This window comes from Allocatenococcus thiocycli, assembly GCF_921292965.1.
Lineage (GTDB): Bacteria > Pseudomonadota > Gammaproteobacteria > Enterobacterales > Vibrionaceae > Vibrio > Vibrio natriegens.
Genome location: NZ_CAKLCK010000012.1, coordinates 1 through 57,671, shown reverse-complemented (window position 1 = coordinate 57,671; position 57,671 = coordinate 1). Strand labels below are relative to the sequence as shown.

The window sequence follows — 57,671 nt, the reverse complement described above, 5'->3', positions numbered from 1 at the left end:
TGACTCCCTGATGGTGATGATCAATATGCCTAGTAATGGCTTCCAGCCTCGTCCGAAACATTTCTTCGAAGGTGAAAAAGACGAAAATAACGATGGCATGCCAGACAACTTCGTACGCAAATACAACTTCAAAGCGGAACCAACCGCAGCCCCTTACTACTTGGATCAAATCAAAAAAGGTAAAAGCGTTACCTTTAAACATGTTGGTGAGGACTGGTGGGGTTACAACAACCGTTACTACAAGAACCGTTACAACGTAGACAAAGTACGCATTACCGTCATTCGTGACCCGGATATCGCGCTTAAGCACTTTGAAAAAGGCAATCTAGATTACTTTGAAATGGTGCTACCTAACTATTGGCACGATAAGACCAACACCGATGTTTATAAAAACGGTTATATCGAGAAATATTGGGGCTTCAACCAAGCACCACAAGGTGCTGGTGGTGTTTGGATGAACACAGCAATGCCATTGCTTGATAACCTTGAAGTGCGTAAAGGCATCATGGTTGCGACCGATTTTGACGGTATGATTGAGAATATCATGCGCGGTGACTACTCGCGTAAGCCACATGGCCTTGGTTTTGGCCATGGTGAGTATGACGATCCGAATAATGCACCACCGAAGTTTGATGTGGCTGCAGCCGTGAAACATTTTGAGAAAGCCGGGTTTGATACTGTTGGGGCGGATGGTATTCGTGTGAACGACAAGGGCCAGCGCCTGAGCTTTGCGATTACTTATGGCTACAACTCTTGGACGCCACGAATTGCTTACCTCAAGGAGCAAGCGAAGTTGGCAGGTCTTGAATTTACCTTAAACCTGGTAGACGGTTCATCTGCGTTTAAATATATTCTGGAGAAGAAACATCAACTGGCTTTCTTGAACATGGGGTCGGGTGAGATTCCAGCATACTGGGAATACCTCCACTCAGATAATGCGAACAAACCTCAGACGAACGCACACACCAACTTCAGCAGCCCAGATCTGGATAAGTTGATTGAGGCGTATGACTCAGAATTTGATCAGCAAAAACGTTATGAACTGTCCCACCAGATTCAAGATTATGTAACTAAAGCAAATATTATTGTCCCTGGTTACATGGTGCCTTATTCACGTGTGGCTCATTGGCGTTGGGTGAAAATTCCAAAAGATGGCATGACAAAAGCGACAGAATGGGTCCTTCATCCAATGGATATTGGTAACTTCTGGATTGATCCTGACGTGAAAAAAGAAACGGAAAAGGCGATGAACGACGGAAAAACATTCCCTGAAGTTAGCGTTGTTGATGACCGTTACAAGTTGTAGTTTTAGCTTCCACTAAAATGTAAGCCCTGTCTCAAAGAGATAGGGCTTTTTACTTTTTGCTAAGCGTCTTGTTATCTAACCAAATAAGAAGCTTCGAGAAGATAGGTTTTTACATCGCCTAAAGAATAAAATGCTTGGTCGATGGCTTTGAAACGTTCATCGATAGAATCACTAGAGATGATGTTAACAAACGTTGTAATCGAGAGAGCCTCGTTGGCTTTAAAAAAACGGTGCACATTTTCTAGCTGAACTTTATGAATGTGCTCAACCTTATTTAGTGCATTGGTTAGGTCTGAGATTGTGATTGACATTGCTACTCTAATTCTTTTATGAGGTCGAAAACCAACCCGTTGCTGGCGGTCTACATTTTCCCGCTAGAGTAGCATCAGCATGCTGAAGATGGACTGACGAAGATCAATGTGTTCTGTTCACTTCGGTGCATTTAGTTAGATAATGATATTTATTCTTATTCTGTATATTTGATATTTAAATGAGTAAATAGACATTTAATCTATCTGTCATATTAATTCCAGTTAGTAATGTCATCACCATTTTTACTATATTTTTTAACTTGATTTAATATTGCACTTGCATTACAAAAATATGAACTTTGGCAAGATTGTGGTCTTGGTTAGGATATTTCCACGTCACACATTTAATTTTGTTTTGTTACTAACTATTTCAGAATAACCTAGAGTAATATCACAACATAAAGTATTTAATCTGTCTCATAAGTTATAATTTGTTAATAAACTTTACATATCAATAAATTAAGACTAATTTTTAAAGATGGATTTTTGGGTTTGATTTTATGAAGTACTTAGTTACTGGAGCTGCCGGTTTTATTGGTAGCGCAACGGTGAAAAAACTTAATGCTCAGGGACATGAAGTCGTCGGTATTGATAACATCAATGATTACTACGATGTACAGCTAAAACACGCAAGGTTAAGTTTTATCAAGAATCCGTCATTTAGATTCTTACAAATTGATATTTCAAATAGGGCGGAAATGGAAGCTTTATTTGAGAGGGAGAACTTTGATCGGGTCATTCATCTTGCTGCACAGGCTGGCGTAAGATATTCAATTGAAAACCCGCATAGCTATATCGACTCTAATGTAACTGGCTACCTAAACATACTTGAGGGTTGTCGTCAGAATGGCGTTCAACACTTGGTGTATGCCTCTTCCAGTTCGGTTTATGGCTTGAATAGTAAAGTCCCTTTTGCAACGTCTGCTAGTGTCGACCATCCCGTATCTCTATATGCCGCGACGAAAAAATCGAATGAGTTAATGGCGCATTGCTATTCTCATTTGTATCAAATTCCTACTACTGGATTACGATTTTTTACTGTCTACGGCTCTTGGGGACGTCCCGATATGGCGCCATTTATCTTCACCAAAAAGATACTTGACGGGGAATCGATAGACATTAACAACAACGGTGAGTTGTGGAGAGACTTTACACATATTATCGACATCGTTGAAGGTATCGTTCGCATAGCCGATGTCATTCCTGTCCAAAATGCTCAATGGAAAGTAGAGACAGGCTCGCCAGCGAGTAGCTCTGCGCCGTTTGCGGTTTACAATATCGGTCACGGGTCGCCTATCAACCTGATGGACTTTATATACGGGATAGAAAATGAGCTCGGCATTGAAGCGAAAAAGAATTTTCGAGATATGCAGCCCGGTGATGTTTATCAAACGTACGCAGATACCGAAGATCTTTATGCAGTAACGGGGTATAGACCTGTGGTATCGATACAAGAAGGTATTGCAGAGTTTGTGTCCTGGTACCGAGAGTTTTATAACAAGTAAAAATAAAGTAAGGCTATAGGGCTTGTCTTTATAGCTTGCTATGACAAGGTTAGAGTGAATGTTGCCGAGTATATCAGTCGTTATTCCTGCTAAAAATGAACAAGGGAATATCGGGAAGTTAGTGAAAGAAATTTATGATAGCTTGAAGGCTTATCCAGAAGTAGAAATTGTGATTACTGACGACGGAAGCACAGATAACACAGTGCAGGAAGCCCTTGATGCTGCGCAGGAGTGTGGTTGTAATCTCCAAGTTGTTAGTCACGAGCAAAGTTGCGGACAAAGCACCGCAGTTTTGACGGCGGTTAAACACGCAAAAGGTGAGTGGATTATTACCTCTGACGCAGATGGTCAGAACGACCCGTCTGACATGCCAAGTATGTTAGAACTCGCAGCTAAAGTGACTAATCCGCATTTTTGTATTGCGGGTTACCGGGCGAAACGCTTGGATACGGCTTGGGTTCGCTTTCAGTCCAAAGTCGCTAATAAAGTGCGTCATACTTTATTGGGTGATGGTGTGCCCGATTCCGGTTGTGGTCTCAAAGTTATTCCCAAAGCAACTTACTTACGTCTACCTTACTTTGATCACATGCATCGTTTTCTCCCTGCATTGATTAAGTCGCTTAATGGTGAAATTGTGGTTCATCAAGTCGCGCACCGAGACCGAGAAGCAGGGACGTCAAACTATAACGCCTGGAATAGAGCGTGGGTTGGTATCGTTGATTTGTTTGGTGTGATTTGGTTACAAAGACGCACTAAAAATCCACTGGTTAAAGCGGTGAGTGTTGCAGGTACAGAACAACAAGAATGAAGTGGTTGAAGCTTTTTTTATTAATTGCTGTCGGGGTTCTGATTGCGAATCAGCTTGATAACCCCGTCTTGGTGCATTTAACGGATAAAAACTGGCTAGTTGGTTATATCCAACAAAATGGTATGACAGGTGAGGTGGTGGTATTCACTTTCAGCGTTATATTTTTATCTTTAAGTGGGCCTAAGCAAGCAATCGCACTCGTGTTTGGGTATTTATATAATATAAACCTAGGCGTGGTTCTGACATTATTAGCTTGTGTTGTCGGTGCCGCTTTTAATTATTATTGCGCTCGGTTTATCTTCGCCAACTGGTTATATCGTCATTTCCCTAAAAAAATGATCAAATTCAATTCATTCGCCAGCCGAAAACCATTTTATAAAATCTTGCTGTTACGTTTGTTCCCTATCGGAAATAATGTTGTCACTAACGTTTTATCGGGCAGTGTGCGAGTTCCTTTTTTTGCTTTTCTTTCTGCAAGCGTACTTGGCTATCTCCCGCAAGTGATTATATTTGCACTAATGGGAGCCGGCATTCAGTCGTCAAGTAATACAATGATATATCTCAGTATTTTCTTTGGTGTGGTCAGTGCGTTACTGACTGGTTTTCTGTATAGAGATCATATTAAAAGCCGCGTTGAACTATTAAATATGGAAGAGGAATTATGAATCCTGTTGTTGCGAAGTCCAGGCAAGTTTGGCAAAACGAAGACTATTATCAAACGCTCTGCTTCTTATTGATCCTCGCTATTATCATCATTTTTTCTGGAATTGGCCTACGTGATCCTTGGCCTGCAGATGAACCTCGTTTTGTCGAAGTTGCTCGTGAAATGGTTCAATCAGGTAACTGGTTTTTCCCGATGCGAGGAGGAGAGCTTTATCCGGATAAACCGCCAGTATTTATGTGGTCAATGGCAGCCTTCTATTGGCTGACTGGCAGTATAAAAGCGACCTTCATGTTGCCCAATGCGATTGTTAGCCTGGTCGCATTAATTTGTTGTTATGACATTTCGGCAAAACTGTGGAATGTGAAAACCGCTCGGAGTGTCGGCTTTTTATTACTGCTGGCTCCGCAATTTATAATCCAGTCTAAAGCGGCTCAGATTGATGCTATGGTCGCGGCTTGGATTACCATTGCGATGTATGGGTTGTTGCGACATTTCTTTGTAAAGACCAGTTGGGGATGGTACGGCGTTGCGTGGATTTTCATGGGGCTGGGCATTATAACGAAAGGCGTTGGTTTCCTGCCAGCCTTGTTCTTAGTGCCAGTTTTGTTGCTTCATTTTACGGGCAAACATCGATTCGATGATGCGGTTTCCTGGAAACTGCTGCTTGGTCCCGTGTTTATGTTAGCGACCATTGCATGCTGGCTTTTACCTATGATTTCGATTGTTGAGATAAGCCACAATCCGGATTTTGCAGCATATAAAGATAATATCTTGTTTAAGCAAACGGGAGAGCGCTACGCAAATTCTTGGGGGCATATTAAGCCTTGGCACTATTTCGTCGTCAGTGTTATTCCGGTTATGTGGTTCCCGCTTTACTTTATCTTCTTTAACAAGAACTTCTGGAAGCAGTTACGTTTGTCGCCTGCGCTTATCAGTCTGCTGTCGTGGATTGTACTGGTCATCGTATTCTTTAGTATCAGCCCAGGGAAAAGAGGTGTATACATCTTGCCAGCATTACCAATGATGGCGATTTTAGCTGGCTATGCCTTTAGCCATCAGTCTTGGCCTTCATGGACAAGTAAAGTGCTAAAAGCTCTGACACTAGTTCTTGGCGTGGTTCTTTTTGTGGGTGCAGTGCTGGTAGCGCTGGAGGTGAAAGCAATCACCAAACATTTAGACGATTACGATTCAGCATTACCTTTCGCGGCATTCTTTTTAGTCGCGGCAATAATATGGGTAACAGCTTTCTTCAAATCTCGTGCGGTTCCTGCCATTGGCGCGTTTTGGGTAGCGCTGTCACTAACATGGGTTTGGTACAGCTTTGCGGGTTACATGTTGCTCAATCCAATCCGTACGCCAGCAAAAGAAATAATGGCGCAAGCTCATAAGGCGATTGGTGAGGATGGGGAGTTGGGGCTTACTGAGTTTAAAGAGCAGTTTCTACTATTTTCTCCAATATCATTAACGCACTTCAGTTATTTATCTGATCATATAGAGCAAGAGCGCAATGCATGGCTATGGATAAATGAAAAGCCAAATCGTTACATTCTTACACACGATGGCCATGAGAAGCTTTGTTTTGATATCAACAAAGCGAAGCCACTCGGTAATGCACATCGTAAAGACTGGATGTTATTGGATGGAGCAAGTGCGCTCGAGAGTTGTGAGCCACCTAAAACCATCAAACGTTATGAGTTACATGTCGTCGAGCCTTACTCATGATAGGTAGTCGGTATATATAGGAAAGGGGAGCAATACGCTTCCCTCTTTTTTGGCTTTAACTAAACACTTACAGTTGTTGCGCGATGTTGTCTGTAAGGTTTTCCAGTCCGGCCGAAAGTGCACCAACCAGAGCATCGTAACCTTCATCCTGTAAAGGCATTAGGATTTTAACTGGTGAGCGATGTTGCACTTTGCCATTAGCATCAATCAACATCCATTCGCCTTCAAGCTCGGCGTTACCTTGGTAATTTCCATTGAACTTACTCAAACTCAGCTGAAGCTTATTTTCGCTACTTTGATCTATTAGGCTATGTACTTGAACTGGCCAATAATGGCTTTGCTTGTGGCGCAGGTCGTCAATGATTCGCTGAGTTATTTGCTCTGAAATGCTTTGCGCCCACTGGTTGTGTTTAGCCTGAATAATTTGTGATTCAGAAGTGCGATACACAATGCCACTATTATTGAGATAGCTGGCCAGCTCAACTGGGCGAACAATCAACAGAGGGCGTTCAGCCACTGCCGCACTACTTAACGTTTGAGACTCTACTTTCGGTAACAGATACATCGAACTGGTTGGTTCTGGTGCGCTGCTACAACCTGCTAATAGTGCAGAAACTAAAAGAAATACACGCTTCATCATTTTTGCCCTCTGACAGGTACCGGATCACTGGTTTCTTCTTCTCCAAACACGAGTGAGTTTGGCTTTTCATTAAGTTGTTTGAGTACCGGTTTAAACTCGGTCATTACGCTTTCAAGTTCTTTGAGCGTAGATTCCATTTCGCTGTACATAGTTGAGTTAGGATCGTAACCATCGAGTGTTTTCTGTAGCTGTTGCAGACTCTGACGAATGTCCGCAGGGATCTGCTGAGTATCGTTCTGGCTCAACAATTTATCGATACTGTTTGCCACACGCTCCGCCGAAGCCAACGTGCGTTCTGAAGTCTTCAGCGTTTCATTTAACGAGTTTAGCGTGTCTTCCATTGGTAACTTGTTGAGCTTATCCAGGAAATCATTCACTTGCTTTTGAACCTGGGCAAATCCGCCACGCATGGTAGGGAAAACCTCTAAGCCCAAAAACTCGTCTGGTACGTATTTCTCGGCATCTGGATAGAAGTCAGTATCAATGTATAGAGCTCCAGTAATTAAGCTACCGGTTTTCAACGTGCCACGAAGGCCTTTGGCAAACTCAAGTTTCAATTTCTCGCTGTAGTCAGACATCGAATCCGTGTGGAAGTGCTCAAACAAGCGACCTAATTCAATGCGCACTAGTACCGGGATTCTTTTGACTGAAAAACTTTCTTCTTGAGTCGGGAAGCGCAGTGGTACTCTCATGACGGTACCAATTCGCAGACCTCGGTACTCGACAGGTGCTTTCGCTTTTAGACCACGGACGGATTCATCAAACAACATAACAAATTCAATGTACTCGTCGTACATGCCTTCACGAAGCTGTTTAGCATCATCGTATAAGCGAAAACTTGCCATTTCTTCCGTGAGTGGCTCACCTGAGTCCATACCGGGAATGGAGTCGAAAGTTACGCCACCTGTCAGTAAGCTTTCAAGAGAGCCGAATTTTAATTCAAAGCCCTCGGTATTGAGTTGTAAATCGACGCCGGAATTGAGCCAAAACTTGGTGCGTGTACGAACTAGATTGTCATACGGCTTAAAGATAAAGAGTTGATAAAGCGCCTGACGGGAATCAACATCAAAACTGGTTTTCTCTACGCGGCCAACGGTAAAACCTTTAAAGATAACCGGATCGCCAACCCCCAGCTTTCCTGCTTCACGGTGAGTTAAGACCAGTCTCAATCCTTCAGCATCGGGAGCTGCAACGGGCGGAACATCTAGTACCGTGAACTTTTCTTTCTCTTCATCTGACTTACCAGGCTGTAGCTGAATGTAAGCGCCAGAAAGTAAGGTTTCTAGCCCAGAAACGCCTTCACGGCCAATGCGAGGTTTGACGACCCAAAACATGGTGTCGTCTCTCAGCATACGCGCCGCGTCTTTGTTCATCTGTGCTTTAGCGATGATGTGATCATAATCTTCGCTGAGTGTGACTTCGGTAATAACGCCCACTTTTACGTTAAGCGCTCTTATCTCCGTCTTGCCTGCTTCAATGCCATCGGCTGTCGGTAGCTGCAATGTGATTTGTGGGCCGGTACTGTTGATGTAGTGAAACAGCATCCACGCCCCCATAACTAGCGCAAGGATTGGAACAATCCAAATAGCAGAAACCTGCTTTTGCGGTTTTATTTGAGCGGTTGTGTTGTTCTCATCACTCATATTTGGCTTTCTCTTTTAAGTCAGGCATCGGCTCTTGCACATCATTCTGTGGCGATTGCCACAATAAGCGTGAGTCAAAAATCATGGCAGAGAGCATGGTGAAAATAACCACTGCAGCAAATGACAACGCAGCAGGGCCGGGATAAATCGCCATCAGGTTTTGCAACTGAACCAGTGCAACCAAAATAGCGACGACAAAAATATCAATCATTGACCAACGGCCAATAAATTCAGTTAAGCGATATATCTTTAAGCGTGAAATACTTTCTTCCGGTGGAAGGTATCGCGCTTTTTGAGCTTGAATATACAACCACGCCAGAGCGAACATTTTCGCCATCGGAATGAAAACACTGGCAAAGAAAATTACCATAGCGATTGGGTAGGAGCCCAAGTGCCAGAGCAAAATGACCCCTTCCATAATGGTAGAGCCTTCTGAATGCCCAAGGCTAACGGTGTACATCATCGGGTAGAGGTTCGCAGGGATATAAAAAACTATCGACGCAAAAAGTAGAGCCCACGCTTTTTGTAAGTTGTCGGTAGGGTTGTATCTGTGAAGCGGGCTTTTGCAGCGAATGCAGGCTTTATCTTCGATACGGTTTATCTGATGACAAGTATGGCAGCCAATATGATTGTGATTGTGGTGGGTATCACCTTCTGCTACTCCAGGCACCTCTACGGCAGGAATAAAGTGACCCCATAGCCAGCTTCTATCGACCATCGAAATGCACTTTACGACTAAAACGGTGTAAACGCAGAAAGCCCAGAAAGAGGTTCCCATACCGATATCGGCGAGAGAAGCAATTTTGATCAAGCTGACCAGTACACCAATCAAAAAGACATCTACCATCAGCCAGGGCTCGACCTTAAACAGAATACGGCACAAGACTTTTGTCATCCTCTGCTGCTTTTTAGAGGGGGAGTGTTTGAGCGTTTTCAGTGCCTCAAGATGGAGGAAAAGAATCAAGCCCACGTAGATGGTTGGCAGAACAACAACCGTTGCTAATAGCAGTACGCCAAGTAGGACATTTTTGAATTCGGCCAGCATTTTGGCTGCGTGCAGTAACGTGATCTCTTGAGATAAGCCTTGCACACTGAAAGACATAAATGGAAACGAAACGCTGAGTACCAACATAATCAAACATGCCGACGAGATAGCAATGACACTTTGATACGGTTTCGCATTCACTTTAGTGAGTGAGTGTGAACAGCGTGGGCACTGTGCCTTTTGCCCCTGTTCTATCTCAGGAATACGGACAACAAGACCACATTCTTCACATGCTATTAACTGACTTGAGTTTGGTTGAGTGCTCATGGAATAGGATTGTAAATCATTTGCCCGAAAGAATACTCTGTTTTACAGCAGATACTTATATAAGGCAAAGATTTTAACACAAATTCTACTTGCATTTTAGTGACTAATTGGTGTAGGTAATTTCTAGGATGGTAGTTATTTTGCACGCAAATAAATTGAGCGCAAAATAGAAGGTTTGTTCAAGGTTAACCTTTTTATGAAAGGGGTTACCTGTCGAATGGCTAACCCTATCTCAGTTGGTGGAATAGAAATCCTGCTCCCAATTAAGGAGCAGGTATTGTTACCTTATTTAACGGTAGTGCTTTCAAACGCATTAGCGCCGATTTGCTTACCATTCAGCGTTTTCCCGTAGTAGCCTTGGTGCTGGTGGTACTTTTCAGCGTTCGCGGCAACACTGCCTTTAAAGCGAGGATCTTGAGGACGCTCGTGACTATTGACGTACGCGGCCACATCCCATGCTTCCTGCTCTGTAAGCTGTACACTTTTGCCAAGCGGCATATTCTCGTAAATAAAGTAAGCCGCGGTGTTGATACGGTGCATGCCAGCGCCCCAGTTATACGCGTTTGCCCCCCAAAGAGGTGGGATGTAAGAGTGACCATCGCTGCCTTTGATGCCTGAGCCATCAACGCTGTGGCAGGTTTCACAGTTCTTTGCGTAAACCAATGCGCCTCGCTCTGGTGACGGTGTTTGCTCTGGTGTCGGTATTTTCGGGTAACCGCGTCCGGCAAGGTTGCCGCGTTCTTCCACAGGTAACGCCTGAGCAATGGCTTCTGGCAGAGGGAAATCTGGCGCTTTCCCGCCCGTTTGCAATGTTTTGGCGTCTATCTCAGGAATTGGTTCATCGCTCATGCCATACTGGTCCAGCAAGCCACCCATGGCTAGCCAGTAGGCGTAAGAACTCAGTGCGATAATCTCTGGTGAATCATAAGCGGGTGCTTTACCGTTCATGGAATATTCGAAGCAGCCTTGAATGCGGTCGGCGTAACTGTTGACGCGATCGTTTTTCTTCCGATAAGCAGGGTAAGCCATGTAGGCTGCCCACAAAGGTGCTGCATTGGCTTTGCGTCCGGCTTCCATATGGCAGTTCACACAGTTTTGCTCATTGCCTACGTACGTTCCGCGCATCTGTTGCGAGTTCACAAACAACGAATAGCCACGTTTTACTTGCTCGCCAAACTCTGTGTTGGCAATGGTGCTGAGATCGCGTGGCTTGAGGTATTTATTGTGGCTTTCTTTTTCAACCGCTGGCAGTTCTTTTTGGCGATCGGGCAGTTGGTCATTTGCTATTGCAGCAGCAGAAACCACAGGCAACACGAATAAAGAATAGAAAAGTTTCATTTTTGCTCCTAATAACGCAGTGAGGCAAAGTAGTAGGAAAGGTTTTCGATCTCTTTATCGGTGAGATTCTTCGCGATGGTGCTCATCATATTGAGCGGGTCACCACTACGAGTTCCGTTTTTCCAAGCCATTAATTGTGCTTTTAAATAATCGGCGTGCTGACTGGCGAGACGAGGGAACTTATCGACTCCCATACCGCTAGAGCCATGACAAGTTGCACAGGCTGGAATGTTGCGGTCCCAGTCTCCCTGGAAAATTAATTTGCGATAAGGGCTGAGAATGTTGGCTTGGTCGCCGCGTTTCTCTGGGTTTGTGAACTCATAGCTTGGTAAGTTTGCGTAGTATTCGAGTACTTCTTTGCGAACGCTCGGATCGCTCACTTCTTGAGCCATTCCTTGCATGACCGCATTTTGTCGCTCACCGCTAAGGAACAGCTCTATTTGAGAATTGAGGTAATTAGCATTTAAACCGGCAATCATAGGGGCGATATTGGCCTGGCCCATACCATCTTGACCATGGCAACCGCTACACACACCAGCTTTTTCAGGAATAGACGAGGCGCTTACGCTCATTGTGGTTGCCAGCAAACTGGCTGCGACCACTGAAAGAACTTTTGACATGCTGACTCACTTTGTGTTTTTTAGAATCGCAATATTGTCTTCCTTGTCAATAAGTGGCGGTATTGTGGATTTCCACATATTTGACGCTGAGAAAGTGAGAGGGCTGCCCCAAAAGGACAGCCCCGAAGGTTAAGCTTTGATTATCTTAGCTGGCAGGGATTGACGTGCCGCCGCGCCGACCACCCAATCCAATAACACGCCTTTTCCTTCTCGGGTTGGATCTATCAAGCCAATGTCATTGATGTTGACGCCATCCTGGCGGCGAGTTTTCACTGGCTGCTGCTTATCGCCAATCCAGTGCGCGCGTTGTCCTAACTCGGTATGACCAAATCCATGTTCAAAGCCGAGAGTTCCCGGACGAATGCCGCTAACTACCATCGCGAGCGCTTTGGTGCTTGCCGACGGGGTTTCGATAATAAACTCATCGCCGGTTTCAAGACCCGCTCGTTCGGCATCGATAGGGTGGATATAAACCGGGTTAACTCCTTTGATCGAGTTCAATCTTGGCGATAAATTTGACACCGCACTGTGAATGTTGGACTTAAAATTCGTCAGGCTAAAAGGCCACTCAGAACTCGGGTATTTTTCCTCCAAAGGCGTACCGTCCGCCAGTTTCTGCGGATGCCATGTCGGACATCCGGAATAGAAATCGCCCGTCATGGTGTTTCTTGCGCTACCAACACGCTCGTTCCATATCGCAACTGGACGCGTCCACTTATGTTTCATTTGCTCATCTTGATAGGCTTCTGTGGTGTTTTCGAATCTGCCACCACGAGCAAAAATAAAGGCTACGCGTTTCATCTCCTCTGCGGTGAGTGTTTTTTGCATGGCTGGCATCAAACGCTCTAAGCCCGACCATGCAATATCCTCTGCCGATACTTCGGGCACGCCGCCTTTCACATAAGCCAAGTTTGCCGCAGAGCGTAGGTAGAAATCTTCTGCGCTATGGAGAGCGTGCCAGTTACCTTGAGCGTCCGGAATTGCTTTGTCACCAAATCCGCCCAGTTGCATTTTCTTAGCGACATCAATCAAAAAGTTCTCTAAGCAAATTGAGCGGCCGTCGGAAGTTTTATCGGTTCTTGCCTCCACAATCGGCCAGCGAGCAGTCACGGTTTTCACGGGTACGCCATGCCAAGGTGTTGCCATACCCCAGCTTTCATAGGTGACGGTGTCTGGCACAATGTAATCCGACAACGAGGTGGTTTCGTTGATGAAAGCATCGACGGAGACAATTAAACCAAGCTGTTTTGGATCTTTGAGCTTGTCTTCCAGCAATGTTTTTAAACCTGGGACGCCATACATTGGGTTCGCCATATGATTGACCCAGGCTTTTACTCGGTATGGGTACCCATCGATGGCTGCCGACAAGTGCTCAGTAAGCAGTGGTGCCGCGAATGGATACCAAGGCGCGCGTGTTGGGTATGGGGATTCACCAGCTTCAACACGACGCTTGTATTCGCTGGTCTTGTGATACGGGAATTTACTGCGAGAGAGAAAGACGCCCTTCGGACCGACTTTGCCTTGAAATTGGGTGAAGTCATAGCGTGGACCATTGGCGGAGGTTGGATAGCCACCTGCTTTCGCCATCGCGCCGCCTTTCATGTTGATATTCCCAATCAGTGCGTTGAGCATCATGATGGTAAACGCATTGTAGAAACCATTCGTGTGCATGTTGCCACCGTGGGTATCGACGACTGCTTTTGTACCGTGACTGGTAAATCGCGTTGCTAATTCCACAATTTGTTCGACAGGGATTTCACACTGCTGACTGTAAAACTCCAGGTTGTATTTAAACGCCTCTTCTTTGAGTCTTTGCAGCGACGATTTTACCCGAACATCACCCGATGTGAGTGTCACGGTTTTATCGACAAACAGTTCTGCTTCATCGGACTGAGTATGAACACTCAATTCACCGCTCTGGGCATCGACAATGACATATGGGTCTGAGTCAGAAAGCACATCGCCATCGAATGGCAGGTTGAGATCGGACGCACGTAAAAACGTCCCGTTCCTAGGGTGCTGCTCATCGCTGATCACCAGATGAGTGGCATTGCACCAGTGCGCGGTGCCTGCGAGTTTCATTGCGTTTGCGCCTGGCTGGGCTAAGAAGGTTTTATTGTAGCGTTGGTTTTCCAAGATCCACTGGATCATACCTAGCACAAGGGCAGAATCGGTTCCGGGTTTAATCGGAATCCAGTGGTTGTTGTCACCCGCCGCTAGGCTTGACGAACCCGCAGGCAAGCTTGGCGAGATGATTCTGTACTCCAGTTTACCGTTGGTTCGCGCATTGGCGAGTTGCCGATCCTGACGCTTAAATGGATTACCAGCTTGAGCGGGTGACATACCGATGAAGATAATGTATTCCGCGTTGTCAAAATCTGGTTTCAAATGCGCGTACTTATCTAGATCATTCATGAATGCGCCGCTGCCAGCGCGAAATGCATAGCCGCAGTATGAACCGTGGTGACCGAAGTTACGCGTCCCAAAACTGTTAAAAGCGAAACGTTTAAAGATGTCGTCGCGGCCTTCGTTTCCGGCATTCGTCATTAACAGTTGGTTGGCTTTGGGGCCATATTCTGGATTGTCAGGATCGACTGGTGTCTTTAAATCTCGAATTGCACGCAAGCCATCGACATGACCTTCACCAAACAAATCACCGCCTTCGACGACTTCTTCAATCAACTTCTCGTAGCTAATCGGAGTCCATTTTCCTTCGCCTCGCTTTCCTGCTCGTTTGAGTGGCTGGGTGATACGGTACGGGCTGTTACGAATCTCTAGCATGCCATTGCCACGAGCACATGCCGTCGATCGACCTTCAAGACCCGCTTCTCCCGCCAAACTTAAATAGGCGTCTTTGACTGGCGTTTCGAAGGGAATATGTTGCTGTTGAGAGAGTGGGTGATATGGGTTGCCACTGATACGCAAAATTTCGTCAGTACGGTTGTCAATGCGCACGCGCAATCCACACAGTGACCAACAACCGAAGCACATCGACGGCGCAACGCGCTGATTTGAATTCGGGATCAGATTGCCTTTGCCGCTGACTGTGTATTCAGGTTCCAGAGAGTTGCCGTGGTGACTATCGCGAGTCTTTTTACCCGCAGTGCCTTCAAGCGCACCTTCTACCATATGTTTAGTGGTGGTGGCATAACCTGCAGCGAATGCGCCAAGCCCACCAACGGCAAGCCCTGATTTCAAAAACTGACGGCGTTTGTTATCCATAATGAAATCCTCTTTGATTAGCGTTGGGTTGAGGTGAGTGAAGTCGTTTTGCTATGGGTGTTTTGTTTGGACTGAACCAGTTCTGAGCCGAGTAAGGCCAGTGCTAGCCAAAACCCGAACATGCCAATAATGCCGAGCCAGCCATTTCCATCCATAGTTAATTGGTACGGATACAGACCGGCATCGAATTTGGCGATGGTCTGCACTTCCATGATGGTGAACCAGCGAACCAGCCAAGCACTTGCAAGTGAGGTTAACGACATGCAAGACAACCCAAAGAAGCGGCGAAAGTGAGGAGGTGTGGACGTTTTACTGTCTTTCAACGTAATGAACGCGAGCAACACACTGCCTAAAATTATCAAGGTGAGCAGGGCTATGTTTTGTACCCATTGGTCGCTTGAATATAGTGAGAATGTCGAGTTATTGGATGCCCAAATTGGCATGAGAATCAGGGTTAAGCCTCCGCTCATTAGCACAGACTTTTTCAGTAAGTTGGTATCGCCCGAGGATAGGCTTTTTGAGTGGTTTGGTAGTAGTAGCCAGATCAGCAGAGCAAAACCAACTGCGCCCATAAATGCAGTGACGAACCAAAGAATAGGCGAAGCAGGTTGATGCCATAAAGAGCGTGACTGAACGACGGCGATTTCTGCACCCGTATAGAGTGCGATGGTTAAGCCAGAAAACACGGTGATCATAGATATCATCAGCATGGCTTTACGGGAGATCTGCCACTCACCAAACGATAACTTCGACAATAAAGGCAGTATTTTCCCCGGTTGCTCACGCAAATTGATCAGGTCCTGCCGCAGATACAACCAGGCTGTCATCACAGCTAGACCAGAAAATACGGGCAGGAACAGCGAGCCTAAAGACATCCACGACCACGGGGTGAAATGCGCGTAAAAATGCCAAGCGCGCCCCGGCTGGTGTAGATCGCCCGTTAACGCCAACGGTCCCACGATAGCGCCTATGGCCAAGGTTAGTACCAATGCAGCGCGCAGCCGGTGGCTGGTGTATTGTTCAAACAGTAAAGCAATCAAAAACAGAATGGCTGCCGCATAAGCAGAACCGATATAGAAGAAATACTGCACTGCCCACGGGAGCCAGGCCATCGCTTGAGGTTGGACTAACACTTCGGTGATGTTCATGCGTGTTCTCCTTGTGGGTCGTAAATCGCTGGTTGTCCGTCTATGTGGTCGGTAAAGCGTTCATCCATGCCGATATAAAAAACGTGCGGTTTGGTGCTTTGTTTGGGCTTGAGCACTTTGATGTCGTTTTGATGTTCTGCAATCAAGCGGCGGATTTCACTTGATGGGTCATTCAAATCTCCAATCACGCGAGCACCGCCCACACAAGTCTCCACGCAAGCTGGCAATAACCCTTTTTCTAATCGATGTGCGCAGAAGGTGCATTTGTCAGCAGTAAGTGTGTCTTCATTGATAAAACGAGCGTCGTAAGGGCAAGCTTGTACACAATACGCGCAGGCGACGCAGCGGCTGTTATCCACCATGACGATCCCATCTTCGCGCTGGAAAGTCGCCTGAACGGGACAAACTGCCACGCAGGGCGGGTTGTCACAGTGGTTACAAAGGCGAGGGAGCATAAAGGCTTTAGACTCTTGAGTGGCGGAAGAACCATTATCGAGCGACACCTCGTATTGTTTTACCGTGGTTCGGAACTGTCCAATAGGCGCTTGGTTTTCGATACTGCAACCTACAGTACAAGCTTGGCAGCCGACGCATTTGCGTAAATCAATCACCATGGCGTAACGTTTCCCGACCTGTCCTTTTCGGTCGGGGGAGTGGTTATTTCGAATGACATTACCCGCCGTGGCAGTGCCAATACCAGCAATTGGGATCAGCGCGGCACCGGCTGTGACAGCGCTGAGAAAGCGACGTTTGGTGGAATCCATAACTCACCTGCTTAGTTGAATTTGAACTGACTGATTCCATTGTGAGAAATGTGCTGCGAGGTCGATATAGTGGATTTCCACATACCCAGATCAAAGTTGATCTAAAACAAATGTGGTTTAGGGAATGTAGCTGTTATTCTTGTTCCATCATTTGCTTAGGGAATATTCAACCTCATCATGAAAAAAACATCGCTGTTGTGTCAGGTTTGGATTCTTTTCTTGGCTATGTTCTCCTCTTTGGTTCAGGCAACGCCTTCGGTACAAATTGAGCAACAAGGCGTGAAACAGCCTGAAATAAAGAAGAATGAGGTTAAGCAGATAGTTGACGTTGGTGTTTTGGCAATACGTGGTCATCTCTATGCGGAGCAGAGGTGGCAACCGACTATTGAATGGTTAAATAAGCAAATTTCTGAAGTTCACTTTGTTCTTCATCCTCTGAACTTAGATGAAATGGGAGAGGCGGTGAAATTTCAGACCATGGATTTCATCGTAACCAATCCCGGACAAGCGGTTCGATTAGGCAGACAATACGCGCTTTCCTGGATGGCGACCTTGACCAGTCGCGCCCCACAAAACTCAAACTATGGCATTGGGTCAGCGCTGGTGGTGCGGGCAAACTCTCCGTATCAAACACTAAAAGCGGTGTCTGGGTTGCCAGTGGCCGCGGTGTCGGAAAAAGCTTTTGGTGGTTACTTAACTTTGCGCTACCAGATAGTTGAAATGGGGTTTGACCCGAATGACTTTTTTGCAGACGTTCGCTTTCTCGGCTTCCCTATTGACGCCAACCTCTATCAATTGCGTGATGGTAATGTCGAAGCCGCTGTGGTGCCCGCCTGTTTATTGGAGAAGATGCAAGATGAAGGTCTGTTACAACAAGGCGGTTTCAGAGTCTTAAATCAACAGCCGCATGAACGCTCCTCCTGTGCGGTGTCGACTCCGCTTTATCCCAACTGGTCATTTGCCAAAACAGAGCGAGGCTCTTCTCTTGTGGCGAAAAAAGTCGCTCAGGTATTACTTGCGATGCCGCCAGAACATCCAGCGATTATTGCTGCTGGCGCATCGGGATGGACCTCACCAGTGAGTTTGTTGAGCATTGATAAACTCTATCAAGCTTTAGATTTGCATCCCCTGCAGCAACCTTGGTGGCAGGAGGCACTGCGTTGGCTGCGTAACCATCAGGAATGGGCGTGGGCGCTGTTCATTTTTGTGATTGTGTTGAACGCTTACCACTTTTGGCTTGAATATCGTTTTAGTAAAAGCAAGCAGGCGTTGGAGCAGACTTCGCTGAGGCTGAAAGAGAAAAGTGAGCAGTTGGAGCATTCGCAGAGAGTTGCCATTGTCGGAGAAATCGGCAGCAGTCTCGCTCATGAATTAAACCAGCCATTGGCGGCGATTCGAAATTACAGTGAGGGCGGTTTGCTGCGTTTAGCGAAGAAGCGCCCTTACGAAGATATTGTTCCTGTTTTTGATAAGATACAGGGTCAAGTAGAGAGAGCCGACGCGATCATTCAACGTCTAAGAACTTTGATCCGCAAGCGTAGCGTTGATAAAGCGCCATGTGATATTCAAGCGTTAATTGATGACACGGTTGAGTTGCTCCATTTCCGACTGCAAAAGCAAAATGTATCGGTTGTGACCAGTAGCGAAGGAGAGGTTCGCCACATCTTGGCCGATGTCGTGGGTGTTCAACAGGTTTTGGTTAATGTGATCAACAACGCGATTGATGCTTGCGCTTTGTTTCAGGAGAAATATCACTCGTCCGGTTATCAAGGTAAAATTGCCCTGCACAGTGACTACCAAGGTCATCAGCTTTCCATTCGTGTATTGGATAACGGGACAGGGTTACAGCAAGAAAACCCTACTCAAGCGTTTGTGAGCACAAAGGAAGAAGGACTTGGGTTAGGTTTGGCGATTTGTCGTGACGTGATGGAATTGCACGGTGGCGAGTTTCTTATTCAATCGACCACGCCACACGGTTGTTTGGTTGAGCTTGTGTTTCCATATCAAGACTAACCTGTACTAGGAGCATTCATGAGTAGTACTGAAAAACAGTTACCTGTTTATGTCGTTGACGATGATGAATCGGTGCGTGATTCGCTCGCGTTTATGTTGGAGGAACATGACTTCAGTGTAACGACCTTCGCTGATGGGCAAGCCTTTCTCGGTGCGGTAGACATTCATCAGGCGGGTTGTGTCATTCTCGATAGCCGAATGCCCAATCTTCGTGGTCAGCAAGTGCATCAAATACTTAACGATGCCAATAGCCCGCTTGCGGTGATTTATCTGACTGGTCATGGTGATGTGCCGATGGCGGTAGATGCATTGCAGGCTGGGGCGGTGAACTTCTTCCAAAAACCCGTCAAAGGTGATGCACTGGCGCAAGCCATTTTACAGGGGCAGATGCAGTCGGCAGCAAGTTTCGATATGGCTGGAGCAAAGATGGCGTATGAGTCACTCACGCCTCGCGAAAAGGATATTTTACGTTTAATCATCGAAGGTAAGCGCAATATCCGTATCGCAGATGAACTGTGTATTGCGATGAGAACCGTAGAAGTACATCGAGCCAGTTTGTTGAAAAAATTCTCCGCCAAAACGGTCGCAGAGCTGGCGTACATTTACGGTAAATTAGCGTTTGAGTAATCTGATTTTAAGAACTTCAGATTTATACTCTAGCTACATCGACTGAAACACTCAGGTTGTGAGTTTCACCACCATCAAACACGACTCCCTGCAAGGGTGGCACATCAGCGTAGTCGCGTCCCCAGCCAGTAACAATATGTTGATCGTTAGCGATGAGGTCGTTAGTCGGGTCAAATTCCACCCAGCCAAGATCCGGTACAAAAATAGCAAACCAGGCGTGAGAAGCATCAGCACCAACGAGCTTTTCCTGACCTGGAGGCGGCAGAGTCTCTATATAACCACTCATATAACGTGCTGCTAGGCCAACAGAGCGCAGGCAGCCTATCGCCAGTTGGGCATAATCCTGACATACGCCACGTTTTTCTCTCAGAACCTGTTCGGTTGGCGTTGTTACGTCGGTTGCGGTTGGGTCAAAAGTAAACTCGGTAAAGATTTTATGGGTAAATGCCATGGCGGCTTTTAACACGGGTTGATTGTCACTGAACAATTCTTGCGCATATTGCCTTAAATTTTCGGAGCGTTTGATTTGTAGTGAGTCGAGGCAAAATTCCTGCGCTAACCTGATGTCCGCACTTTCAGCATTCGCCATGATACTTCGAAGTTCACCGCAGGTAAGCTGATGGTTCTCGATGATGTCGGCCCAGTTGTGAGGCTTTACCTCTAAAAAGCTGGTGACATCAATGGTGAGTTCCTTATGTGGCTCTTGAATAGAGAAGTAAAACGTTTCGTTACCAAAATAATCCTGTCCTTCGTTTTGGTACAACGGCCTTGGTGTCACTCTAATCTTTCGGTTAAAGCAGCGCTGATTTTCAGTATCCCTCGGCAACAGGTGAGCCATGTTGTAGCACAGGGTCACTGGAGAACTGTAGGAGTAGGTCGTTTTATGCTGGACTTTATATCTCATACATTCAATTTCCATTTGGGTTTTATCAACTGCTGCGGTCCAGCGGTGTGATCAAAGTACTTGTCGCTTATCAGTGAAGTAAATTGTTCTAATTGGACGATTATCTTATCCATCAGAGCGCCAAACTCTTCTCTGGTTTGGTTATTTGGATTCGCCTTAGCGAGTTGTTCGAGATCCGTAAGTTGAATGTCGTTCAGCGTCAGTAGGATCAGCCTGGTTTCGCTGGTGAGTCCGCCGGGAATAAAGGCATGATTATCCGGTAGCATATCCAGAAACTCTTTCAGCTTTTCGGTCTGGTAGACCAATGAGCGCGGGTTCGAAGGATCAACCATTAGCAGATCCAAGCCAAACGCTACACGAGCTCGGGTGCGATAGCGTCTTCTGAAAGAAATGAGCGCTTCCATGCTGAGGAGTACCGACTCCAGCACTTGTTGCTGTGACAAACTTTCTAGCTTGACACTTAGCGTTGACTGGAACAGTTTTGCGGTCTGAATTGCCCTTTCGGTACGCTGGCCAATCTGCTGAAATATCCAGTCTTCTCCTCTAAGCATGCTGTCGTTGCTCAATCCGGACAGTGCTAACAGCATGGTCATCAAATTATCCAGTGATTCTTCTGGCGCTTCAGGCAGGCCACTGGTGTAGGCTCTATCCAGCTCGTTAAGGTGGTCACGTAGCTTGTTCAGTACTATTCGGGTGTCGGCAGACAGGCGATCCCGCACATTATCACTGCAAGAAAGCATGGCCAGTAAGTTGGATTTGATACTGCCAATTCGTTTGCCATTCACCACCAAGTCGGCCAGTTCGGTATCTGGATTTTCCAGAAGTTCGGCATTCCCCTCAACAAATCCCGGCAGGCAATTTGTCTGTAGAGAGATCGCCTTTAAAAGGGTCGTCCGTGCTTGAGGTGAGAGCTCTTCGATACCATTTAGCTGCTTAAATAATACCCGCATAAGGCGAATGCTTAACTCAGCGCGTTCCGCATAGCGTCCAAACCAGAAGAAGTTTTCGACTACGCGGCTTGGTACATTTCCGTGCTGAGCAACGTGAAAACCAGGCTCGTCTAGCAGGGACTGATGAGTCAGATCAGGCTTGTTGGCTGTTACCCAGGTATCCTTACTGCGAGCACCCGATAAACTGGTAACGATGTAATCGTCATCGGATTGAGTCACCCGACTTAATGCACCTGGCATCACGCAGTATCGGTCACCGTCAGCGACAGTAAAGGCTTTCAACAGGCTATGTCGGTTTTTTATTTTTGAGCCGGAACAGACAGGCACCGTAGAGCCGGGGATATAAGTCTGCGCTACATACTGTTTTGGATTTGCCTTAATCATCTCCAGCGTTTTTATCTTTTCTTCCGCCGATAAGCAGTGGCCGTAAATTGTCTGGCTGCGAGCTTTTCGATATGAAGGTTTGATAATCAGGTTTTCGAGGTTTTGTTCAACAAACTCTATGGTTCCGTCAATACCGCACCAGTAAGTATCAACGCTATGGAGTTTTAAAGGCTCACCCAGCAAGTATTCACATATCTTCGGAAGAAACGCCATCAGTACCGGAGATTCAAGAACTGCGCTTCCCAGCGGGTTGGCCAATACCACATTGCCGCTGCGTGCCGCTTCTAACAGACCTGGAATACCAAAAAGAGAGTCAGGTCGCAGCTCTGACTGGTCACAGTCGTTGTCGTCCGTACGGCGCAGAATGACATCAACTGGCGTTAAACCAGAGAGGGACTTGAGCCAAACTTTTCCGCCTCTTACCGTTAAATCGCCAGCTTGCACCAGCGGATATCCTAAATAGTTGGCTAAATAGGTGTGTTCAAAATAGGTGCTACTTGATGATCCCGGTGTTAAAAGAACAACTCTAGGTTCGTCAGTTTTATGTGCAGCAAGTTGGTTAAGAGTGTTTCTCATGGTCTGGAAGAAACTGGAAAGACGTCTCACATTACTATGACGAAATACGGATGGCAGCACTCGCGAGATGACGGTTCGGTTTTCCAACGCATAGCCCGCCCCTGAAGGCGCTTGAGTTCTGTCACTGATGACCACGTAAGAGCCGTCTGAGTCGCGCACTAAATCGATGGAATGAAAGATAAGGTTTTTCAGTCCTGGAATGTCAATCCCAAAGCACTGGCGTAAAAAGCCAGGGTGAGAAAAAATAATCTCTGCCGGTATCACACCGTCTTTGATAAGGCGTTGTTCGCCATAGATATCTTTTAATATCCGATCAAATAACTCTGAGCGTTGTGCCAGACCTTGTTCTGTATCTTTCCATTCGCTCTGAGCGATGATATTAGGCAGCACGTCCAGAGACCAAACTGTAGGCGAAAGTGGATCGTTTTTAAGATCATAAGTCGCACCGTCGTCTCTCAGAATTCTCTGAGCACGCTTTTGTAAATCTTCCAGATTACCATCTTCCAGTTTCTCTAAATGCGTAAAGAGAGGCAGCCAGTGTAGTCTGGTTTGCTTGATGTCATCATACGCCTCATCGTAGGCCTTTTTGGATGCCTGATAAGGACCAATCAAGGGCGGGTTTTCTCCCGCCCCAGCGAAGTCTGAAACGAATTGACTCATACTATTTTTTTGCTACTACCTTGTGAGTTATTGCCTAGTATATACCACTCGGAAAAGACAACCAGCTGAGTAGAGTTTATACGATTCAATTTTCGCGATGATCTCATCCAATACGTCGACTGCGTTTGCGAAGATCCAGAGTGTTTGGATATTCGTGGCAGATTTCCTCTTTGGGTGGTGCCATTGGGCGCGGCGCAGTCTTGTTTTCATAGAATTTGCGCAGAGCGTTGAACTCCGGTGGTGGGTTAAACGTTCCCTGAGTAAATCCGTGATCCCAAAAACGATTCACCCTCCGAGCCTCAGCCTCATTTCCGTTGACTGGGAAGGTTTCATAGCTTCTTCCCCCGGGATGGCTGACATGGTACGTACAGCCGCCAATCGAGACACCGTTCCAGCTGTCTATCAAATCGAACACCAGTGGAGAATCTATTCCCAGTGTTGGGTGTAGCGCAGAAGGCGGAGCCCAGGCTCTGTATCGCACGGCTGCCACGAATTCGCCTTGTCTGCCCGTCGGTCTCAATGGTATCCGACGGCCGTTACACGTTAGTACATAACGGCTTTCCGTCATTCCCGTCAGGCGAACTTGCAGACGCTCCACCGACGAGTCGACAAAGCGGCTGGTGCCAGTCTGCGTGACTTCCTCACCGAGAACATGCCAAGGCTCGATTGCCCAGCGCAGTTCGATTTCAATGCCATCTATCTGTTGCCTTCCGTAATGAGGGAAGCGGAACTCTTCAAACGGTGCCAGCCACTCTAATTTAAACGGGAACCCGTGTTGTTGAAGATCGTCCACCACCTCTTTGATATCCTGCCAGACGTAATAGGGCATCATGAACTTATCGTGCAGGGTAGTTCCCCAACGTATCAAAGGCTTGTGGTAAGGATCTTTCCAAAAGCGTGCAACTAAACAGCGCAATAGTAGTGTTTGTACCAATGCCATTCTGGCGTGCGGTGGCATTTCAAAACCACGGAATTCCAGTAGTCCTTGTCTGCCGCTGCTGGTACCTGCCGCATATAACTTATCGATACAAAACTCGGAACGGTGGGTGTTACCCGTCACGTCCACGAGAAGGTTTCTCATCAGTCTGTCGGCCAGCCAAGGCTGATCGACCAGTCCATCCGGGAAGTTCTGGAAGGCTATCTCCATTTCGTACAGGGCTTCGTCTCTTCCTTCATCCGGGCGTGGTGCCTGACTTGTCGGGCCAATAAACATGCCGGAGAAGAGGTAAGACAGCCCCGGATGGTGTTGCCAGTAGTTGACCAGACTTCTCAACAGATCCGGTTTTCTCAATAGAGGGCTGTCCGCTGGTGTGAGGCCGCCAAGCGTAATGTGGTTGCCACCGCCAGTGCCGGTATGACGGCCATCCAGCATAAACTTCTCTGTCCCAAGTCGGCATTGGTGCGCCTGCTCGTAGAGCGTTTCGGTGTTTTCTACCAACTCTTGCCAGTTTTTTGCAGGGTGAATATTCACCTCGATCACGCCCGGATCGGGTGTGATAAGGAATTTCTGTAACCGGTAATCTTTCGGTGGCTCGTAACCTTCAATGACAACCGGAATGGAGAGCGCGCTTGCCGTCGCTTCTATTTGATAGATGAGCTCAACATAATGCTCCAGATGGGTCACTGGTGGTAGAAACAGATGTAGTCGGCCATCTCTCGGCTCGACACAAATTGAAGTACGGATAACATCAACCGTCTTTTTGCTACTTTCCTTGTCTTCGAGAGGAGGTTGTTGAGATTGCTGACGTTGCGCGACATTCTCCGTTAACGAATAGACAGGCAATGCCTCTCTGGCTTCAAACGGATCACGTTCCGGCGGGATTTCCTCTTCGCTGACCTGCGGCAGAGAGTCCAACGGAAGCCTGTATCCCATTGGACTGTCTCCGGGGATAAGCGTGATCACGTCACTTCGCATTGGCCATAGCGAGCTCTGCCAGCCTTGTTCGTCAAATGAAACCGGAAGCACGTAGCCGCTGATGCTTTCTAAGCCTCGTCCTAGTAGCTTTGCCAGACGACGTCTTTCCAAATCATCGCTCAGCTTGGCTTTTTTCGGATTCGCTGACTCTGGCAAGGAACGTTCTAGCCAGAGATAGTAAAGCGAGTCTTCATAGGCCGGTTGCAAATATTGGTTATGGATGCCCAACCGTTCACAAAGCAACTGCCCGAAACGCTCGGCATCCTCAATCGTATGTTGGTAATCTTTGTCCACACGTGCCAGTAAAGACGGATCATGCCACAGTGCTTCACCATCGGTACGCCAAAAGCAGCCTAGCGCCCAACGTGGTAACTCTTCGCCGGGATACCACTTACCTTGACCGTAGTGCAACAGTGCGTGGGTGTTGAATTTGTCCTTCAGGCTGATGAGCAGATCTTTTGCCAGTTTGAGCTTATCCGCACCTAACGCTTTGGTGTTCCATTGCGCCGAGTCCATATCATCAATCGAGACAAAGGTTGGTTCACCCCCCATGGTCAGGCGCACGTCCATCTCATCCAGCTGCTCGTCCACAGCGCAACCGAGCGCTTTGATGTTTTCCCACTCATCATCCGTGTAAGGTTTGGTTACTCGCGGGTCTTCATGGATTCGAATCACCGTATTGCTGTATTCAAATTCACATTCGCATTCGTCGGTCGCACCAGTAATAGGGGCGGCCGAGATAGGATCAGCGGTACAGGCAAGGGGAATATGTCCTTCTCCGGCAAACAAACCGCTGGTCGGGTCAAGGCCAATCCAGCCTGCACCAGGCAGATAAACTTCACACCAGGCGTGCAGATCAGTGAAGTCCTCTTCCGGCCCGGATGGCCCGTCTAAAGATTTAATATCAGAGGTCAACTGAACCAGATAACCAGAAGCAAAGCGTGCAGCCAGCCCAAGACTGCGAAGGATCTGAACCAGCAACCAAGAGGTATCACGGCAGGAGCCTTTTTTCAGGGTTAGCGTTTCCTGACAGGTTTGTACACCCGGTTCCATACGAATGCCGTACTCAATCTGTCCAGCCAACTTACTGTTTATCTCTACCAGAAAATCGACGATGCGCTTTTTGCTGCGATCGACATCTGCCAGCCATTTTTCGAGTTCTTGACTCGATTCTGTCACCGATAGGTAAGGTGCAAGTTCCTCCTGTAGGAGATCGTCGTATTTGAACGGAAAGTTCTCAGCGTACTCTTCGATAAAGAAGTCGAATGGATTAATCACCGTCATATCGGCGATGACTTCGACCTCAAACTTCAGTTCGCGCATCTTCTCCGGGAAGACCAATCTGGCCTGATAGTTGCCAAACGGGTCCTGCTGCCAGTTAATAAAGTGTTCTTCCGGCTCTACTTTAAGTGAGTAGCCATGGATATGAGTACGTGAGTGAGGGGCCGGTCTCAACCTCAATAGGTGAGGTGATACCTTCACGTCGCGGTCGAACTTATACGAGGTATTGTGCTGAATAGCTACACGTATGGTCATGCCGCTTCTCCGTGATCAAAGTGGAACCAAGTTTCACCAATCTCTGCTTGCAGGCTAATCAATGCCAACTGAATATCGTTCAGGTAGTCACTGAACGCCTGACAGATACTTTCGTTGTGTTCAATGCTGTAGGTGGTATCCAACAACTGTTCTATGTGCAGGATGATCTCTTCGTGTCGTGGCAGATACATTGCCGCGCTTTTGATCTGCTTCAGACAGAATGCTTGCGAGCGAGGAAAATCTTCGTCAGTAAGTAAGAAGGTTGTGGTATTGACGCCATCAATACCGCAGCGCATGGTTCTCAGGTAGTTCTGATAAGCGCTTTGCGACTTGAGCACCTTCGGCCAGATTATCTGTTCTAGCAAGACTTCTTCTTCCGGTAGGGCTTTTATCTTTAAGCTGACGGCGGAATCCAGAATGCGCGTATTCATATCCGCTCGTTCGAGATAACGTCCCATAATAATAAAGCTCCATGCGGCATCTCGGCTCATGGCGTTGCTCAGCAAACCAATGATCTTTCGGCAGCCTTCAAGCACATTGTTTAGATAGTCATAGCGCTCACCCCGATTTATTCCCTTTTGTAGATTCTTGCGAGCATAGATGTCCAGTTCATTAATCAGCTCCCACATCTCCTCGGGAAGGACATCTCGGGTGGTACGGATATTTTCACGTACCATTTTCAGTGAAGATAACATCGAGCATGGGTTATCCTCACTGGCAAGAAGAAAGCGCACAACGTTTCTTTCGTTCTTATCTTTGTACTTTTTATTAAACTCCTGCGCACTGCCGCTTATCTCTATCAGGTTGTACCATGAAATACGTACATCCTTTGGTAAATCAAACAATAGCTCATCGTAAACACTGATCAGACGGACAATATTTTCAACGCGTTCCAGGTAACGGGCACTCCAGAACAGTCGTTCAGCAACTCTTGATAGCATCACTTATCTCCTTCTGTTTTTACGATCCAGGTATCTTTACTGCCACCACCCTGAGAGGAATTCACCACCAGAGAGCCTTTTTTCATCGCGACCCGGGTAAGGCCACCAGCGGTCACATAGGTTTTCTTGCTTTGAAGGATAAACGGACGTAGATCCAAGTGTCTCGGCTCCAGTTTTCCTTTTTCTATCAGTGTCGGCGCAGTGGATAGCTTAAGAGTCGGTTGGGCGATATAGTTGCGAGGGTTGTTCTTAATAAGTTCGGCGAACACGTCCTGTTCTTTTTTGCTGGAATGAGGGCCGACTAACATGCCATAGCCGCCAGATTCATTGGCAGGTTTTACTACGAGCTTATCTAAGTTTTTCAGCACGTATTCTCTGTCATCTTTATCTTCACATAAGAAGGTTTCGACATTAGGCAGGATAGGCTCTTCATCCAGATAGTATTTGATAAGTTGCGGCACATAGGCGTACACCACTTTATCATCTGCGACACCTGCGCCTGGTGCGTTCGCTAGCGCAACGTTGCCTTGCTTCCATGCTCGCATCAGTCCGGGAACACCAAGCATGGAGTCTGGGTCGAATGCTTCAGGATCTAAAAACATGTCGTCGATGCGGCGATAGATCACATCCACGCGTTCAGGGCCGTAGATGGTTTTCATATAGACGCAGTCGTCTTTGCCTACATAGAGGTCTCCGCCTTCGACTAACTCTGCGCCCATCTGCTGGGCGAGAAAAGCGTGTTCAAAATAGGCTGAATTGTAGATGCCAGGGGTTAAAACGACGATTTCTGGTCGCGGGATATCTCTTGGTGAGAGCGCTTGTAGCGTATCCAGAAGCTGAGAAGGGTAGGAGTCCACTTTTCTGATATTGTCGTTTTCAAACAGCTCTGGTAGCACCCTTTTCGTGACGGCTCGGTTTTCCAACATATAAGAAACGCCTGAAGGGACACGGAGGTTATCTTCCAGTACGTAAAACTGTCCGTCATCGGCACGCACCAAATCGGTGCCACATATATGCGCCCACACACCAAAAGGGGGCGAGACACCGACACACTCAGGACGAAAATTTTTCGATTCTTTAATGATATGAGCAGGGATAATGCCGTCTTTAATACAGTTCTGGTCGTGGTAAAGATCGTCGATAAAACGGTTTAATGCAGTCAGTCGCTGCTTTAGTCCTTTTTCTGCAGCTTCCCAGTCTTTTGCATCTATTGTTCTGGGAATAATATCAAACGGCCAAGCGCGGTCGATATTGCCTTCTTCGGTATAGACAGTAAAGCTGATACCCATTTCCTGAATTGTAGCTTCCGCCGCCAGCTTACGTTTATCAAGCTCTTCTGGGGGTAAGCTATCAATATAGCTCAGCAGTCTGCATGAAGAGTCTCTGTATTTACCTGCGCTGTCGATCAGCTCGTCAAAGTACTCTCCACTGTCGTACCCTTCGGTTAATTTACTCATAGCGGGGATCCATCCTCTTGCTTTTGAACCCATTTCCCGGCCGTACTTCACTTTTATCCCTAGCAGCAACTTTAGATATTCAAAGAAAAAACCGGCGAGAATTGATGTTCCTGTTTTGATTAGTTTTATTCTTTATTTATTGCATAAGCATGCATCTAACTCATGACAGTAATAAGAAGAAAAGCAAATAACAGACCGGAAATTACATAGTCATGGAAGATTAATAATTCTAAAGTGAGTTTAGTCGCTATGAGCAATTGCATGAATAAATCTGGTCAGCGCTAACCTTTTCTAAGCATATTCACTCGTTTGAGTATTCATTACAAAAATTAAGGTATTGATTCTTTTGTGTTTATCAGTTGCAGTGCTTGCCTTGAACGTTTAGATTACCCAAAACAGTATTAAAAAGCGTGGTTGAGAGTTGGCAGATGTGGGACAAATTGAATTTAAGAAAGTTAATCCTGATCCTATGTGTGTTCAGCGTTGTAGTCACATTACTTAACGCTTTTTACTCTATTTATCGAGTGCAACATAATCTGATTATCAGCAATACAATGGAGTCCAACCGTGTTTACGCTGAGAAAATGGCGGAAATGACGGATGCTTTTATTGATTCTGCAATGTCTCAGCTTGAATACAGCGCAAATACCCTCCGTACGAAAATGGCTGATCCTGATGTCCTGGAAGAAGAAGTTAATCGCTTAAGAACCCAAACCGATTACTTTAACTCTGTGCTCATCGTCAATGCCGAAGGGGTGATCGTTTCTGTTTCTCCAGAAACGCTGCAAATTAAAGGCATGCGTCTAAGCGGTAAGCGTTTCTTGCAATCTCTGAACTCGCAAGCGCCAAAAATTACAGACCCGTTCGTCTCTCCGGCAGGGAACTATCTAACCAGTATGTCATATCCTATTTTCTCTGAAAGTGGCGAATATCTGGGCTATGTTACGGGCACCATCTATCTTGAACAAAAAAACATACTGAAGACTTTATTGGGACAACATAGCTACAAAGATGGGTCTTATCTGTATGTTGTCGACCAAAATCACACGCTGATTTACCATCCAGATAAACGCAGAATCGGACAGAAAATCGTCAACAATGATGCGATCAATGCGGTTGTTGAGGGCCAAAAAGGACAGCAGGACATTGTAAATTCTCAGGGAATCGAAATGCTCGCCGGTTATGCGCCAGTAAATCAATCCGGGTGGGGGATCGTTGCACAGAAGCCTAAAAATCTCACCTTATCCGTACTCGATGACCAAATGTGGACCGTGTTTCTTGAGACACTGCCTATTGGCGCGCTCACACTGTTGCTTATTTGGGTATCTTCCGTTTTTATATCCAAGCCATTGTGGCAGTTAGCCAGTGCAGTAAAAAACTTCGAGAACCATACTTCGAGTGACAACGACTTTACACAGATTAAGCCATGGTATTTTGAAGCGAGTTATCTGAAACGCAGTTTTCTGAGTGCAATGAATATTGTATCTAACACCATTGATCAGCTTCATCTGGACACCTTAACGGATGCGATGACGGGGTTATTGAATCGTAGAGGATTAGACAAGGCGGTAGAAAGTCTGCGTGAGCAAAATACGCCATTTTCCGTTCTGGCTCTGGATGTTGATTACTTTAAAAATGTCAATGATACCTTCGGCCATGATGCAGGAGATGCGTTATTAAAGAGTGTTGCGAGTTTGATTCAGGATCAAGCGAGAAAGGGTGACGTCGTGTGTCGCTCTGGCGGGGAAGAGTTTATTGTCTTTTTGACCAAAACCGATCTGGATCAGGCATTTATGGTCGCAGAGCGAGTAAGAAAATCGATTGAATCTCACGAATTTGACACCGTTGGAAATGTAACGATTTCGGTTGGCATTTCCCGTTGGGATGGAACGAATGAGCCAATCAACGCGGTGCTTAAAAATGCTGACGATGCACTGTATCAAGCAAAGCATAATGGTAGGAATCAAACCGCAGTTCAATACTGATTTAAGTCGTCACTGCTGAGTTAACAGGCGTTATGTCTAAGAGAATAACAACGTGGGTGCAATGTCCGCAAGGCGCGGACATTGTGTTGCATCAACACTTATACATGTATCAATAAGGTTTGTTTTAGTCGATTTCCACTAACACCGCTAAGCCCAAACCATCCGGATCTGAGTTGGTATTCGCTGAGGCTGTGGTAAAAACCCCCAGACTTGCGGATTCATTAAAATACCCTGTCATACTGAACGTCCCGTCACCATCAGTGACCGAAATCATAGCCGCACCATTTGAAGCAACCGACGTATTTGCAGTTAGGCTTACCGATTCTTTACTGGACTCTAGCGGGGCGCCAAAAGAAGGCAAATCGATTGTTGCGATAGCGCCATTTACGGTGGCTGAAGATTCAGAGGTAAAGTCTAACGTAGTCGTAAAGCCTGAATGTGATAGCTCAAATGCTGTATCGCTTAGCATTGCCGAGTTAGCAAAGATGAGGCGATAAGTTCTGCCAGTTAATACCGGGGTTTCTGATGGGAGTTTAACCGCTAAAGTGGTATCAATTTCCATATCTGACCCATCAAGGCCGTCGGCATGATAGAAGACTAAAAAGTTATAATCTGCGTTAACAAAACCATCAACAGAATCTCCATCGACTGAGACAATATCCCCACTGGAAACAGTCACAATACTTAGACCGGGCTCCGCGCCATACTCTTGAGTAGAATAACCGCCGGAGCGAGAGACATGCTGCTGAGTTGTCGCAGCAACATCAACCGTGGCATTGCCTGAAAAAGCCAAGACGTTAGTCTCGGTCTCAACTTCAACAAAACCGGTATTGATAAAACGAGAACCGAAGTAAACCCGCCCAAAATCCCCAGTTAGGTCGGGGGACGACATATTGGTAGGTTGATCTGCCATCAGTAATAACCCTCTTCCCACCTCAATACCACTTTGAGCATCTGGATCCAGAGCATCGTTTGTCCCATCACCATTGGTATCAATGGTTGCGTAACGTGCACTGTTGTACGTACTCAGGCTAAACGCGACATTACTGTCTTTTACTTTTTGAAATTTTATGATTTGTGGTGGAGAACGCCAGCCCGAATCTCCATCAATTTCTTCTTCGAAATCGGCTTCGATAGTTAAAATCTTGCCAGAATCATAAGTGGCGGCGACGGTTTCATCCTCTTCAGATTCGGTATAATACACGGACTCATAGTAAGCAGATGCATCATTACCATGCACATAGCCCCAAGCCCCTTCATTGTCCGTCAACTCGACCTCAACGCTTCCGTCACTCTCACCAGTAAGAGCGACTGAAGAATAAAACATGTCTAAAGCATAGGTTCCGAAGTCACCGTCATGCAAACCTATGGCCATATCTATTAGTCGGTATTCGCCCGAGATTTGAACAGCGGAAGAAGGCGTCGCATTGATAGAAGCAATTTCTTTGTCTACGAATTCTCCAACCTCGTTTTCTAAAGCAGTAAGCATACTCGACATGTCAATCCGACTCGCCAAATTAAACTCTTCGACTTGTCCCTTTAACTTAACCACTGACGAGTTAGTAAGATCGTTTAGTGAGCTATCCGATTGGATAAATTTTCGTAGTACGAACTCTGACATTGGAGATATATCGACGGACTCTTCAACCACTTGGGATCTTAAATCGATATCGTTGTCACCGGATATTCTCACGACTAAATTACCGCCTAGCGAAACGCCTGCTGGCACGGTAATGGTGTAATCGCCCGAGATGGAAGTCGTTGTGGTTGCGATTACGTCACCAACCTGATTACCGTCATTATCGATTCTGATGAGCTCAACCAATGCTCCAGTGACGGGCTGTAAGCCGGTTATGCCCGCATATACAGAAGGGAACACTCCGTTAAATACACTTTCTATAACGGATTGATGCTTAAGCATCGCAACTTCGCCACCGGGAGCGGTGACATTGCCACTTACTTCTTGCGACCTTGCACTTGTATCGCCGTCACTGCCCCCACACGCTGTTAATATTAACGTCAATAAAGCGACGCCATACCTAGACCTTACTATGTTCATAATCCATCTCCATGGTTAGGGAAGCACAACAAGCACACGAATATGCAACAGTCGCGTTACGATGCATAATAGTTAAGTAGTATTTTCTATGCAAACTAATGTATTAAAAATGTTCGTGTCATGTATGTGAATCGCCCTGAGCACAGGACAAAGCGAGTAGGGAAGCGCTGGGTAGGCTATTGTTTATATAACCTTTTAAATTTGTACGTCGGTTATGCTGATTGTACACAGTCTTGGAAAGTTCAAAAGGTGTTTAACCATAGGTTTATTGGAGTCGACTTTAAATCATCAATTTCTACAAGAAGAAGGATGTAAAAGTGAAAATCGCTATTTTATCAAGGAATAAGAACCTTTACTCCACGCGCAGATTAAAAGAGGCAGGTGAGGCTCGCGGCCATGAAGTAGACGTTATTGATACGTTACACTGCTACATGGATATCACCAGCAGCAAACCTGCAGTGAGGTTCAAAGGTGAGCAATTACCGCATTACGACGCGATTATTCCACGAATTGGTGCGAGCATTTCGTTCTACGGAACATCAGTAGTCAGGCAGTTTGAGATGACGGGTAGTTTTAGTGTCAATGAATCCGTCGCTATCAGTCGTTCACGAGATAAATTACGCTCTATGCAGCTTCTCTCAAGAAAGGGTATTGGATTGCCACGTACAGGGTTTGCTAACCGACCAGACAATGTGAAAGATTTAATCCGAAATGTTGGTGGTGCCCCATGTGTGATTAAACTTTTAGAGGGGACACAAGGTATTGGCGTTGTATTAGCGGATACCGCAAAATCTGCAGAGGCTATCGTTGAAGCATTCATGGGGCTAAAAGCCGATATCCTGATACAAGAATTTATCAAAGAAGCGGGTGGCGCTGATATTCGCTGTTTCGTTATCGGTGAGAGGGTTGTCGCCGCGATGAAACGACAAGGCGCAGAAGGTGAGTTTCGTTCAAATCTACACCGGGGTGGCTCGGCAACGTTAGTCAAACTGTCTAAAGAAGAACGTGCTACTGCGATCGCTGCGGCTAAAGTGATGGGGCTTAAAGTGTGTGGTGTCGATATTCTAAGAGCGGAACGCGGGCCTGTTGTGATGGAAGTTAACTCTTCACCAGGACTTGAAGGCATTGAAACGGCAACAAAAAAAGATGTCGCAGATTTAATTTTTCAGTTTATCGAAAAGAACGCGAAACCTTACAGAACGAGAACGTTAGGTAAAGGTTGATACTAAAAGGACATATCTGACTCACTTCACTAAGTGATACGGATGTCGGCGTTCTGTAGTCAAACCGGATCACTCTGTGGTCGATGCAGCCAATGCAAAGTTGAGATTTATCTCATCGTATATAGAGCTGATTCGGTTTGACTTGAGCTTTCACCCGACTCGCGTATTATTCTCAGCGTTTCTTCTTTCATTCGATTTTTTATGATCTTATTGGGTTCACGACATCGCGCGCCGCAGAAGCAGGCGAAGTGGCTCCTGGCTATCATTGGCTGGGTCATTGTCGTGTGCCTGATGCAAAACTCCGGCTTTGTATCGTCGTGTTCCATGACCGGAGAGACGGTTGCGAGCGCTTCGGTCGCCGAAGAAAAGGTTCATGATACTAAGTCAAAAAGTGCCAACAAGTGTGAATTGTCTGAGAAGCTCATTCAGTTTGCTAAACACCATCTCGGGCTGTTCATTGTTATTTTGTTTGTGGGCATTACATTGGTGGCGGTCTGTCGACGTGGTGTATTTGCACAGTTAAGGCAATGGACCGAACCAATACCTTATAAAAACCGGGTTCATCTTACATTTTGTGTTTTCCGTGAATGACAAGTGGCTTCTGGCTTATGTAGCCAGCGAACTTCTACACTTGTTTTTAATCAGGAATCACTATGAATGATATGACTAAAATGACTCGAGTCGCGTTGATATTCATGACAACGTTACTGTTAAGTTTGTTTTCTCTCCAACTTCCCGCTCAGACACCCGACACTGGCTGGATGAGCAACCCTCAACATCCACCGGTACAAACACGCTTTGTACTGACCGGATTACAAGATCCTCAAGCCAAAACGGTCACTGGCTATCTGGATGTAAAGCTATCGGGAGATTGGAAAACCTATTGGCGCTCACCGGGTGAAGGTGGGGTTGCTCCCTCTATTGACTGGCAAGCGTCGGAAAATTTGACCAAAGTCGATTGGCTTTGGCCCTACCCACAAAAGTTCGAACTACTGGGCATAGAGACGCAGGGCTACAAGGGCGACACTTTATTCCCTATCACGCTGCATATCGAAGACATGAGCAAACCCGTTGCTATTGATGCGGTATTAACGTTGTCTTCCTGCACCACGATTTGTGTTTTGACGGACTATCCAATTCAACTGACGTTTCTGCCTTCAGATTTACAGGTTGATGAAGAGGTGATGTTTCGTTATGCACAAGCACTGAGTAATGTTCCGCAACCTTCGCCATTTATTGAAGTCACGCAGGCAAATTGGGATGTCAATCAATCAACACTGCAGGTAAAGCTGACAAATACCCAAGGTTGGAATCATCCGCAGATATTAGTAGATGGTGTTGATGACTCCACGCGAGATTACAGCTTCAAGTTAAAAGGAACTTATTTGGAAGGCAATGTTCTGACGGCTAGATATAAAGTGAATACCTGGCTGGGAGATATTGATCTTAATAACCAGCCGCTGTTTGTTTCAATCAAGGACGATAACTTATTAGCGGAAGAGGTTAGCCAAGCGCAAGCTGCAGCGATCGTAGATGCGTTACCAGATACGTCTTTAACAAGCGTATTTGTTTTTGCTCTGCTTGGTGGTCTGATTCTTAATATCATGCCTTGTGTTCTTCCTGTGCTTGGGATGAAGCTGAGTAGTATCGTTACTGCTCACGGGGTCGAACGTCGTCAGATTCGCGCACAGTTCGTCGCTTCTTCATTGGGAATTTTGACGTCGTTCTGGATTCTGGCGGGTTTTATCACTGCGCTTAAAATGACAGGCAGTGCGATCGGGTGGGGTGTACAGTTCCAGAGCGTTTGGTTTCTTGGCTTGATGGTGCTGGTTACTGGGCTTTTTGGCGCCAATATGCTGGGGCTATTTCAAATTCGTCTTTCATCTGGCACGAATACGTGGCTGGCTTCCAAAGGCAATAACACTCTTATTGGCCACTATGTTCAGGGTATGTTTGCGACTTTACTTGCGACACCATGTTCTGCGCCATTTCTGGGTACGGCGGTGGCCTTCGCACTTGGGGCTGATGTGTTTACGTTGTTTGCCGTCTTTACTGCGTTGGCAATCGGTATGGCGTTGCCGTGGATTCTGGTCGCTGTCTTTCCGAGTATTGCGCTTAAATTGCCAAAACCAGGTAAGTGGATGAACGTGGTTAAAGTTGGTTTTGGTGTGATGATGCTGGCAACCAGTATTTGGTTGCTGACCTTGATTGCTAATCGCTTACCGTTGTTCTGGGTCATTCTGGCTGGCTTGACCGGGTTTATTTTTATCATGGCGAGGGTCAAAACCGTTTACGGCGAAAAAATGCTGGCGATAACGGGTTCCGCTTCTGTATTTTTGATTGCAGGTGGGTTGCTTCTTGCTAGCTTCACTGCCAGCAAGTGGGCGACACCACTTCCACAAGACCTTGCATGGCAGAGGCTGTCAAACACAGCGATTGACTCTCATGTTGCAAATGGAAGAGTCGTATTTGTAGACGTCACTGCAGATTGGTGTATCACTTGTAAAGCGAACAAGATCGGGGTGATCTGGCAAGATCCGGTGTATTCGTTATTACAAAGCCCAAGTGTCGCGACATTGAAGGGCGACTGGACTCACCCTGAAAGTTCCGTAACGGATTTCCTACGTCTATATGGGCGTTACGGCGTCCCTTTTAATATCGTCTATGGGCCAGCAGCACCCCAAGGCATCCCCTTGCCCGTCATTCTTACAGAGGATGTTGTCGTCAGTGCGATCAAACAAGCGAGTGGGGGAAACAGTTAATGAGCTCTAAAAGCCGTCGTAAATCATGGCAACATTGGCTACTCCAACTCCTACAAATTGTGATCATTGTTACCGTCGTTTCAGTTGGTATGGATTGGTACCGCACCAAAGATATACCCAAACAAAACGCGCCAGCGTTGAGCGCGTTCATGAGCAGTGGTCAATATGTTGATGTCATCGAGAAAAGTCATGAAGAACCCGTGGTTGTCTATTTTTGGGCGACATGGTGTCCGGCATGTAAATTTGTTAGCCCAAGTATGAATTGGATAAGTGATCACTATTCGGTAATTGGGGTTTCTGGTTCTTCAGGAAATGAGGAGCGGGTGAAACAGTTTATGATGTCTAAAGATTATCGATACAATAATATCAATGATCCTAAAAGTAAAATTATGCAAGATTGGAAAGTCGTTGTTACCCCCACCATTTATGTTTTAAGAAATGGTGAGATAACCTCTATTACAACGGGTATTTCCACGCCGATGGGAATATTAGCAAGAATTTGGTTAGCTAGTTAATTTCCTAAAATAAATCCGATATTCCAACACTGGAATATCGGATTTTTTAATACGGCGCTATTTTCTTGCACCAACAGGAATCATAATATGAGCATATGGTGTTCCCTTCCACATGACATAGGGACCACCATAATAGGGATCGGTTGGTAGTGAATCGAGTAGTGCCTGGTCCGGAGTAATAATCATCAAGTGAGGGCCTTCGACTATCCATTGATTGTCGTCGGTTTTTCCTTCTGCATAAGGGTCGGTATTACTGGCGCCACCATCACCGGCCAACATATAAGAAATACCCAATGCTTTTGCTTGGAATGGCTTTTTATTCATCCAGGCATCTGCCCATTCCATCCACGCTCCGTCCATACACATTGCTGCAGTGCCCTCTAACTGAGGAGGAGTAGGGAAACAGGTATATTGACTGGACCCTTCTTGAAGGACGTTATTGTTCCAGTCCATCACCGTTACTTTGTCACGAATGGTTGGAGGGGCTGCACTCAATGCGTCATCCAATAAAGCTTGTGAATCATCTGCTGCGTACACACTAAAAGCGCAACTTACCGAAATAAGAGTTGAAATATAAAGAGCTGACTTCATAAATATGGCCTCAAGTTAATACAACATGAGAATGAGAGTGACTTAATTATAGATTAACATTAGAAATGGGTAATTTATTTTTACGGAATACTCATAATGTTTTTACGCTTGTTAAAGCCAATTAAATATTAATGTTGGTAAACGTTTTTATATATCTATCTTTATATCTAACTGTTCATTTAGAGAGCACTATTATTTTATTCTCGTAATGTATTTATATAACGACGAATTAATATAGAAAAAAAGCCGCATGATTGCGGCGATGTATAGAAAACCAGTCAGTCAGCAAATGGTGCTTTCTAATGCTGGGTGACGTTGTTTTGGAGCATTTCGGAGTGTTTCAATAACATGACTCGAATCCAGTGATGGACGACCCAAATCACCATTGCGGTCAGTAACACCGCCACAAAAATGGAGCTGAAACGGTACAGGATTGAGAAAAAGGCATCCTTTTGCTCTGGAACCAATGACGTTGTTAAGGGCACTGATAGCGCCGACATGGCGGAAAACGCAATCGCAGCTTTTATTTGCCCCTTGGTCAGCCAGAGGCAGAAAGGCCCCATCGCAATGGTAAATGCCAGCCAGAAAAGTAAGCCATGGCCATACCAACTGCCCAATATTAATTGCACAGCCATCCCTGCGATGCAGCCTAACGCTGTTCCTATTATGCGGATTTTCGCCATGCCCATTGAACCGGCTAAAGTCATTGGCGTCAGGATGATCAATATGGACGCCTGTGCAGACAACGAATCATACAAATCAGCAACCTGGAAAACGATAAATGCAGCCATCGCGACTACCCAACCCATCGCGACCTGGCTGATGTAATCGATATCTCTTTTCACGGGAGTAGAGATTGCGATGTTTTCGGCTGGTGAATCAGGCTCTGGAAACAGCCAGTAGGCGAGTGCACAAACAAAAATATTACACAAGGTGATGACCCACATGTTGACGTTGAATTCTTCGATATCCATAAAATCGTAGCTGGCGAAGTTCAACACAATGGAGCCAACTAACAGCCCCATGTAGCCGAATAAGAACGTTTTAGGATTCATCATCGCGATACATTTAAACAGCATCATGATGCCGACCGCTACAGTCATCAGCACCGGATGGAATTGTAAGTACTCCAACAGGAAAGTAGCCTGCAGCGTTGTCCAAACGGCGGAGAAAAACACCATCAGTAACGACGGGAGATCAAAACGGTCAATTCTTCCCAGAATAAACAGCGGTACCATGATGGCAAAGAATCCATATGACCAGTTAAACAGCATGCTCAATGCGAGACCTAAAGAGCAGCCGAACCAAATTCGTAAGGTTTTCATGTTGCCGCCTAGTAGATAAAGTGGAACCAACTCGCGAGGTAAATCTGAGCGTTAGCCATCATCTGCCAGAAAACACTATTGTCCGGATACAAAACGATGGTTGCACGAGAGCCGACGAATAGGGCGCTTGGTAATGCTTCGTCACTGGTGAGATTAACCCGTGTGCGCTGAGCATCACGTACCCAACGGTTATTCACTTCCACTTTTGTCAATGCGCCATTTGGTGTTTGTTGCGCTGCGGCGACACCGTAATCTCTGCTGGATAGATCAAAGTCGTAAACCATCCCGGGATTTGCATCGAAAGTGACTAAGGCATGATAGGTTTTGTCGACGCCAGCGACCGATTTTTCACGAAAGTCAGCAGCAACCCACATAGAACCCGTTGGTACGAACGTTAAAAGCGGCAAGTTAATATTCGCCATGGTGCCGGCTTCCAGTTGTAGGTTAGTTACCACACCATCACTTGGCGCGAGTATTTCGGTATTGGCTAAGTCTAACATCGCTTTGTCGATACCATTTTGAGCGATGCGCACGGCGGAACTTTGACCTTTTTGATCACCAAGCTGGGCTTCAATGACTTTTAAGTTCTGTTTTTCCGCCTTTAATGCGGCATTAGATACCTGGTTTTGTGCGAAAGCATCATCGAGTGCTGATTGGGAGATGACTTTCTTACTTGATAGCTTCTGCAAGCGCACGTATTCCCGATGTGCATTATCAAACGTCGCTTGCGCTCTGGCGATATTGGCAATTGCTGCCTCTCGCTGAGAATATAGGGTTGCCTCTTTTTCGTATGCGGCTTGCAGAGACAACTTCGCTTGCTCAAGCGCGATTCTGTATTTGCGATCGTCAATCTTAAATAGCACTTCGCCCTTGCGGACTTCCTGGTTATTGGAAATCAGCACGTCGGTGACTTTACCAGAGACCTCTGGAGCTAATTGAACAACATACCCCTGAACCCGACCTTCGGTGGTTAATGGAGCGTGACGGTCAGCAATGACGATGTATAAGAATAGAACGATAAACAGGACAATTAATGTGCGCATCCAGTGTCTGAATTGTTGGTCAGCAGTCATTGAAAGTTCCGGAGATAGATTAAAGAAAGCGATTATAGATAACTCACTAACAATTCAGTAGAATGATAACACCAACATAAGTGACCTAAAAATAGGACAATGAACGTAAGCTTAGATGATATTTATCTGTTCACCCAGACTGTTGTTCATGGTGGGATCAGTGCGGCGGCTGAGGCGAACCAATTGCAACGCTCCAAGGTGAGCCGCAGATTACAGGAACTTGAAAAAGCGTTGGGTGTGCAATTACTCATCCGTACTACCAGAAGCATTGAACTAACTGCGCACGGTAAACGTTTATTTGAGTTGGTCGGACAGTCGGTCGATCATATCCAGCAGGGTTTGAGTGCAATGCATGAGTACCAGCAAGAGCTTTCAGGGAAGGTGCGATTGGCAATACCATCCGCGTTAATGAGCTCGGCTGCGTTTAGTGCGATTATTTCAGAATATACTCAGCGTTACCCAGATATCTCTGTGGAGATCGAAAACCATCAAGAGAGTGTCGATCTTAAACGGCAGTCGTTTGATCTTCAGCTTTTGCCCAGCGTCGTTAAAGTGACCGATGACAGCTATATTCAATTTAGTCTGTTGCCGTATACCAGTCATTTTGTGGCATCAAAAGCGTACCTTGAGGCTCACCCTCCAATCGAGTCTTTGGACGATCTTAAGCATCATCGCTTGCTGACTAATCGCTATAACGCGAACCTGTTAGATCCTGCTCTGGATGTTGCATTAAAGTCTGATGACCTCAACCTGTTACGTTCAATGGCGATCGCAGGCAATGGTATTGCTTTTATTCCTCAGACACATTCAAAGCCCTCGTTGCAAGATGGCCTACTTGTCGAAGTGTTGCCCGAAATCGCTCACCCAAAGCAGCATTTGACCCTTATTTATCCGTCTGCTCTGTTTCTGCCAAACAAAGTGGTTGCGTTAATTGAACTGTTTCGAGAAAAGTTTAAATAACAAGAGGTATGGCGATTCAAAATAGTGTGAGCGAGCCTTCTCTTTCCGTCGCAGGTTCTCCAACCTAAGCGCATATTAGGTCATTATCGATATTCAACTGGTTTTATTGGGTGTCAAGCACCACATAAAGGAGGGAAGTATGTTATCGAAAGACAACACTGGCTTGATTGTCGTGGATGTACAAGGCAAGCTCGCGACATTAGTGCATGAAAGTGACCAGCTGATTGAAAATGTCGCCAAGTTGGTCAAAGGAGCTAAGGCACTGAACTTGCCAATTCTCTGGCTGGAGCAGAACCCTGAAAGGCTAGGGCCAACCTCTGAGCCTATTCGAGTGGAGTTAGAGACAGCACATTTGCCTATTACCAAGTACACATTTGATGGCTGCAAAGAAGAACGTTTTAAGCTAGCGGTAGAAAATGCCAAAGTGGATACATGGTTGGTTTGTGGCATTGAGTCCCACATTTGTGTGTATCAAACTGCGCTTTCTTTGCGTCAATCGGGCTACCGCGTTGAACTTGTGACCGATTGTGTGTCGTCGCGTACGGCTGCGAACAAGGCGCTTGCACTGGCGAAGTTAACCGCCAATGGTGTCGTATTAACGGGTCTGGAAATGTGTCTTTACGAAATGGTGGAAGATTGTCGAGCGCCAGAGTTTAAAGATATTCTGGCGTTGATCAAATAGGTCTTCGAGGCGCTGTCTAGGGCTGCGCGTTTAGTCAAATTCTCGTTGATATCTTGGCAGCATTGACTCGTTGCCAAGAATCCCTCCTTGATGAACATAGATCAGTGTCTTGTCTGGGTTCTCTTTTCGCCACGAAGCCAGACATTGCCACATATAGGGGTCGTAAAGGAGATCAAACTCCAGATCCGTTTGTTCGTACAAGCTTTTCCATGTCTCATAATCTTCTTTATACAGGCGTCCGAAATGGTGTTTTTTCCGTACCGATAAAACCTGCGGATGGCTGGTTTCGCCCAGCATATTGAACTGCTCAGTTAGATAGTTTTCATCTCCCACACACGGGCAGGTTAAGATTTCTATTCCATGAGGGTTAAGATACTTGTGCAGATATAATGCGGTGGTGCCAGTACCGGAAGGAAGCGCAACCGCAAACTGTTCTTTTGCCCTGAAGCGAGTCCAGTCGAGAATCTCGCGCGCAAGTTGTTTTACGCCACCTTCGGCAATTTGAGAGCGTCCTCCTTCAGGCATAAACAGCGTAGTTTCATCCAATCCACGTATATCCGAGATGTATTGGCTAGGGTGAAGCTCGCTGCCAACGTCTTTCATCGCTGTTATCTGCATTCCCAAATCGAGTGCGCCCCGATAATTACCAATAGGAGCGCTTTTTAACCACTCCGGGATATGACTGACATAAAACTCGAATGCCCACCCTTTAACTTTTGCGAGTGCAGCCAGAGAATACATCGCATTAGACTGGGCGGAGCCATAGCTAATCAGAGTCGTAACATTTGGATCCTGATCTTCTAATAACATCATGAATTTACGTGCTTTGTTCCCAGAAAAGTGGGAGTGCAGTAAATCATCGCGCTTTAGAAAGAATGTCTGACCGTTAAAGCTGTGTTGAGTGATTGGGCTTTCAGAGAGTTTCATGTGATGCCTGACGGAATAAACCGTGTCACCTGATCATTTTAAAAGGTGGCACAGTTTACCGTTATCGCTAAGAGAACAAAAGCGGGGAGGCTTAAAAATACCATTGATTTTTTAAGGTTATTCGTCGGTATGTTCAGATGCCAAATTGATCAAAGCTTCACACCCGCCTGATGAGTGCGTATTGATCACAAACTGCCAGCCATAGCGGCGGCACAAGTCATCAACGATCATGAGCCCTAAACCGTGTCCGTCAGAGTCTGGAACGGAAGAAAAGCCTTCTCCTTCATCTCGGACAGACAAAGTATCGTCGCTCATTTCAACGTAGATTTTGCCTTTAGAAGTTGCGGCAATACTATTTCGAATCAGGTTACTCAGAACGATATTAAGCACAGCGGTTGTTGCTCTTGTATGTGGGCTGCCTGTTACCGTCACTTCAAACTCAAGAGACTTTTCATCAGCCTGTGCCTGACTAAGTGAAACAATGTGGCGCAACTCCTGCTCAGAAATTCTCCGTACAGGGCTATCATCCGAATTTCGCTCATAACGAACTAATCCCAGCAATGCGTCGACCATGGTAGACATCTGCTGCGTTGCGTCCTGAATACGATGAACCTGTCGTTCCTGAAATGGTGTGCTGGAATTTCTGGCTAATAAGCTACTGGAGCCTTTCATGACGGTCAGTGGCGTTCTGAGCTCATGACTGGCGTAACGTGCAAAGGCTTGTTCTCGCTTAATGACCTGATTTACCTCGTTGCGATACTCGTTAAGTTGAGAGGCAAGGGCTTCGAACTCTTTCGCTGAACCTGGCGGGACAACAAACTTCTTTGATGTATCGCCTTGGTGCTCATCCAATTGCGTTTTCAGAGTGTTAATCGGCTCAATTAATCGCTGAGACAAGCGGAGTAACAAGCTGCCGAAGACAAAAATCAGTGCAAGTACCACCACCAGAACCAACCCGATAACATAAGAAAACTCGCTCCATGTAATCTCGATTTCATCAATTAACGAAATCAAGATGATGGGATGCTCCTCACCATCCTGCATGTAGGTGCTCATGTAAATCATGCGTGTATAGGGCTCTTCGCCGGCTTCACCTAAAAAATAGTGTTTATCTTGCAAGAAAGGGCGGTAAAAATCGGGAACGAGGTTGATGTCATTGTATGCCGTTGTGAGAAGATCAAGCTTTATGACTCCCTCGGAAGGCGTCTGTTTAAAATGTTCGATTGCTTCTTTTTTGTCGATCATAATTCGGCGCTCACCGACGCGATCTTCTGACCACAGCAGTGATCCACTTACTAACGCAAAGCAGAGCAATCCGATCACGACGGAAACCAGCAAGAAAAACAGTTCGAGTCGACCGGTCATACTTTTCGTATTACCGAGTAAGCGACGAATCATGCTCCCGGCTCCAAACGGAAGCCGACTTTAGGAATGGTTTTGAGCAAGTGCTCCTCGAAGGGTTTATCGAGTTGTCCGCGCAGCTGATAAATGTGGCTGCGAAGCACATCGTTATTTGGCTCGTTTTCTTGCCATAAACGAAAGGCAATGTCTTCTCGGGTTACGATTTCTGGAGCGCTTTGTACAAGCATTTCTAGAATGGTGTAAGTGGTTGGGTTTAGTGCCAACTGCTTGCCTTGGCGATACGCCTGGTGCGTTTTTTGGTCAATCGTTACTTCACCGTACTGGAGTTGGCTTGAGGCAACGTTACCACGATAGCGTTTTATTAGCGCAGTCATGCGAGCTTCGAGAATATCGAGGTCAAAAGGCTTAGTCAGGTAGTCATCCGCTCCATGGGCAAAGCCTTTCAGCATATCGTCGCGACTATCTAGAGCGGTCAGCATGAGTACAGGGGTATTATTTCCTGCGTCTCTTAACTTGTTACACAGCGTTAAACCATCCATACGCGGTAACATTAAATCGAGCAAAATAATGTCGAAAGAGTTACTAAGGGCAAGCTTAAGGCCAAGCTCTCCGTTGTCAGCGTAATCAAGCTGCATGCCAGCACACTCGAAATAATCGAACAGCATTCCAGCGATTTCTCGATTATCTTCTACTAAAAGTACACGTTTCATTCATTCTTATCCAATCTCGGCAATGTCGGTTTGCCCTTGACGAACATTATTCACTATAAGCGTGAAAAAGTTGTCAATGTTATAAACGATTCACCAGTATAAGTGACTGATTGAAAGCGTAACACGCAAAACAAAAGGGCTCCAGAATTGCTTCTGGAGCCCTTTATTAGATTTCGTTGTTTCGATGGTTATCGACGCTTAGGTTTGCGCTGACCGTCTGGTTTACCCTGAGCTTGAGGGCGGCCCTGGCCTTGTGGCTTACCGCCATTCGGACGGTTTGAGTTAGAGCCTGCTCGCTGGCCGTTGTTATTACCACGACCTTGACCACCTTGCGCTTTACCTGCGCCATTACGGTTGCCAGAAGGCTTGCCGTCACGAGAACCACTCTCAGAGCGTTTCTCAAGGTGACCACCAAAACCAGGCTGATTCTTGGTGTGTTTCGTGGCAAAACGGTTTGCACCGTGGCGGCCGGATTTACGACGCTGCGCTGGCGTTTGCGCATCAATGTCTTCAGCCGGAACCAAACAAGTGGCTTTGTCACCAATCAGATGTTTTTTGCCCATGCTAACCAATGCTTCACGAATCATGGGCCAGTTTGCCGGATCGTGGTAACGCAGCAGAGCTTTATGCAGACGACGCTGACGCTCACCTTTAGCGACAGGAATGTCTTCACGCTGTTTGTACTTCACGCGTTTCAGAGGGTTAGTCTCTGAGTAGTACATTGATGTTGCGTTACACATCGGCGATGGGTAGAAGTTCTGTACCTGGTCACACTCAAAGTTGTTCTTCTTCAACCAAAGAGCAAGGTTCAGCATATCTTCATCTTCAGTGCCAGGGTGCGCAGAGATAAAGTAAGGGATCAGATACTGTTTCTTACCTGCTTCAGCACTGTACTTCTCGAACATTTCTTTGAAGCGGTCGTACGTACCCATGCCTGGTTTCATCATCAGATCCAGAGGGCCTTTTTCAGTATGCTCAGGTGCGATCTTCAAGTAACCGCCAACGTGGTGAGTGACCAACTCTTTCACGTATTCTGGTGACTCAATCGCAAGATCGTAACGTACGCCCGACGCTACCATTACCTTCTTAACGCCTTCAACCTTGCGCGCTTCGCGGTAAAGGTCGATGGTGTGCTTGTGGTCTGTGTTTAGCTTGTTACAGATACCTGGGAACACGCAAGAAGGGCGACGACAGTTCGCTTCTGCTTTCGGATCTTTACAACCCAGACGGTACATGTTCGCGGTAGGGCCACCAAGATCGGAAATCGTGCCGGTAAAGCCGGGAACTTTGTCGCGAATTTCTTCTATCTCGTTAATGATCGATTCTTTAGAACGGTTCTGGATGATTCGTCCTTCGTGCTCGGTAATCGAACAGAATGAACAACCACCAAAACAGCCGCGCATGATATTCACTGATGTTTTGATCATGTCATACGCAGGGATTTTCGCCTTACCGTACATAGGGTGAGGGACACGTGCGTATGGTAAACCAAACACAAAGTCCATCTCTTCTGTGGTCAACGGAATCGGGGCTTGGTTAACCCAAAGTTCACGATCGCCGTGGCGTTGAATCAACGCACGTCCAGAGTATGGGTTGGTTTCCAGGTGCATCACACGGCTTGCGTGCGCATATAGAATGCGGTCGTTGTTAAGTTTTTCGAAGTTAGGTAAACGTACCGCTGTGGTTTTAGCATCATGACGTGACGGACGAATAGTGATTGGCTGCGCCGCAGCTGGTTCGTCTTTTTTGGTGTCGCACTGCGTTTCTACCTCGTATGGGTTCTTAGGTACGAACGCTTCTTTACGTGGTTTTTCAATACGAGACGAGTCGATGATGGTATAGCTGTCTGGCGCTGCAGGCAGGTTAACCGCTGTACCACGAATGTTCGTCATGTCAGAAATGTTTTCGCCGTTTGCGATGCGGTGTGCCACTTCAACCAGTGCACGCTCAGCATTACCAAATAACAAAATGTCGGCTTTCGCATCAAACAAAATCGAGCGACGAACTTTATCTGACCAGTAGTCATAGTGCGCAACGCGTCGTAGGCTGGCTTCAATACCACCTAGTACGATAGGCACTTCTTTATAGGCTTCACGACAACGCTGTGAATAAACTAAGGTCGCGCGGTCAGGACGTTTACCACCTTCGTTATTCGGTGTGTACGCATCATCGTGGCGAAGTTTTTTATCTGCGGTGTAGCGGTTGATCATGGAGTCCATGTTACCCGCTGTGATCCCAAAGAACAGATTTGGCTGACCAAGCTGCATGAATGCGTCTTTGTTCTGCCATTCTGGTTGAGCAATGATACCGACTCTGAAGCCTTGCGCTTCTAGTAGACGGCCAATGATCGCCATACCAAAGCTTGGGTGATCCACGTAGGCATCCCCTGTCACAATGATAATGTCACAGCTATCCCATCCTAGGGCATCCATTTCTTTGCGGCTGGTCGGCAAGAAAGGTGCCGAACCAAAACACTCGGCCCAGTATTTTTTGTACTCATGAATAGGAGTGATGTTGTTGGTCATATTTTGCTCTCTGTTCCAGGGAGCGCGAATTATAGCGATTTGATGATCAGGTATCTATACCAAACTTGTTTATTCAAGCTTAGTTCATCGAGTTTTATTTGGATTGTAAAAACTCGACGGACTTCTCAATGAATTTTTATCTACGATTACCCCGAAGCCCTTATAGTTATTAGGGTCTTGGTGTGAGGTGTCCCAATATCAATACAACCAATAAGCAACTGCTCCCTTATTGTGGTTCACGTTTATAATCAGATTATACAGAGCAATATTGAGAGTCAGGCAGCTACGTCAGTCGCATTTAGCCACTGCATTCGAAGTTAGGGTTTAAGAAGGAAGGGCTAGGTAATGGGTGAGTCAGCAACGGTAACACATAGAAGGGTATTGATGTGGATGAACAACGATAGCGAACAGGAACGAGACTGGTTCTCGTTTTTGCCCACAAAAGACCAATTTGAAAACAAACTAGAGCACTTCGCCAGAGAGAGCGGCCATCAAGATCTCAATATCATCATGACGCTGAGGCCGAACTTTAGTCAGAAGCGCTTAGTGGAGCAGCAGCTAGGGTTTGCTGACTTTATCACGCGCAGCCGCTACACAAAGCTAGCCGGTCAGTTAACTCGGAATGTATTTGTCGTGTGCTTGCAAACACCGCGTTGCCAGTGGCTAAGTACCATCAAGCTAATCGAAGTGGCTATGAAGGGATTCTTTACGGAATTAAAAAGTGAGATGGGCACAATGGTTCATGACACGATTGTTGAAGGACAAACTGGCGTTTCCGTACTTGGTTACGATACGAGCAGTCCCAAAAAGGCGCTAGCTTTGGCGGTTCAAACGATGGTGTCGTCTAAAGTAGGTGAAGGAGGATACTTCAATTTTTATAACAGCACGCTGCATACCGAGCTGCTAAAACGCCAGCACTTAGAAGCCTTCCTTCAAAAGAAAATCGATGGCGAACTTGTGGATGTCTATTTTCAGCCGATTGTGGACACCTACTCAGGTAAAGTCATTAGATTTGAAGCGTTAGCGCGGTTTCACCATGAAAATAGTAGTTACACTACGCAAGAGATGATTTCGGTTATCGAAGATCTGGAATTAATCGCCGAATTAGATGATATGGTTTGTCGAATCGCGCTGGAGCGCTGGTCTGAATTACAAGGCTTCTATGACGATAATGTAGGACTGTCCATTAACCGCTCTCTCAACACTAAGTTAGATGTATTACAGGTGTTGCAACGTTCATTAGATTTGATTAAATCCAGCAATGTCAATCCTGAACTGGTGACATTAGAATTAACCGAATCGGCTTACTTTGAGCAAGATGAAGCGCATACTCAAGCCTTGAAGCAGATCAGGCAAGAAGGGATCAAAATCGCCATTGATGACTTTGGTACCGGCTACGCTTCTTTTTCTTATCTCGGAAAAGGACAGTTTGATCTACTCAAAATTGACCGTAAGTTTGTCGCGGATATTCATGAGGGCAGCAGTAATTATTACATTGTTAAAATGATCACCGAACTGGCTCACCAATTGGGAGTAAAAGTGATTGCAGAAGGCGTCGAGCAAGTACAAGAGCGGCGTATTCTGGCCGACCTTGGGGTCGATTACCTTCAAGGGTATTTGTTTTCCCCGGCTGTGCCAGCCACGGATCTGAAGCAAGCTAAATATTGCCAGAGTTTATTTAGCTTGGGTTCGGGGTAATGAAAGCCTCTGCCTTCAATACGTAATCAGAAAATGCTGTCGAAGTGAGTTCGAAAGGAGAACAGAGCCGATTAATGGCCCTTTAGGGTTTAGGTGGTTTGGCGATAGGTGATTTGTTATTATCGCCACCCCAAACGACTTTTGAGCTTGCTACATCATGATTCAACAATTGCTGGTTACTTTTCCTCCTATGTTATTTGGCGCACAAGCGCTACTGACTTTGCTTTTAATCAAGGGCGATATTTGTCCGGGTCAGCGAGGTCGTCTACACAAAATGTTACCTGCAATAGGAGTCATGTGGCTGGCAGTGGCATCATTGCGCATTGAGGCGTTTATGGTGGTGTTTGCGATCTTCTATTTCTATTCTCAGGTTCAGACCAAAAAAACGCGTGAGAAAGGGCCAATTTGGGCATTGCACCTGGCGAATGGTTTGGCGTTTGCCTATGTCAGCATTCAAGTATTTGAACAGGCTAACTGGCCAGCGGCGTTTGCAATGGCGTTCATGATCTTCTTTCTTGGGGCTTCATTCTCTCAACTGCTACTTACGATTGCGCGTAGCCGTTTACAAGCGTTTCATCGAATCTTACCAGTAACCGGTATTGTATCTGGCATGTTGTTGGTGATTGCGACGCTGTTTTCCTCTTACCAGTTGGATGAGGCAGCATTAAGTGCCGCAACTCAACCAATATTCATTGCCTTGGCGATGTTGATCTCTTCTATTGTGGTTTGGTGTTGGCACATTTTCACCCATAAAAAACCTGAGAAAGTGCAGCTTAGTATCGCTTTCTTATTTGCTCTTGTTTCTATGACAAGCCTGCAAAGCTTGTTTTCAATGATCGCTTAATATCCCGTTTGTGAGCTCACGATCTAGAGTGGGCTCACTTTAAATTCGCCAGATTATGTCTACGCTGTATATATACCCGATCACTTGAGGTTATTTGGGGTATAAACCTTGTCGAAGAGGAGTGTCGCGATGGATTTAAGCAATGTAGGTAATCTGGATAGCATTATTCTGTTAGGTATCGTCAACGAAAAACTACGCTTAGAGTGTGACAGTTTTGACGAATTAGTATCGACTTATGAAATGGATACAGAGTCGGTAGTAGGCAAGCTGGATATGCTTGGCTACCAGTACGACCCTCTCACAAACCAATTCAAATCGTACGAACGCTAACAACGTTCAACATCTCCCATTCTTAAGCCATCTTGATGCCATCGAGGTGGCTTTTACATTGTTGTCTTGCGGTCGCGAAAAACGCCTGTAAATAGCGTTTGTCTTTCTCTGAGTTTCGAACAGCTGCAAACAGGCGACGCCACAACCCATTGCCAAATGGCTTACTGGTAATTAATCCTTGTCGAGAAAATTCTGAAATGGCCCAGTTCGGCAGCGCAGCAACCCCTAATCCAGCCGATACCATTTGTACTAACATCAATGTGTTGTCTGCTTGCTTCCACTTAGCTGGCTCCACACCGGCTGGTTGTAAGAAGTGTTTAACCACATCAAGTCGCTGTTTTTGAACCGGATAAGAGAGCATGGTTTGATCGGCAAGATCTTGAGGTTCAATAATCGCTTTATCAGCCAGTGGGTGGCTGGTGGACGTGATTAGGCGCATTTCAAAGTCAAACAAAGGCTCGTAGTGCACCTCTGAACGCGGCTGAATATCCGAAGTAATAACCAAATCCAGCTCTCCGGCGAGTAGGGCAGGTAAAGGCTCGAATCCAAAGCCTGAAGAAAAATCCAGCGTCACACTAGGCCACGCCAACTGGTATTCCTTAAGGGCAGGCATCAGCCATTGAAAACAAGAATGACATTCGATAGCCATGTGCAATCGGCCATTAACGTCTTCTTTCAAACTTGCCAGTTCATTCTCTGCTCTAGCGAGTTTCGGTAAAATATCTTCTGCAAGGCGCAATAGAATTTCACCTTCTGAAGTGAATTTCACCGGGCGGGTTTTCCTAAGAAACAACTGCCCACCAATGCGAGACTCCAGATCCTTAATTTGGTGCGAAAGAGCTGATTGAGTCAAATGCAACGCAGTTGCCGTGGCCGTCAGCGAGCCCGTATCTCGAAGCGAGGTAATAGTACGCAAGTGTTTTAGCTCTATCATGAATCTCTTTCATCCTTTAATGCTCACCATGAACTTAATTAACTTAACTGCAAAATATAGAAATGTAAACGTCTAGACGTCTATTAATTAAAGGTATTGGTGCGTTTTACGATCGCATTATGAATTTTTTTAATAAACAAGTTGAATATTTAGACCTTGTCCAATTTTAGTCTGAGAGAGATAGTTTAGCCATCCAGACATCCTACCGGTTAAGCCAGAGATGTTCTGACCAAAATAAACTGAATAATAAGGACTAGGGAAATGGCGACAATCACACACATACTTGGCTACCCACGCATTGGTGAAAAACGCGAACTGAAATTTGCGCAGGAAAAATACTGGCGCGGAGAAATCGATCAAGCACAACTCCAGCAGGTTGGCGCGCAGCTAAGAGCAAACAACTGGCAAGTACAAAGCGATGCGGGTTTGAGTTTTGCCACTGCCGGCGACTTTGCCTGGTATGATCACGTACTGACAACAACATTGTTACTGGGCCACGTACCAAAGCGTCATGCCGAGGGCACACCTAACCTAGATACTTTGTTCAAGGTTGGTCGAGGCCAGTCACAGGCTGGTTGTGGCTGTGCAGGCGCAGCAGCCTCTGACATGACTAAGTGGTTTAATACCAACTACCACTACATTGTGCCGGAATTTAGCAAAGACGATACTTTTGAGGTGAGCTGGCCGCAGCTATTTGAAGAGGTGAGTGAAGCCGTTAACGCGGGACACAAGGTTAAGCCTGTTCTACTTGGTCCATTAAGTTACTTGTACTTGGGTAAAGAAGTTGAAGAAGGCTTTGACCGCCTGTCATTGTTACCAAGATTGCTCACCGCGTATCAAGCAATTTTGGCTAAATTGGCTGCACTGGGTGTGGAATGGGTACAAATTGATGAGCCTATTCTGTCTCTTGAGCTGGAAAGTCAATGGGCGGATTCATTTAAACTGGCGTATCAAATCATACGCAGTGACGTAAAAGTGCTGCTAACGACTTACTTTGACGCTGTTACCGATACACTGGACAAAATTGTCGAGTTACCTGTTGATGGTTTGCACATTGACTTGTCTGCAGCGCCAGACCAGCTTGATGAAGTTGTGGAAAAACTACCACAAGGTTGGGTGTTATCGGCTGGCGTTATCAATGGACGCAATGTTTGGCGAGCGGATCTAAGTGCGCAACTGGCGAGATTACAACCGGTAAAAGAGAAGCTAGGCGATAAGCTGTGGGTTGCAAGCTCATGCTCATTACTGCACAGCCCGGTAGATCTAGAGCTTGAAACAGCGCTGAGTGAAGAAGTAAAAAGCTGGTTCGCCTTTGCTAAACAGAAAGTTACCGAGGTAGCCCTGTTAGGTAAAGCACTGGACGGCGATCAAAATGCGATTCTGGCATGCGACACCTACAGCCAGCCAATCAATGCGCGTAAAACGGCGACCCACGTGAATAAACCTCAGGTGCAGGCTCGTATTAATCGCATCACCGCGGAGCTAACACAACGCAGTGCTCCTTATCCTGAGCGTGCTGCGCATCAGGCCGAAGTACTGGGGTTACCGCTGTTGCCAACCACGACTATCGGTTCTTTCCCTCAAACCGGTGAAATTCGTGTTCAGCGCAGCGCGTATCGCTCTGGTCAACTTTCTGAATCAGATTATATTTCCGCACTGAAAGGGCATATTGCTGATGCGGTAAAACGTCAGGAAGCTCTGGATCTGGACGTGTTGGTGCACGGTGAAGCTGAGCGTAACGATATGGTTGAATACTTCGCAGAAAACCTGGCTGGTTTCCAAACAACCAAATTCGGTTGGGTTCAGAGTTACGGTTCTCGCTGCGTGAAGCCTGCTATTGTCGTTGCGGATATCGAGCGTGAAAAACCAATCACGGTTGAGTGGTCAACGTATGCACAATCTTTGACCAGCAAACAAATGAAAGGAATGCTGACCGGCCCTGTTACGATTCTGTGTTGGACATTCCCGCGTGAAGACATTACTCGTAAGGAGATCACCCAACAGTTGGCGCTGGCGCTGCGAGATGAAGTTTCTGACTTACAAAATGCAGGCATTAATATCATCCAGATTGACGAGCCTGCGATTCGTGAAGGGTTACCGCTTAAGAAGCGTGATCATAAAGCTTACCTGGAATGGGCTGTGGATGCGTTTAAGATTTCTGCAGGTAGTGCGAAGCCGGAGACGCAGATTCATACTCATATGTGTTACAGCGAGTTCAATGAAATCATTGACTCAGTTGCGGCACTGGATGCAGATGTGATTACCATTGAGACATCACGTTCAAACATGGAATTGCTAAAAGCGTTTGAAGAGTTTAATTATCCAAATGAAATCGGTCCTGGAGTTTATGATATTCACTCACCAAACATTCCAAGTGAAGAGTGGATTGAAGGTCTGATCAAGAAAGCGGCAGAAAAAATTCCGGTACAACGTTTATGGGTGAATCCAGATTGTGGTCTAAAAACACGAAACTGGGCAGAGACAGAGGCAGCGTTGGCGAACTTAGTCTCGGCAGCGAAAAAGCTGCGTACTGAGCTAGCATAAACAGCAGTTAAAGAAAAAGCAGGGGTGAGCCCCTGCTTTTTTGTATCTTTTAACCAGCCATTCAAATGCGATGCTTGGACGGTATCCAATACTGAGCTCGCTCGGCAAATTACTGTGATTAATTGCTACAGCGTTGTTCTGAAATCAGTTCATCCGCCATCAATTGACCGCGCGTATTACGCACTTTCACTCTATACATTAAACCCATATTGATATGATCTCGGATTTCTGGTTTGTGGCAAAATGTGTAGATACTCGAGTTAAGCATTTGTGCTAATGGTTTCGCTCCCATCGCGCCGTCGTTATAAATCATCATCATTTCAACGACATTCTTGTTAGAAGAAACCCGCATAATTTGCAGAGGTCCATATTCCATAGGTAGACCAGCAGAGAGAACACCGGCACGATTAGATGCCATCAGTTCCAGCTGACGCTCTTTATCCGCGGTAGACGTACAGCCTGCTAGCGCACCAAGCGCCAGAAACAAACACAGTAATTTTTTCATAAATTAAAACACTTTTTTGAACGGTTTGACGATCACGTTTTCGTAAACGCCCGCCGCCACGTAAGGGTCTTTATCTGCCCAGGCTTTTGCGTCTTCCAAAGAATCAAACTCTGCTATGACGGTGGAACCGGTAAATCCCGCTTCTCCTGGGTTGTCAGAATCAATCGCTGGCATTGGGCCTGCGGTTAGAAGTCGTCCTTCGTCCTGAAGTTGTTGCAAACGTTCCAGGTGTTGAGGGCGAACACTCATACGCTTTTCTAATGAATTCTCGATGTCCTGAGAAAAGATGACATACCACATAGCATAGTTCCTTAATTGGTAGGTTGAAGTCCTAATTTAACGACTTTTTGGTGGCTCTCACAAGTTAACAATAGAAAATGTGAGAATTTTCCTTCTATTAGAACCGTTTCAAACCTATTTTGCGATAGGGCGAGGTTTACCTTCACTGTCGATCGCGACGTAATTAAAGGTTGCATCACACACCATAAAGCGATCTTCAATGCCGTCTACTTTCACCGGTTTCACCCATACTTCAAGGTCGACACTCATTGAAGTGCGGCCGATGTTTTTACATACACCGTAACAACAGACGACATCACCGACGCTCACTGGTTTTCTAAACGTAATGCTCGAAACAGAAACGGTGACGACGCGTCCGGAAGAAATTTCTTTCGCCAAAATAGCACCAGCTAAGTCAAGCTGAGACATAATCCAGCCACCAAAGATATCGCCGTTCGCATTGGTATCAGCAGGCATTGCGAGGGTACGAAGCAGTAGTTGGCCTTTCGGAGAGTTAAATTCTTGGCTCATTGTGACATCCTAAATCATCGTCAGCGCTTAAATGGGACCAATCTCAGTAAGTAAAAGTTCCCAAGCATTTTCATCTGCCAGGATGTTCTGTTAGTTACTATGATGGATAACAAGCGCAAATATTAATTGGAACAGTAACAAAACAGCGACCCGAAGGTCGCTGTTAAAAATAATTTGCGCGGATTATAGCAAAGCTGAGCCGTTATTCATCAACCGAAACATCGGAGGAGCTATTTTTCTGCTCTTTTGGCATGTGTTTGTAGATGTAAAAACCAGTAGCGATCATATAACTGAATGTCGCTATCAGCAGACCAAACACCTTAAAGTTAACCCAGACATCGAGTGGCAGTTCGTAGGCAACATAAATGTTTAAGCCTGCGCAGAAAGAGAAGAAGCCGACCCAAGCCCAGTTGATGCGTGTCCAAATGTTTTCAGGAAGAGAGATCTCTTTTCCTAGCATCCCTTTTATTGCTGATTTGCCCATCGCGTGACTGACCGCAAGACCAATAGCAAATACCATGTAAACAATGGTCACTTTCCATTTGATGAAGTTGTCATCGTGGAGAAATATGGTCATGCCACCAAATACAGCCACCATCACGAAAGTGATTAACTGCATTTTTTCCACTTTTTTGTAAAGCGCAAACGTCAGGACGATTTGAATAGCGGTCGCGACGATGAGTGCTCCGGTCGCAACGTAAATGTCGTACATCTTATACAAGGCAAAGAAGACAATGAGTGGAATAAAATCAAGAATTTGCTTCATGTTGCAGAAAACTACCTGGTTATTGAGTTGTTCACAGTCTAGCGGAATCTGACGCAATGTGAATAGCTCGAGACAATTGGATACAAAAATTGCCGCGACAATGGCGGCAATCCTTGTCTCTAATTTATAGTTTAGGCGACATTCTGGTATTGGGGGATACGCGTTTTGACATCTTCTAAATAGCCTTCACACAAAAGGTTATCTACTGTGGCAGCGAGTTCGTCATTGGTCATGATGCCGCATGATGACTTGCCCGTCATCAGATTGAGGTATTGGTGATACTCATTTTCGGAATAGTGACCGATACGATCTAACAATAGTGCTTTAATACCATGATGAATCAAGCTGCGATATGTGTCTCTGCTGGGTAACATTGTCATCTCCCTTTAACATTTTTCTACCCGTGCCTAATGCTATGATTTAGGTAGCTCTACTTGTATAAGCATAAGCTATGCCAAGTAATTTAAAGTGAGTTTGACTCAGTGGGTTGGTTTTGAATGAGCCACGTCTGTATTACCTCTCGCAACGCATTTAAGGTTGTTGGCTTGTTCAAGCGGCCATCCATGAGTTTAGAAATCTGTGCGAGCTCTAAATCTCCAGATTCCCCTGATAACGCGATGACCTTGACGGAAGGAGAGATTGCTTTAATACGTTGGCTGGCATCAAAACCATTCATAACCGGCATTTGCACATCCATCAGAACCAAATCGACTTTGTGAGATTGAATCATCTCTATTGCAGTCGCGCCGTTATTTGCCTGCAAACATTGGACACCTAATTGTTTCAAATACAGCTGAACTAATGTGCGTTGCACCTCTTTATCATCAACAATGAGCACTGTTGGTGCATGTTCGCCGACTTTTAACTCTTTCATTACATTAGACTTAGCTTCGTCTTTTGCACTGCTTCCGTGTTCCGAGTTAACCATAAACGTTTCTGCTTTTGGTGAGTTCGGTACGACAGGAAAGTAAAGATAGAACTCCGTGAACTCTCCCTTTACAGAGTGGCATTCTATTCGCCCGCCAAATGAACGCATTACTCGCTGACAATAACTTAGCCCCAGACCACTCCCACCGCTTTTTTGGTAGGAAAAGAAGTCGTCAAAGATCTTATGCACAATGGTGTTATCGATGCCAGGCCCGGTATCACGAAAGATTAATACGTTCTCATACGGTCCAGTTTGAGTACTCATTTCAATTTGACTTGCAGGATAAGAGTCAAAGTAATAAACCGCATTGCGGATCAAGTTAAAAATAACGAAGTTAAACAGGGTTTCATTTAACATCACCACAAAATCATCTTGTTGAGGCAGTTTTACTCGATCGAGACTCTTTTCGTTCTCAAAACCATAGCGAGTGATCGCCTGATTCACCGCGTTGTGAATAGAAGTTGCTACTTGTGGCTCTTGTTCGGGCGATGTGTCGCTGACCTCTCTTAATATGATATCAATCAGTTGCCGACCACGCTGAATTGCCGCTTGCCCCTTATTGATGTCGCCTTTTAGTGTTTCTGGTGGAAACTGGGATTCAATATGTTGAGTCAAAACCTCAAATTGCAATTGTACTTGCGTAAGAG

General features: G+C 46.0%; 46 protein-coding genes and 1 pseudogene (1 of these 47 running past the window's edge). 18 read left to right on the top strand and 29 right to left on the bottom strand.

What is annotated here, in order from left to right; all coding sequences use genetic code 11:
- Positions 1-1,306 carry the 3' portion of an extracellular solute-binding protein gene (locus tag L9Q40_RS05790; RefSeq protein ID WP_498792613.1) on the top strand. It extends 533 nt beyond the left edge of the window, so the window shows 1,306 of its 1,839 coding nt (coding positions 534-1,839); the start codon falls outside the window, past its left edge; its stop codon occupies positions 1,304-1,306.
- A gap of 71 nt (positions 1,307-1,377) precedes the next feature.
- On the opposite strand, the gene L9Q40_RS05785 is transcribed toward L9Q40_RS05790, so the two are convergent.
- Entirely contained in the window at positions 1,378-1,617 is a 240-nt protein-coding gene (locus L9Q40_RS05785) for a hypothetical protein (protein ID WP_498792612.1), read from the bottom strand.
- Positions 1,618-2,117: 500 nt separating this feature from the next.
- On the opposite strand from L9Q40_RS05785, the gene L9Q40_RS05780 reads away from it, so the two are divergent.
- Genes L9Q40_RS05780 through L9Q40_RS05765 form a run of 4 tightly spaced genes read left to right on the top strand, consistent with a single transcriptional unit; the run spans position 2,118 to position 6,316 of the window.
- Entirely contained in the window at positions 2,118-3,122 is a 1,005-nt protein-coding gene (locus L9Q40_RS05780; RefSeq protein ID WP_498792610.1) for an NAD-dependent epimerase, read from the top strand.
- Between the two features lie 58 nt (positions 3,123-3,180).
- Positions 3,181-3,930, top strand: a complete 750-nt coding sequence (locus L9Q40_RS05775) for a glycosyltransferase family 2 protein (RefSeq protein ID WP_420658998.1) — start codon at positions 3,181-3,183, stop codon at positions 3,928-3,930.
- Positions 3,927-4,595 (top strand): TVP38/TMEM64 family protein, encoded by a 669-nt coding sequence (locus tag L9Q40_RS05770; protein WP_498792609.1) that lies wholly within the window; start codon positions 3,927-3,929, stop codon positions 4,593-4,595. The genes L9Q40_RS05775 and L9Q40_RS05770 overlap by 4 nt, the downstream gene beginning before the upstream one ends.
- On the top strand, positions 4,592-6,316 hold the full coding sequence (locus L9Q40_RS05765) for an ArnT family glycosyltransferase (RefSeq protein ID WP_498792607.1): 1,725 nt from the start codon (positions 4,592-4,594) through the stop codon (positions 6,314-6,316). The genes L9Q40_RS05770 and L9Q40_RS05765 overlap by 4 nt, the downstream gene beginning before the upstream one ends.
- Before the next feature lie 67 nt (positions 6,317-6,383).
- Here the strand turns inward: L9Q40_RS05765 and L9Q40_RS05760 are convergent, their stop codons facing one another.
- From L9Q40_RS05760 to dsrO, 8 genes are all read right to left on the bottom strand, one after another.
- Positions 6,384-6,953: a PqiC family protein gene (locus L9Q40_RS05760; protein WP_498792621.1), complete on the bottom strand. Its 570-nt coding sequence runs from the start codon at positions 6,951-6,953 to the stop codon at positions 6,384-6,386.
- Positions 6,953-8,599: an intermembrane transport protein PqiB gene (pqiB, locus tag L9Q40_RS05755; protein ID WP_498792605.1), complete on the bottom strand. Its 1,647-nt coding sequence runs from the start codon at positions 8,597-8,599 to the stop codon at positions 6,953-6,955. Before pqiB ends, L9Q40_RS05760 begins: the two co-directional genes overlap by 1 nt.
- A complete protein-coding gene (locus L9Q40_RS05750; RefSeq protein WP_065297063.1) occupies positions 8,592-9,911 on the bottom strand; it encodes a paraquat-inducible protein A in 1,320 nt (439 codons plus the stop codon). The genes pqiB and L9Q40_RS05750 overlap by 8 nt, the downstream gene beginning before the upstream one ends.
- Before the next feature lie 285 nt (positions 9,912-10,196).
- Positions 10,197-11,249, bottom strand: a complete 1,053-nt coding sequence (locus L9Q40_RS05745; protein WP_498792604.1) for a c-type cytochrome — start codon at positions 11,247-11,249, stop codon at positions 10,197-10,199.
- 8 nt (positions 11,250-11,257) lie between these two features.
- Positions 11,258-11,821, bottom strand: coding sequence for a c-type cytochrome (locus L9Q40_RS05740; protein WP_498792619.1), 564 nt, complete (start codon positions 11,819-11,821; stop codon positions 11,258-11,260).
- A 177-nt stretch (positions 11,822-11,998) separates the two neighbouring features.
- Positions 11,999-15,091, bottom strand: coding sequence for a tetrathionate reductase subunit A (locus L9Q40_RS05735; RefSeq protein ID WP_498792602.1), 3,093 nt, complete (start codon positions 15,089-15,091; stop codon positions 11,999-12,001).
- A 17-nt stretch (positions 15,092-15,108) separates the two neighbouring features.
- Complete coding sequence (gene nrfD, locus L9Q40_RS05730; RefSeq protein ID WP_498792600.1) at positions 15,109-16,239, bottom strand: NrfD/PsrC family molybdoenzyme membrane anchor subunit; 1,131 nt, start codon at positions 16,237-16,239, stop codon at positions 15,109-15,111.
- Positions 16,236-17,003, bottom strand: a complete 768-nt coding sequence (gene dsrO, locus L9Q40_RS05725) for a sulfate reduction electron transfer complex DsrMKJOP subunit DsrO (RefSeq protein WP_498792598.1) — start codon at positions 17,001-17,003, stop codon at positions 16,236-16,238. The genes nrfD and dsrO overlap by 4 nt, the downstream gene beginning before the upstream one ends.
- Before the next feature lie 177 nt (positions 17,004-17,180).
- Here dsrO and L9Q40_RS05720 point away from each other — a divergent pair, with 177 nt between their 5' ends.
- Together L9Q40_RS05720 and L9Q40_RS05715 are read left to right on the top strand one after the other, a co-directional pair.
- On the top strand, positions 17,181-19,016 hold the full coding sequence (locus L9Q40_RS05720) for a sensor histidine kinase (RefSeq protein ID WP_498792597.1): 1,836 nt from the start codon (positions 17,181-17,183) through the stop codon (positions 19,014-19,016).
- Positions 19,017-19,034: 18 nt separating this feature from the next.
- Positions 19,035-19,643: a response regulator transcription factor gene (locus tag L9Q40_RS05715; RefSeq protein ID WP_498792595.1), complete on the top strand. Its 609-nt coding sequence runs from the start codon at positions 19,035-19,037 to the stop codon at positions 19,641-19,643.
- A 22-nt stretch (positions 19,644-19,665) separates the two neighbouring features.
- On the opposite strand, the gene L9Q40_RS05710 is transcribed toward L9Q40_RS05715, so the two are convergent.
- The 5 genes from L9Q40_RS05710 to L9Q40_RS05690 all read right to left on the bottom strand — a co-directional run bounded on the left by L9Q40_RS05710 (position 19,666) and on the right by L9Q40_RS05690 (position 28,966).
- Positions 19,666-20,547, bottom strand: a complete 882-nt coding sequence (locus tag L9Q40_RS05710) for a transglutaminase family protein (protein ID WP_498792593.1) — start codon at positions 20,545-20,547, stop codon at positions 19,666-19,668.
- Positions 20,544-23,117, bottom strand: coding sequence for a circularly permuted type 2 ATP-grasp protein (locus tag L9Q40_RS05705; protein ID WP_498792591.1), 2,574 nt, complete (start codon positions 23,115-23,117; stop codon positions 20,544-20,546). The genes L9Q40_RS05710 and L9Q40_RS05705 overlap by 4 nt, the downstream gene beginning before the upstream one ends.
- Positions 23,118-23,220: 103 nt before the next feature.
- Complete coding sequence (locus L9Q40_RS05700; protein ID WP_498792589.1) at positions 23,221-26,568, bottom strand: transglutaminase family protein; 3,348 nt, start codon at positions 26,566-26,568, stop codon at positions 23,221-23,223.
- Complete coding sequence (locus L9Q40_RS05695) at positions 26,565-27,509, bottom strand: alpha-E domain-containing protein (protein ID WP_014232443.1); 945 nt, start codon at positions 27,507-27,509, stop codon at positions 26,565-26,567. Before L9Q40_RS05695 ends, L9Q40_RS05700 begins: the two co-directional genes overlap by 4 nt.
- Entirely contained in the window at positions 27,509-28,966 is a 1,458-nt protein-coding gene (locus L9Q40_RS05690; RefSeq protein WP_498792587.1) for a circularly permuted type 2 ATP-grasp protein, read from the bottom strand. Before L9Q40_RS05690 ends, L9Q40_RS05695 begins: the two co-directional genes overlap by 1 nt.
- A 428-nt stretch (positions 28,967-29,394) precedes the next feature.
- On the opposite strand from L9Q40_RS05690, the gene L9Q40_RS05685 reads away from it, so the two are divergent.
- Positions 29,395-30,951 carry a sensor domain-containing diguanylate cyclase gene (locus L9Q40_RS05685; protein ID WP_498792585.1) on the top strand — a complete coding sequence of 519 codons (1,557 nt, stop codon included), beginning with the start codon at positions 29,395-29,397 and terminating at the stop codon, positions 30,949-30,951.
- Positions 30,952-31,075: 124 nt separating this feature from the next.
- Here the strand turns inward: L9Q40_RS05685 and L9Q40_RS05680 are convergent, their stop codons facing one another.
- Entirely contained in the window at positions 31,076-33,010 is a 1,935-nt protein-coding gene (locus L9Q40_RS05680; RefSeq protein WP_498792583.1) for a hypothetical protein, read from the bottom strand.
- A gap of 317 nt (positions 33,011-33,327) precedes the next feature.
- On the opposite strand from L9Q40_RS05680, the gene rimK reads away from it, so the two are divergent.
- The 4 genes from rimK (at position 33,328) to L9Q40_RS05660 (ending at position 37,510) form a co-directional block, all read left to right on the top strand.
- Positions 33,328-34,233 (top strand): 30S ribosomal protein S6--L-glutamate ligase, encoded by a 906-nt coding sequence (rimK, locus tag L9Q40_RS05675; protein WP_020335591.1) that lies wholly within the window; start codon positions 33,328-33,330, stop codon positions 34,231-34,233.
- A gap of 201 nt (positions 34,234-34,434) precedes the next feature.
- Positions 34,435-34,824, top strand: a complete 390-nt coding sequence (locus L9Q40_RS05670) for a hypothetical protein (protein WP_498792581.1) — start codon at positions 34,435-34,437, stop codon at positions 34,822-34,824.
- Positions 34,825-34,886: 62 nt separating this feature from the next.
- Positions 34,887-36,995, top strand: coding sequence for a protein-disulfide reductase DsbD family protein (locus L9Q40_RS05665; RefSeq protein WP_498792579.1), 2,109 nt, complete (start codon positions 34,887-34,889; stop codon positions 36,993-36,995).
- Positions 36,995-37,510, top strand: a complete 516-nt coding sequence (locus tag L9Q40_RS05660; protein WP_498792578.1) for a protein disulfide oxidoreductase — start codon at positions 36,995-36,997, stop codon at positions 37,508-37,510. Before L9Q40_RS05665 ends, L9Q40_RS05660 begins: the two co-directional genes overlap by 1 nt.
- A 57-nt stretch (positions 37,511-37,567) precedes the next feature.
- Here the strand turns inward: L9Q40_RS05660 and L9Q40_RS05655 are convergent, their stop codons facing one another.
- The 3 genes from L9Q40_RS05655 to L9Q40_RS05645 form a co-directional block, all read right to left on the bottom strand.
- Positions 37,568-38,101 (bottom strand): hypothetical protein, encoded by a 534-nt coding sequence (locus tag L9Q40_RS05655; RefSeq protein WP_498792576.1) that lies wholly within the window; start codon positions 38,099-38,101, stop codon positions 37,568-37,570.
- Positions 38,102-38,400: 299 nt separating this feature from the next.
- Complete coding sequence (locus L9Q40_RS05650) at positions 38,401-39,426, bottom strand: DUF2955 domain-containing protein (RefSeq protein WP_498792575.1); 1,026 nt, start codon at positions 39,424-39,426, stop codon at positions 38,401-38,403.
- Between the two features lie 8 nt (positions 39,427-39,434).
- On the bottom strand, positions 39,435-40,499 hold the full coding sequence (locus L9Q40_RS05645) for an HlyD family secretion protein (RefSeq protein ID WP_498792573.1): 1,065 nt from the start codon (positions 40,497-40,499) through the stop codon (positions 39,435-39,437).
- Positions 40,500-40,598: 99 nt separating this feature from the next.
- Between L9Q40_RS05645 and L9Q40_RS05640 the strand changes: the two genes are divergently transcribed.
- Together L9Q40_RS05640 and L9Q40_RS05635 are read left to right on the top strand one after the other, a co-directional pair.
- Positions 40,599-41,459, top strand: coding sequence for a LysR family transcriptional regulator (locus L9Q40_RS05640; protein WP_329351326.1), 861 nt, complete (start codon positions 40,599-40,601; stop codon positions 41,457-41,459).
- A gap of 139 nt (positions 41,460-41,598) precedes the next feature.
- Positions 41,599-42,141, top strand: coding sequence for a hydrolase (locus L9Q40_RS05635; protein ID WP_239947494.1), 543 nt, complete (start codon positions 41,599-41,601; stop codon positions 42,139-42,141).
- Positions 42,142-42,171: 30 nt separating this feature from the next.
- On the opposite strand, the gene L9Q40_RS05630 is transcribed toward L9Q40_RS05635, so the two are convergent.
- The 4 genes from L9Q40_RS05630 to L9Q40_RS05615 form a co-directional block, all read right to left on the bottom strand.
- Positions 42,172-43,068 carry a 1-aminocyclopropane-1-carboxylate deaminase/D-cysteine desulfhydrase gene (locus tag L9Q40_RS05630; RefSeq protein ID WP_498792570.1) on the bottom strand — a complete coding sequence of 299 codons (897 nt, stop codon included), beginning with the start codon at positions 43,066-43,068 and terminating at the stop codon, positions 42,172-42,174.
- Between the two features lie 117 nt (positions 43,069-43,185).
- The gene (locus L9Q40_RS05625; RefSeq protein WP_498792568.1) at positions 43,186-44,466 is read right to left on the bottom strand and encodes a sensor histidine kinase; all 1,281 of its coding nucleotides are present in this window, start codon (positions 44,464-44,466) and stop codon (positions 43,186-43,188) included.
- Positions 44,463-45,140 carry a response regulator transcription factor gene (locus L9Q40_RS05620; RefSeq protein WP_329351333.1) on the bottom strand — a complete coding sequence of 226 codons (678 nt, stop codon included), beginning with the start codon at positions 45,138-45,140 and terminating at the stop codon, positions 44,463-44,465. Before L9Q40_RS05620 ends, L9Q40_RS05625 begins: the two co-directional genes overlap by 4 nt.
- Before the next feature lie 188 nt (positions 45,141-45,328).
- Positions 45,329-47,665: a YgiQ family radical SAM protein gene (locus L9Q40_RS05615; RefSeq protein WP_498792565.1), complete on the bottom strand. Its 2,337-nt coding sequence runs from the start codon at positions 47,663-47,665 to the stop codon at positions 45,329-45,331.
- Between the two features lie 381 nt (positions 47,666-48,046).
- Between L9Q40_RS05615 and L9Q40_RS05610 the strand changes: the two are divergent.
- The 3 genes and pseudogenes from L9Q40_RS05610 to L9Q40_RS05600 all read left to right on the top strand — a co-directional run.
- Positions 48,047-49,363: pseudogene (locus L9Q40_RS05610) on the top strand (EAL domain-containing protein); the annotation flags it as partial.
- A gap of 157 nt (positions 49,364-49,520) precedes the next feature.
- The gene (locus tag L9Q40_RS05605) at positions 49,521-50,207 is read left to right on the top strand and encodes an HI_1241 family integral membrane domain (protein ID WP_498792563.1); all 687 of its coding nucleotides are present in this window, start codon (positions 49,521-49,523) and stop codon (positions 50,205-50,207) included.
- 129 nt (positions 50,208-50,336) lie between these two features.
- Positions 50,337-50,537, top strand: a complete 201-nt coding sequence (locus L9Q40_RS05600; protein ID WP_014232424.1) for a DUF4250 domain-containing protein — start codon at positions 50,337-50,339, stop codon at positions 50,535-50,537.
- A gap of 22 nt (positions 50,538-50,559) precedes the next feature.
- Here L9Q40_RS05600 and metR read toward each other — a convergent pair whose 3' ends face one another.
- Positions 50,560-51,471 carry an HTH-type transcriptional regulator MetR gene (gene metR / locus L9Q40_RS05595; RefSeq protein WP_118118872.1) on the bottom strand — a complete coding sequence of 304 codons (912 nt, stop codon included), beginning with the start codon at positions 51,469-51,471 and terminating at the stop codon, positions 50,560-50,562.
- 261 nt (positions 51,472-51,732) lie between these two features.
- Here metR and metE point away from each other — a divergent pair, with 261 nt between their 5' ends.
- Complete coding sequence (gene metE, locus L9Q40_RS05590) at positions 51,733-54,015, top strand: 5-methyltetrahydropteroyltriglutamate--homocysteine S-methyltransferase (RefSeq protein ID WP_498792560.1); 2,283 nt, start codon at positions 51,733-51,735, stop codon at positions 54,013-54,015.
- Positions 54,016-54,133: 118 nt separating this feature from the next.
- Here the strand turns inward: metE and L9Q40_RS05585 are convergent, their stop codons facing one another.
- The 6 genes from L9Q40_RS05585 to L9Q40_RS05560 form a co-directional block, all read right to left on the bottom strand.
- Positions 54,134-54,520 (bottom strand): GspS/AspS pilotin family protein, encoded by a 387-nt coding sequence (locus tag L9Q40_RS05585; RefSeq protein ID WP_014232421.1) that lies wholly within the window; start codon positions 54,518-54,520, stop codon positions 54,134-54,136.
- Between the two features lie 3 nt (positions 54,521-54,523).
- Positions 54,524-54,820, bottom strand: coding sequence for a YciI family protein (locus L9Q40_RS05580; RefSeq protein ID WP_014232420.1), 297 nt, complete (start codon positions 54,818-54,820; stop codon positions 54,524-54,526).
- A gap of 114 nt (positions 54,821-54,934) precedes the next feature.
- Positions 54,935-55,330 carry an acyl-CoA thioester hydrolase YciA gene (gene yciA / locus L9Q40_RS05575; RefSeq protein ID WP_014232419.1) on the bottom strand — a complete coding sequence of 132 codons (396 nt, stop codon included), beginning with the start codon at positions 55,328-55,330 and terminating at the stop codon, positions 54,935-54,937.
- Positions 55,331-55,532: 202 nt separating this feature from the next.
- Positions 55,533-56,096 carry a septation protein A gene (locus tag L9Q40_RS05570; protein WP_014232418.1) on the bottom strand — a complete coding sequence of 188 codons (564 nt, stop codon included), beginning with the start codon at positions 56,094-56,096 and terminating at the stop codon, positions 55,533-55,535.
- 131 nt (positions 56,097-56,227) lie between these two features.
- Complete coding sequence (locus L9Q40_RS05565; protein WP_014232417.1) at positions 56,228-56,470, bottom strand: hypothetical protein; 243 nt, start codon at positions 56,468-56,470, stop codon at positions 56,228-56,230.
- A gap of 89 nt (positions 56,471-56,559) precedes the next feature.
- Positions 56,560-57,671 (bottom strand): hybrid sensor histidine kinase/response regulator (locus tag L9Q40_RS05560; RefSeq protein ID WP_498792558.1); only part of this gene is annotated, 1,112 nt, incomplete at its 5' end.

Coding starts and splice junctions, on each gene's coding strand:
- metR (WP_118118872.1), bottom strand. CDS start 51,471: ATGATAGAGCTAAAACACTTGCGTACTATTACCTCGCTTCGAGATACG.
- L9Q40_RS05780 (WP_498792610.1), top strand. CDS start 2,118: ATGAAGTACTTAGTTACTGGAGCTGCCGGTTTTATTGGTAGCGCAACG.
- L9Q40_RS05600 (WP_014232424.1), top strand. CDS start 50,337: ATGGATTTAAGCAATGTAGGTAATCTGGATAGCATTATTCTGTTAGGT.
- L9Q40_RS05620 (WP_329351333.1), bottom strand. CDS start 45,140: ATGAAACGTGTACTTTTAGTAGAAGATAATCGAGAAATCGCTGGAATG.
- L9Q40_RS05685 (WP_498792585.1), top strand. CDS start 29,395: ATGTGGGACAAATTGAATTTAAGAAAGTTAATCCTGATCCTATGTGTG.
- L9Q40_RS05695 (WP_014232443.1), bottom strand. CDS start 27,509: ATGCTATCAAGAGTTGCTGAACGACTGTTCTGGAGTGCCCGTTACCTG.
- L9Q40_RS05650 (WP_498792575.1), bottom strand. CDS start 39,426: ATGAAAACCTTACGAATTTGGTTCGGCTGCTCTTTAGGTCTCGCATTG.
- L9Q40_RS05700 (WP_498792589.1), bottom strand. CDS start 26,568: ATGACCATACGTGTAGCTATTCAGCACAATACCTCGTATAAGTTCGAC.
- L9Q40_RS05640 (WP_329351326.1), top strand. CDS start 40,599: ATGAACGTAAGCTTAGATGATATTTATCTGTTCACCCAGACTGTTGTT.
- metE (WP_498792560.1), top strand. CDS start 51,733: ATGGCGACAATCACACACATACTTGGCTACCCACGCATTGGTGAAAAA.
- L9Q40_RS05565 (WP_014232417.1), bottom strand. CDS start 56,470: ATGTTACCCAGCAGAGACACATATCGCAGCTTGATTCATCATGGTATT.
- L9Q40_RS05580 (WP_014232420.1), bottom strand. CDS start 54,820: ATGTGGTATGTCATCTTTTCTCAGGACATCGAGAATTCATTAGAAAAG.
- L9Q40_RS05615 (WP_498792565.1), bottom strand. CDS start 47,665: ATGACCAACAACATCACTCCTATTCATGAGTACAAAAAATACTGGGCC.
- L9Q40_RS05670 (WP_498792581.1), top strand. CDS start 34,435: ATGATCTTATTGGGTTCACGACATCGCGCGCCGCAGAAGCAGGCGAAG.
- L9Q40_RS05750 (WP_065297063.1), bottom strand. CDS start 9,911: ATGAGCACTCAACCAAACTCAAGTCAGTTAATAGCATGTGAAGAATGT.
- L9Q40_RS05760 (WP_498792621.1), bottom strand. CDS start 6,953: ATGAAGCGTGTATTTCTTTTAGTTTCTGCACTATTAGCAGGTTGTAGC.
- L9Q40_RS05680 (WP_498792583.1), bottom strand. CDS start 33,010: ATGAACATAGTAAGGTCTAGGTATGGCGTCGCTTTATTGACGTTAATA.
- L9Q40_RS05770 (WP_498792609.1), top strand. CDS start 3,927: ATGAAGTGGTTGAAGCTTTTTTTATTAATTGCTGTCGGGGTTCTGATT.
- L9Q40_RS05690 (WP_498792587.1), bottom strand. CDS start 28,966: ATGAGTAAATTAACCGAAGGGTACGACAGTGGAGAGTACTTTGACGAG.
- L9Q40_RS05660 (WP_498792578.1), top strand. CDS start 36,995: ATGAGCTCTAAAAGCCGTCGTAAATCATGGCAACATTGGCTACTCCAA.
- L9Q40_RS05605 (WP_498792563.1), top strand. CDS start 49,521: ATGATTCAACAATTGCTGGTTACTTTTCCTCCTATGTTATTTGGCGCA.
- L9Q40_RS05630 (WP_498792570.1), bottom strand. CDS start 43,068: ATGAAACTCTCTGAAAGCCCAATCACTCAACACAGCTTTAACGGTCAG.
- nrfD (WP_498792600.1), bottom strand. CDS start 16,239: ATGAACATCACCGAAGTGTTAGTCCAACCTCAAGCGATGGCCTGGCTC.
- dsrO (WP_498792598.1), bottom strand. CDS start 17,003: ATGGATTCCACCAAACGTCGCTTTCTCAGCGCTGTCACAGCCGGTGCC.
- L9Q40_RS05625 (WP_498792568.1), bottom strand. CDS start 44,466: ATGATTCGTCGCTTACTCGGTAATACGAAAAGTATGACCGGTCGACTC.
- L9Q40_RS05745 (WP_498792604.1), bottom strand. CDS start 11,249: ATGAAACTTTTCTATTCTTTATTCGTGTTGCCTGTGGTTTCTGCTGCT.
- L9Q40_RS05785 (WP_498792612.1), bottom strand. CDS start 1,617: ATGTCAATCACAATCTCAGACCTAACCAATGCACTAAATAAGGTTGAG.
- L9Q40_RS05715 (WP_498792595.1), top strand. CDS start 19,035: ATGAGTAGTACTGAAAAACAGTTACCTGTTTATGTCGTTGACGATGAT.
- L9Q40_RS05705 (WP_498792591.1), bottom strand. CDS start 23,117: ATGAGTCAATTCGTTTCAGACTTCGCTGGGGCGGGAGAAAACCCGCCC.
- yciA (WP_014232419.1), bottom strand. CDS start 55,330: ATGAGCCAAGAATTTAACTCTCCGAAAGGCCAACTACTGCTTCGTACC.
- L9Q40_RS05645 (WP_498792573.1), bottom strand. CDS start 40,499: ATGACTGCTGACCAACAATTCAGACACTGGATGCGCACATTAATTGTC.
- L9Q40_RS05665 (WP_498792579.1), top strand. CDS start 34,887: ATGAATGATATGACTAAAATGACTCGAGTCGCGTTGATATTCATGACA.
- L9Q40_RS05735 (WP_498792602.1), bottom strand. CDS start 15,091: ATGGATAACAAACGCCGTCAGTTTTTGAAATCAGGGCTTGCCGTTGGT.
- L9Q40_RS05765 (WP_498792607.1), top strand. CDS start 4,592: ATGAATCCTGTTGTTGCGAAGTCCAGGCAAGTTTGGCAAAACGAAGAC.
- pqiB (WP_498792605.1), bottom strand. CDS start 8,599: ATGAGTGATGAGAACAACACAACCGCTCAAATAAAACCGCAAAAGCAG.
- L9Q40_RS05775 (WP_420658998.1), top strand. CDS start 3,181: ATGTTGCCGAGTATATCAGTCGTTATTCCTGCTAAAAATGAACAAGGG.
- L9Q40_RS05710 (WP_498792593.1), bottom strand. CDS start 20,547: ATGAGATATAAAGTCCAGCATAAAACGACCTACTCCTACAGTTCTCCA.
- L9Q40_RS05740 (WP_498792619.1), bottom strand. CDS start 11,821: ATGAGCGTAAGCGCCTCGTCTATTCCTGAAAAAGCTGGTGTGTGTAGC.
- L9Q40_RS05655 (WP_498792576.1), bottom strand. CDS start 38,101: ATGAAGTCAGCTCTTTATATTTCAACTCTTATTTCGGTAAGTTGCGCT.
- L9Q40_RS05585 (WP_014232421.1), bottom strand. CDS start 54,520: ATGAAAAAATTACTGTGTTTGTTTCTGGCGCTTGGTGCGCTAGCAGGC.
- L9Q40_RS05720 (WP_498792597.1), top strand. CDS start 17,181: ATGAAAAAAACATCGCTGTTGTGTCAGGTTTGGATTCTTTTCTTGGCT.
- L9Q40_RS05570 (WP_014232418.1), bottom strand. CDS start 56,096: ATGAAGCAAATTCTTGATTTTATTCCACTCATTGTCTTCTTTGCCTTG.
- L9Q40_RS05635 (WP_239947494.1), top strand. CDS start 41,599: ATGTTATCGAAAGACAACACTGGCTTGATTGTCGTGGATGTACAAGGC.